A 54,008-nucleotide genomic window follows, 5' to 3' on the forward strand; every position below is an offset into this window, starting at 1 on the left:
GGGGTAATTCAAATTTTGAGGTAATGCTGAGAGATGGTGGTGGGGGAAGGATTCGAACCTTCGAAGTCGATGACGGCAGATTTACAGTCTGCTCCCTTTGGCCGCTCGGGAACCCCACCACGGGGTAATGCTTTTTACTGGCCTGCTTCCTGTTGGAAGCGGGGCGCATCATATCAAATGAGACGCCCCTGTAAAGCATTCCTTTAGGGAAATGACGCTGTTTGCCTGCTTTTTATCCGCAAAGGTGCAAAGCTAATCAATTCATTTTCCGAAAGATTAAAGAATGATGGTTCTGTTGCCGTAAACGAAGACGCGTTGGGCAAGCACCTGATACAACGCACGGCTTAAGACGTTTTTCTCAACGTCGCGCCCAGCGCGCATCATGTCTTCTGCGGTATAGGTGTGATCCACATGAATCACGTCCTGCATAATGATAGGACCTTCATCCAGGTTGTCATTCACATAGTGGGCCGTCGCACCGATGATCTTCACGCCGCGCTCGTACGCCTGGTGGTACGGGCGCGCGCCAATAAAGGCGGGAAGGAACGAGTGGTGAATGTTGATGATCTTATTCGGGAAACGAGATACGAAGGATGGCGTTAATACGCGCATATATTTCGCCAGCACCACGTAATCTGGATTATGCGCTTCAATTGCCTGCGCCATCAGATCGTCGTGCTCTTCACGGGTATGTCCTTCGTGGCTGACCAGTTCGAATGGAATATCAAAACGCTCGACCAGCGTACGCAGCGTCTCGTGGTTGCCGATAACAGCGGCAATTTCGACATCAAGACCGCCGTAGTTGGCTTTCATCAGCAGGTCGCCCAGGCAGTGTGCCTCTTTGGTCACCAGGATCACAATGCGACGACGGCCAGCAGGCGTCAGTTCACGCACGGAACCTTCCGGCAGGGCACTATCCAGATCGGCAAGGAGGGTGGTGTCGTTGAAAATACCTTCGAGCTCGGTACGCATAAAGAAGCGACCGGTACGGTGGTCAACGAACTCGTTGTTCTGCACGATATTCAGTTCATGTTTGTAACAAATGTTGGTAATTCGTGCGATCAGTCCTTTTTGATCGGGACAGATGGTGCGCAGAACTTTACGTTGTAGTGATTGCATCGCCGGGAAATCCTGTTTGTGTATTTGCGAAGTCTGGGTTGTCAGGCATTACTGCCCGCAACACTTTTTAAATTTTTTACCTGAACCGCAAGGGCAGGGATCGTTACGACCGAATTGAGGACGCGTTCCGTCAATATAATACCATTGCCCGCTTTCCTTTAAGAAACGGGAACGTTCAATAATGGCACCGGGTTTGTGCTGTTCGGTAAAACGGGCAACAAAACTTACGTAACCCTCGTTCTCATCACGACCGGGGGCTGAATCAAAGACCGTGAGACCGAGCCAGTGGGTATTGGCGAAGCCCGCTTCAATGTCTTGCTGAAAATCAGCTGCATGGCAAGTGGGGTGCCAGGTCTTGACTAAATAATCTGCGTCTTTGATCACAAAAGCAGTATACCGCGAACGCATCAGGTGTGACGGGTCTGGAGCAACCTGCTCGCCAGTAAGATATCGCTGGCAACATAGGCTATACTCCAGAGCGCTACCACAGGGGCAGAGTTGAGACACGATTCTCTTCCTGGAACAAAAAATAAGGGCGTTTAACGCTTAGGGTAGCACTATGTTAACTGAGCTGTTGCGTTGACGCTATGTTGGGGATCCAGGGGAAGTAAAACAGGGCTAATGAGAAAAGTAAAAATTGGACTGGCGTTAGGCTCAGGTGCAGCCCGAGGCTGGTCGCATATTGGCGTTATCAACGCCTTGAAACAGATGGGTATTGACGTTGATATCGTTGCAGGCTGTTCGATTGGTTCGCTGGTCGGGTCAGCATATGCCTGCGGTAAGCTACCGGAGCTTGAGAGTTGGGTACGTTCCTTCAGCTACTGGGATGTGCTGCGCCTGATGGATCTCTCCTGGCAGCGTGGCGGCCTGCTGCGCGGCGAGCGCGTGTTTAATCAGTTCCGTCAGATTATGCCCCTTGATGACTTTACCCACTGTCAGTTGCCGTTTGGCGCGGTGGCCACGAACCTCAGTACAGGACGTGAGCTGTGGCTCACCGAAGGCGATCTTCATCTTGCTGTCCGTGCGTCCTGCAGTATGCCGGGATTAATGGCCCCTGTGCCACATAACGGCTACTGGCTGGCCGATGGCGGGGTAGTAAACCCGGTCCCTGTTTCCCTGACGCGTGCCATGGGCGCGGATATTGTGATTGCCGTGGACCTGCAACATGATGCCCACCTGATGCAGCAAGACCTGATGCCCGTTAATCTTCAAAGTGATGATACCGAAGGTGAAAAGCTCGCCTGGCATGCGCGTTTGCGCGGAAGAATTGGACGCCTGGCAACTCGCCGAGCAGTAACGGCACCCACCGCCCTGGAAATCATGACCACGTCAATTCAGGTACTTGAGAATCGCCTGAAGCGAAACCGTATGGCGGGCGATCCTCCCGATATTCTGATTCAACCTTATTGTCCTCAAATCTCTACCCTTGATTTCCATAGAGCTGAGGCCGCGATTTCAGCGGGTTCCTTAGCCGTCGAAAAGAAAATAGATGAATTGTTGCCATTTGTGCGAACAGCACTTTAAGCATCCTTTATTTGATTACTTCAGCAAAATCTGACAGGCGATAGTACCAATAGCATGCCACTATTGAGTAACTGTCAGCCAGGGGAGGAACCATGACGCAGCCATTGGTCGGAAAACACATTTTAATCGTTGAAGACGAGCCCGTTTTCCGCTCTTTGCTGGATTCGTGGTTATCCTCACTGGGTGCGGATACTTCTCTTGCCGAGGACGGCATCGACGCGCTGGAGAAAATGACGTCTATTGCCCCGGACTTGATGATCTGCGACATCGCGATGCCGCGAATGAATGGCCTGAAACTGGTTGAGCATCTTCGCAACGAAGGAAACCAAATGCCTGTGCTGGTGATCTCTGCGACGGAGAATATGGCGGATATCGCGAAAGCGCTACGTCTGGGGGTACAGGATATTCTGCTCAAGCCCGTCAAGGATTTGAACCGTCTGCGTGAGACGGTGCTCGCTTGCCTTTATCCCAACATGTTCAATTCCCGCGTTGAAGAAGAAGAACGTCTGTTTCAGGACTGGGATGCGTTGGTCAGTAATCCGCTTGCCGCTGCCAAATTGTTACAAGAGCTTCAGCCGCCGGTACAACAAACGCTTTCCCATTGCCGGATAAATTATCGACAACTCGTGGCGGCAGACCAGCATGGTCTGGTGCTCGATATTGCGCCGTTATCCGATTCCGATCTCGCTTTTTATTGTCTGGACGTGACCCGGGCAGGAGACAATGGTGTTTTAGCCGCATTGTTACTTCGTGCGCTATTTAATGGATTATTGCAGGAGCAGTTATCCCATCAGGGACAGCGGCTTCCTGAATTAGGCCGTTTGCTTAAACAAGTAAATCAGCTTTTCCGCCAGGCTAATTTGCCTGGGCAGTTTCCGCTACTCGTCGGTTATTATCACAGCGGACTGAAAAATCTGATTCTTGTTTCTGCGGGTTTAAACGCTTCTCTGAATACGGGGGAGCATCATATTCAGGTGAGTAACGGCGTACCGCTGGGAACACTGGGGACGGCTTACCTCAATCAAATTAGTCATCGCTGTTCCTCCTGGCAGTGCCAAATTTGGGGCGCTGGCGGGCGGTTGCGCTTAATGTTGTCCACGGAATAAGCAGTTGAGTTTTATTCTTGAGATTGCTTTTCCAGTGTTTAGTTGGCGGTGCTACTATCGCTCCCAGATTCATGCGTATTTATCCTAATTGATCGGCAACGCGTTCTTTTCAGACCCGTACTAAAGGCTGAGGCTGATATACTCAACGCGTTATTTAATGCATAAAAGTTCAAAACTTGAACAGCTCAGGAGAATTTGAATGGCTGCCCTAAATTCGAAAGTCAGAAAGGCCGTCATCCCGGTAGCGGGATTGGGGACCAGGATGTTACCAGCAACGAAGGCAATCCCTAAAGAGATGCTGCCTTTAGTTGATAAGCCATTAATCCAGTACGTCGTAAATGAATGTATCGCGGCAGGGATTACTGAGATTGTGCTGGTTACGCATTCATCTAAAAACTCTATCGAAAACCATTTTGATACAAGTTTTGAACTTGAAGCGATGCTGGAAAAACGCGTTAAGCGCCAGCTGTTAGCGGAAGTTCAGTCTATTTGTCCTCCACACGTCACCATTATGCAGGTTCGTCAGGGGCTGGCGAAAGGTCTGGGTCATGCTGTGCTGTGTGCACACCCGGTTGTGGGTGATGAGCCGGTTGCTGTTATTCTGCCGGACGTTATTCTGGACGAATTTGAATCAGATCTGTCTCAGGATAACCTGGCTGAGATGATCAAGCGCTTCGACGAAACAGGCAGCAGCCAGATCATGGTTGAGCCTGTAGAAGACGTTACCGCCTATGGTGTTGTGGACTGCAAGGGCGTTAATCTGGAGCCAGGCGAAAGCGTTCCTATGGTAGGTGTCGTTGAGAAACCGAAAGCGGACGTCGCGCCATCTAATCTGGCGGTTGTGGGTCGTTACGTGCTGAGTGCTGAGATTTGGCCACTGCTGGCGAAAACGCCTCCGGGAGCGGGTGATGAAATCCAGCTGACCGATGGCATCGATATGCTGATCGAAAAAGAAACCGTAGAAGCTTACCATATGAAAGGTAAGAGCCATGACTGCGGTAATAAACTCGGTTATATGCAGGCATTCGTTGAATATGGTATTCGCCACAATACCCTGGGCGAAGAATTTAAAGCCTGGCTCAAAGAAAACGTGGGTATTAAGAAATAGTCTGATACTCAGTTGAACAAGACCGGTGTGGCGATGCCCACCGGTTTTTTTATGCCCATAACGAGGCTCAGTGGCTGCTGGAGAGGGATTGTAAAAGACATTAAATAGTCTGTGGCGACATATGACAGAGTGTAAAGGGTTGCTCAGCGGAATTTCGCGTAAAAAAAATCCCGCATTAAGCGGGATTTTTGTAATTAGATTAGGATTAATCCTTGATCAGGAAGTCATCCAGTTGTTTACCCTGCTCATCCATTGCTTTCTTGATAACAGCTGGAGTACGACCCTGGCCGGTCCAGGTTTTCTCTTCGCCGTTCTCATCAATGTAGCTATATTTAGCCGGACGAGCAGCGCGTTTTGCTTTGGTACCGGTTTTCGCCGCAGCCATGCTGTTCAGCAATTCGTTTGGATCGATACCATCTGCAATCAGCATTTCGCGATATTGCTGCAGTTTACGAGTGCGTTCTTCGATTTCAGCAGCAGCTGCGCTTTCTTCTTCACGACGCTCATTAACTACAACTTCTAATTTTTCCAGCATTTCTTCAAGCGTTTCAAGGGTACATTCTCTTGCCTGCGCACGAAGAGTACGGATGTTGTTCAGAATTTTAAGTGCTTCGCTCATTGTAGTAATCTCAAACTTATAATGGGGGGTGGTTTGTTGTCCTAATAATAGAGCGATAAATTGAGTTGTGCAATAGGTGGGAATGTAAGGAATTCAAAAAATACGAAATCGTCGGCGCTATTATTAATTACGCTAACTTAAATTTCACCGTTTGTCTGGTCTGATGATTTCACGTCAAACGGCAAAAACCAGTGGCATGCATGTTTGGTTTTGTGACATTTCCCTCAGGAATTATAGTTGCGGCGGATAAATATCAGCCTTTTGTATTACTTCAGGGACGCGCGGGTAAGACAAAAATAGTTAATAAATAGTGAATTTTAATGAACGTAAATTCCAGTATAAAAAGAAGTGTTATGTTTGGCTGCAGAAGTTGCTTATTGGCAGCCCGATAAGCGTTTAATGTATGTTTTAACGCATTATTTTCTAAAAGAACCGAGGGTTAATCACGGGTTCAGCGGCATAGTCTGTGCGGTGTATCGCTGATGACGGGACAAAATATGGTACAATGATTCATCGGGAATATTACACATTGATTAGGATTCTTCGGCCAATGGCACAACTTTATTTCTACTATTCGGCAATGAATGCAGGGAAATCGACGGCGTTACTGCAATCCTCATACAATTATCAGGAGCGGGGGATGCGCACCGTTGTATACACCGCTGAAATCGACGATCGCTTTGGTGCAGGGAAGGTAAGTTCAAGAATAGGACTTTCGTCACCAGCAAGGCTCTATAACCCGCAAACGGATTTACTGGATGATATCCGCACTGAACACGCCGCTAAGCCCATCCATTGTGTTCTGGTAGATGAAAGCCAGTTCCTGACGCGTGAACAGGTTCATGCGCTTTCTGAAGTCGTTGACGAACTGGATATTCCCGTACTCTGTTATGGTCTACGCACCGATTTTCGCGGCGAGTTATTTGCTGGCAGCCAGTATTTGCTCGCATGGTCGGATAAGCTCGTTGAGCTGAAGACTATCTGTTTCTGCGGCCGTAAAGCCAGTATGGTGCTTCGTCTCGATCAATCGGGTAAACCCTACGCGGATGGCGAGCAGGTCGTTATAGGGGGCAACGAGCGCTATGTATCGGTCTGTCGCAAGCACTATAAAGAAGCACTTGTTGTAGGTTCACTGACGGCTATCCAGAGCGATAACCGGAAATAGGGCAGTGCAGATTTCTTTGCCGATCAGCAGACATAAAAAAACCCGCCATTGGCGGGTTTTTTATTAGGCTGTCAATTAAGCGCTTTTCTTCGCTTTTTTGTCAGCTTTAACAACAGGCGCTTCAACTTTCACCGCGACAGTGTCATTTTCTTTGAACTCGCGACCGTAGTAGGTATCAAGCAGAATCTGTTTCAGCTCGGAGATCAGTGGGTAGCGCGGGTTAGCACCAGTACACTGGTCATCAAATGCGTCTTCAGACAGTTTATCTACGTGAGCGAGGAAGTCAGCTTCCTGAACGCCTGCTTCACGGATAGATTTAGGAATACCCAGCTCAGCTTTGATGCTGTCCAGCCATGCCAGCAGTTTCTCAATCTTAGCAGCAGTGCGGTCGCCCGGTGCGCTCAGACCCAGGTGGTCAGCGATTTCAGCGTAACGACGACGTGCTTGTGGACGGTCGTACTGGCTGAATGCAGTCTGCTTGGTTGGGTTGTCGTTCGCGTTATAACGGATAACGTTGCTGATCAACAGAGCGTTCGCCAGACCGTGAGGAATGTGGAACTGAGAACCCAGTTTGTGTGCCATTGAGTGACAAACACCCAGGAAGGCGTTCGCAAACGCGATACCAGCGATGGTTGCAGCACTGTGTACACGCTCACGCGCTACCGGGTTTTTAGACCCTTCGTTGTAAGACGCTGGCAGGTTCTCTTTCAGCAGTTTCAGCGCTTGCAGAGCTTGACCGTCAGAGAATTCGGACGCCAGTACAGACACATAGGCTTCCAGGGCGTGAGTCACGGCATCCAGACCACCGAAGGCACACAGTGATTTCGGCATATCCATCACCAGGTTGGCATCAACGATAGCCATATCTGGGGTCAGCGCGTAGTCCGCCAGTGGGTATTTCTGACCTGTTGCATCATCAGTTACAACCGCAAACGGCGTCACTTCTGAACCGGTACCGGAAGTGGTGGTGACAGCGATCATTTTCGCTTTCACACCCATTTTCGGGAACTTGTAGATACGTTTACGGATATCCATAAAGCGCAGCGCCAGCTCTTCGAAGTGGGTTTCCGGATGCTCGTACATGACCCACATGATTTTCGCGGCGTCCATTGGGGAACCGCCACCCAGTGCGATAATCACATCTGGTTTGAAGGAGTTTGCCAGTTCAGCACCTTTACGAACAACGCTCAGGGTTGGGTCAGCTTCAACTTCAAAGAAGACTTCAGTTTCAACACCAGAGGCTTTCAGTACTGAGGTGATCTGATCTGCGTAGCCGTTGTTGAACAGGAAACGGTCAGTCACGATGAGCGCACGTTTGTGGCCATCAGTAATCACTTCATCCAGCGCGATTGGCAGAGAGCCACGGCGGAAGTAGATAGATTTCGGAAGTTTGTGCCACAACATGTTTTCAGCTCGCTTAGCAACGGTTTTCTTGTTGATCAGGTGTTTTGGACCAACGTTTTCAGAGATGGAGTTACCACCCCAGGAACCACAACCCAGAGTCAGGGAAGGTGCGAGTTTAAAGTTATACAGGTCACCGATACCACCCTGAGAAGCAGGGGTGTTGATCAGGATACGTGCAGTTTTCATCTTCTGACCGAAGTGAGCAACACGTTCTGGCTGGTTATCCTGGTCGGTGTACAGGCAAGAGGTGTGACCGATACCGCCCATGGCAACCAGTTTCTCTGCTTTCTCTACCGCGTCATCGAAATCTTTGGCACGGTACATTGCCAGAGTAGGGGACAGTTTTTCGTGAGCGAACGGTTCGCTTTCATCGACAACTTTCACTTCACCAATCAGGATCTTGGTTGTTGCCGGAACGGTGAAGCCTGCCAGCTCAGCAATTTTATATGCGGGTTGACCTACGATAGCAGCATTCAGTGCGCCATTTTTCAGGATGATGTCCTGAACGGCTTTCAGCTCTTTACCCTGCAGCAGGTAGCCGCCGTGGCTCGCGAAACGTTCACGCACGGCATCGTACACGGAATCAACAACCACAACAGACTGCTCGGACGCACAAATAACACCGTTGTCGAAGGTTTTTGACATCAGTACAGACGCAACGGCACGTTTGATATCCGCCGTTTCGTCGATAACAACAGGGGTGTTACCTGCGCCTACGCCGATGGCTGGTTTACCGGAGCTGTATGCAGCTTTAACCATACCAGGACCACCGGTCGCCAGAATCAGGTTAATGTCCGGGTGATGCATCAGTGCATTGGACAGTTCAACAGACGGCTGATCAATCCAGCCAATCAAATCTTTTGGTGCGCCAGCTGCAATTGCAGCCTGCAGAACGATATCTGCTGCTTTGTTGGTCGCGTCTTTTGCACGTGGGTGCGGGGAGAAGATGATTGCGTTACGGGTCTTCAGGCTGATCAGTGATTTGAAGATAGCAGTAGACGTTGGGTTAGTGGTTGGAACGATACCGCAAATGATGCCGATAGGTTCTGCAATAGTGATGGTACCGAAGGTGTCGTCTTCAGACAGCACGCCACAGGTTTTCTCATCTTTATAGGCGTTGTAGATATACTCTGAAGCAAAGTGGTTTTTGATCACTTTATCTTCAACGATACCCATACCGGATTCGGCAACGGCCATTTTAGCGAGAGGGATTCGAGCATCTGCAGCAGCCAGTGCGGCCGCGCGGAAGATTTTATCAACCTGTTCTTGGGTGAAATTGGCATATTCACGCTGGGCTTTTTTAACGCGCTCGACGAGTGCGTTCAGTTCAGCGATATTAGTAACAGCCATAATGCTCTCCTGATAATGTTTAAACTCTTTTAGTAAACCAGCGCTCGATACGTCACACAGTATAGACAGAGCCGATACCACTTGCGTAACACACAGTAAAACAAGGGCTTACTTCTCGTTCCAGCTCACTAATTTACTAAAAGAGCCTTACCTTAGCATCATACCTTTTTGATAGGTGATCTCCCTGGCGGCGTAATCAGATTACTCACTTCTGAGTACGGAAATCATGATCTGCATCAATTTTTCCCTAAGCTGATACCTTTCAGCAGCCTATTTCGGCAAGAATTTTCCACTGTTAAATAATTACGTAACTATTAGAAGTGGCGCTATCATTGATTCTACAAATGTTTAACATCATGAAATGATAACGTTTTGGCACAGATTTCTGGTGAAGAATGCTGCAAAAAAGCGTATCTTCAGCGCGGTTTTATCATGACATATTTTCTGTCCCTGAACATGCTCATTAGCGGAGCTAAATGTGATTCAAACGCTCTTTGATTTCCCTACATATTTTAAGTTTTTTATTGGTTTGTTTGCACTGGTGAACCCAGTGGGGATTATCCCTGTCTTCATCAGTATGACCAGCTACCAGACAGCCGTTGCCAGAAACAAAACCAACCTGACGGCAAACTTATCGGTAGCCATTATTCTGCTGACGTCGCTTTACCTGGGCGATGCCATTCTACAGTTGTTCGGTATCTCTATTGATTCCTTCCGTATTGCGGGCGGAATTCTGGTTGTCACCATCGCCATGTCGATGATCAGCGGTAAGCTGGGTGAGGATAAACAGAACAAACAGGAGAAATCAGAAACAGCGGTTCGTGAAAGTATCGGTGTCGTTCCGTTGGCCTTGCCGCTGATGGCGGGCCCGGGGGCCATTAGCTCGACGATAGTGTGGGGGACGCGCTATCACAGTCTGATGCACCTGATCGGTTTTTCCGTGGCGATTGCGCTTTTCGCGCTCTGCTGTTGGGGCGTATTCCGCATGGCCCCCTGGCTGGTGCGGCTGTTAGGGCAAACAGGCATCAACGTTATTACCCGTATCATGGGTCTGCTGCTGATGGCGCTGGGTATTGAGTTTATCGTTACCGGCATTAAAAGCATTTTCCCAGGGTTATTGCATTAAAACTTCATATGAAAGGACGGAGCCAGGGGCTCCGTTTTTTTACGTCATTATCAGCAAATCATATAAATAAAGTTGAAATGTGAACATGACATAATAAATTCTACTAATAATCCTCTTTTCTTGTATTTCAACGAGTTATTTCTTTCCTGGCCACCCGCCTGCACATAAATCCTTCGAATGCTCTGTTATTTTACTCACATGATAGTCTGGGGCTTGCTGAGTGATATCCGAAATGATATTAGTAATTTCAATGTTCCCCTAGAGGAATGTGCTAAATAATAACCAGTTGTTAAATTTTTGTGCAAAATCTGCCTGGGGCGACGCATTGAAGTGCGCGCAGAAAAGGTTTTTTACATCTTATTGAATATCCACCAATTTTTTGATAAGTGCTGTCCGGTGAGACGATTGTCAGAGAAACGGCATCCTTCGTAAAAGAGAATTGCTTAACAAATTTGCAAAATGTATTGGCGGGTGTTTGCGCCATTTGATACTTTCCGGCCTTATATTTTGCAGAATTAAACAAGTAGATGAGAATTATTTTCATATAGTTTTCGTCCCAGAAATCCATAACACGTCGCAGACGGGGCGGCGTGTTGAGAATCGACGCAAGACGGCCATACGAGCGGTCAGTAATAAAAAAGTCGGTGATAGCAGAAGTAGAAAAAAGAACCTGGCAGCAGCATAAAAAAACTCCTGCGCTGTACAGGCCCCAACAGGGGATTACACAGCTGGCGAAGGCCAGTAATTATAATGAGTGGAGTACCAACACAATGACCATCATCACAAAAAAAAATCTGGTAGCGGCGGGGATTTTAACTGCGCTAATCGCGGGCAACGCAATGGCTGCGGATGTGCCTGCAGGGGTACAACTGGCGGAAAAACAGACGCTGGTGCGTAACAACGGTGCGGAAGTTCAGTCTCTGGACCCGCACAAAATTGAAGGGGTTCCTGAGTCGAACGTTAACCGCGATCTGTTCGAAGGTCTGCTGGTCACTGACGTAGACGGCCACCCGGCTCCGGGCGTGGCTGAGAAATGGGAAAACAAAGATTTCAAAGTCTGGACCTTCCATCTGCGTAAAGATGCTAAATGGTCCGACGGCACTCCGGTCACCGCTGAAGATTTCGTGTATAGCTGGCAGCGCCTGGCGAATCCAAATACCGCCTCTCCGTATGCGAGCTATCTGCAGTATGGTCACATCGCCAATATTGATGACATTATCGCAGGCAAAAAACCTGTTACCGATCTGGGCGTAAAAGCCATTGATGCGAATACCTTTGAAGTGACGTTGAGCGAACCTGTTCCGTACTTCTATAAGCTGCTTGTTCACCCGTCCGTCTCCCCGGTACCAAAATCCGCCGTGGAGAAATTTGGTGAAAAATGGACGCAGCCAGCCAATATCGTGACCAACGGCGCCTATAAGCTGAAAGACTGGGTGGTCAACGAACGTATGGTTCTGGAGCGTAACCCGCAGTACTGGGACAACGCGAAAACCGTGATCAATCAGGTGACTTACCTGCCAATTTCTTCTGAAGTGACGGACGTTAACCGCTACCGCAGCGGCGAGATCGACATGACCTATAACAACATGCCGATTGAACTGTTCCAGAAACTGAAAAAAGAGATCCCGAAAGAAGTTCACGTCGATCCGTACCTGTGCACGTACTACTACGAAATTAACAACCAGAAAGCACCGTTCACCGACGTGCGCGTTCGTACCGCGCTGAAGCTGGCGCTGGATCGCGATATCATTGTTAACAAGGTGAAAAACCAGGGCGATCTGCCCGCTTACAGCTACACCCCGCCTTACACCGACGGTATGAAACTGGTTGAACCTGAGTGGTTCAAATGGTCCCAGGAAAAACGTAACGAAGAAGCCAAAAAACTGTTGGCTGAAGCAGGGTATACCGCTGATAAGCCTCTGACGTTTAACCTGCTGTACAACACGTCAGATCTGCATAAAAAACTGGCTATTGCCGTCGCGTCTATCTGGAAGAAAAACCTGGGTGCGAACGTCAAACTGGAAAACCAGGAGTGGAAAACCTTCCTCGATACCCGTCATCAGGGGACGTTCGACGTGGCACGTGCTGGCTGGTGTGCGGACTACAACGAACCGACATCCTTCCTGAACACGATGCTCAGTGACAGTTCGAATAACACTGCACACTATAAGAGCCCGGCTTTCGATAAGATTATCGGTGATACGCTGAAAGTGACTGACGATGCGCAACGCGCAGAGCTGTACGCGAAATCAGAAGAACAACTCGATAAAGACTCTGCAATTGTACCGGTTTACTACTACGTGAACGCCCGTCTGGTGAAACCGTGGGTAGGGGGTTATACCGGTAAAGACCCGTTGGATAATATCTCCGTTAAGAATCTTTATATTATCAAGCATTAATGGCAATGAGTGGGGCGAGGGTACTCGCCCCACGGTGTCTAACCAACGTCACATAATATAGGCACACGCCAGAAGGTACGGGCAATGTTGAAATTTATCCTACGTCGCTGTCTTGAAGCGATTCCAACGCTATTTATTCTCATCACGATTTCCTTCTTCATGATGCGTCTTGCACCGGGAAGCCCTTTTACCGGTGAACGTACGCTGCCGCCAGAAGTCATGGCCAACATTGAAGCGAAATACCATCTGAACGATCCTATCTCTACCCAGTACTTCAACTATCTGAAGCAGCTGGCACACGGGGATTTTGGGCCGTCATTCAAATATAAAGACTACTCCGTTAACGACCTGGTGGCGTCAAGCTTCCCGGTATCGGCTAAATTGGGTGCTGCAGCATTCCTGCTCGCCGTCGTTCTCGGGGTTGCTGCGGGCGTTATCGCCGCCTTAAAACAAAATACCAAATGGGATTATGCCGTCATGGGGGTCGCAATGACCGGGGTGGTTATCCCAAGCTTCGTTGTCGCACCGTTGCTGGTCATGATATTTGCCATCACGCTGAAATGGCTGCCGGGCGGCGGGTGGAACGGTGGGGCGCTGCAGTTCATGATCCTGCCAATGGTGGCATTATCGTTGGCATACATCGCCAGTATCGCGCGTATCACGCGCGGGTCGATGATTGAGGTTCTGCACTCCAACTTTATCCGTACCGCGCGCGCGAAAGGCTTGCCGATGCGCCGGATTATCTTACGGCATGCGCTGAAGCCTGCGCTGTTGCCCGTCCTTTCTTACCTGGGGCCAGCTTTTGTCGGCATCATTACGGGGTCAATGGTTATCGAAACCATCTACGGCCTGCCGGGCATTGGTCAGCTGTTTGTTAACGGTGCGCTTAACCGTGACTACTCGCTGGTGCTGAGCCTGACGATTTTGGTTGGTGCGCTGACCATTCTGTTTAACGCCGTTGTCGATGTGCTGTATGCCGTTATCGACCCTAAAATCCGTTACTAACTGGAGCACGCCATGATGTTGAGTAAGAAAAACAGCGAGGCGCTGGAAAACTTCAGTGAAAAACTGGAAGTCGAAGGTCGTAGCCTCTGGCAGGATGCGCGTCGTCGCTTTATGCACAACCGTGCTGCCGTCGCGAGTCTGGTCGTACTGGTGATCATTGCCCTGTTTGTGACGCTGGCACCGATGCTGTCGCAATTCACCTATTTCGATACGGACTGGGGCATGATGTCCAGCGCGCCAGATATGGAGTCCGGGCACTATTTCGGTACCGATTCGTCCGGTCGTGACCTGCTGGTGCGCGTGGCCATCGGCGGCCGCATTTCGTTGATGGTCGGTATTGCTGCCGCGCTGGTGGCGGTGATCCTCGGCACGCTCTACGGATCGCTTTCCGGTTATCTCGGCGGGAAAGTGCACTCCGTTATGATGCGTCTGCTGGAAATCCTCAACTCCTTCCCGTTCATGTTCTTCGTGATCCTGCTGGTGACCTTCTTTGGTCAGAACATCCTGTTGATTTTCGTGGCCATCGGGATGGTGTCCTGGCTCGATATGGCGCGTATCGTGCGTGGTCAAACGCTGAGCCTTAAGCGCAAAGAGTTTATCGAAGCGGCACAGGTGGGTGGGGTATCGACCAGAAATATCGTGGTTCGCCACATTGTGCCGAATGTTCTTGGCGTGGTGGTGGTGTATGCCTCACTGCTGGTGCCGAGCATGATCCTCTTTGAATCTTTCCTGAGTTTCCTGGGGCTGGGCACGCAAGAGCCGTTAAGCAGCTGGGGCGCGTTGCTGAGTGACGGTGCAAACTCGATGGAAGTTTCCCCGTGGTTGCTGCTGTATCCTGCGGGCTTCCTGGTTGTCACCCTGTTTTGTTTCAACTTTATCGGCGATGGCCTGCGTGATGCCCTCGACCCGAAAGACCGTTAAGGAGCGCCGTCATGACGATTATTGAAACGGCCACTGCGCCAATGGCGCAACAGCAGAGCAATATGCTGCTGGATGTAAACGATCTCCGTGTCACCTTTAAAACGCCGGATGGTGATGTCACCGCCGTAAACGACCTTAATTTTAACCTGCGCGCCGGTGAAACGCTGGGGATCGTGGGGGAGTCTGGCTCCGGTAAATCTCAAACCGCATTTGCGCTGATGGGTCTGCTGGCGTCTAACGGCGTGATTGGTGGTTCTGCGAAATTCAACGGTCGTGAAATCCTCAACCTGCCGGAACACGAGCTGAATAAGCTTCGCGCTGAGCAGATTTCGATGATTTTCCAGGACCCAATGACCTCTTTAAACCCGTATATGCGCGTCGGCGAACAGCTGATGGAAGTGCTGATGCTGCACAAAGGTATGGGTAAAGCTGAAGCCTTTGAAGAGTCGGTAAAAATGCTGGATGCGGTAAAAATGCCGGAAGCGCGCAAGCGCATGCGCATGTTCCCGCACGAATTCTCTGGCGGTATGCGTCAGCGCGTGATGATTGCGATGGCGCTGCTTTGCCGGCCAAAACTGCTGATTGCTGATGAGCCGACCACTGCGCTGGATGTGACCGTTCAGGCACAGATCATGACCCTGTTGAACGAGCTTAAGCGGGAATTCAACACGGCAATTATCATGATCACCCATGACCTGGGCGTGGTTGCAGGTATCTGCGACAAAGTGCTGGTGATGTATGCCGGTCGTACCATGGAGTACGGTCAGGCGCGTGATGTCTTCTATCAGCCTGCACATCCGTATTCTATCGGCCTGCTGAATGCGGTACCGCGTCTGGATGCGGAAGGTGAATCCCTGCTGACGATCCCGGGTAACCCGCCAAACCTGCTGCGTTTGCCAAAAGGTTGTCCATTCCAGCCACGTTGTCCGCATGCGATGGAGATTTGTAATAGCGCTCCGCCGCTGGAAGAGTTTGCACCAGGCCGCCTGCGCGCCTGCTTTAAGTCGCATGAGGAGCTGGTATGAACGCATTAGATGAAAAAAGAAATGTGCTGCTCGAAATTGCCGATCTTAAAGTCCATTTCGATATCAAAGACGGCAAACAGTGGTTCTGGCAGCCGCCTAAAACCCTCAAAGCCGTTGATGGCGTAACGCTTCGCCTGTACGAGGGCGAAACGCTGGGCGTGGTGGGTGAGTCTGGCTGCGGGAAGTCCACTTTTGCCCGTGCCATTATCGGTCTGGTGAAAGCCACCGACGGCAAAGTGGCCTGGCTGGGCAAAGACCTGCTGGGGATGAAACCGGACGAGTGGCGCGACGTGCGCAGCGATATCCAGATGATTTTCCAGGATCCGCTGGCGTCACTGAACCCGCGTATGACCATCGGCGAAATTATTGCCGAGCCGCTGCGCACCTATCATCCGAAGATGTCGCGTCAGGAAGTGCGCGATCGTGTGAAAGCGATGATGATGAAAGTGGGCCTGCTGCCAAACCTCATCAACCGCTATCCGCACGAATTCTCCGGTGGCCAGTGTCAGCGTATTGGCATTGCGCGTGCACTCATTCTGGAACCGAAGCTGATCATCTGTGATGAGCCGGTCTCCGCGCTGGACGTGTCCATTCAGGCACAGGTGGTTAACCTGCTGCAGAAGCTGCAGCGTGAGATGGGGCTCTCGCTGATCTTCATCGCTCACGATCTGGCCGTGGTGAAGCACATTTCAGACCGTGTACTGGTGATGTATCTGGGGCACGCGGTGGAACTGGGCACCTATGACGAGGTGTACCACAACCCGCTGCATCCTTATACCAAAGCGCTGATGTCGGCAGTGCCGATCCCCGACCCGGATCTGGAAAAAAATAAAACGATTCAGCTGCTGGAAGGGGAACTGCCTTCGCCGATTAATCCGCCGTCCGGCTGCGTATTCCGCACGCGCTGTCCAATGGCCGGGCCGGAATGTGCAAAAACACGACCGGTGCTGGAGGGCAGTTTCCGACATGCGGTTTCCTGCCTTAAAGTAGACCCGTTATAATCGCAAGGGCTGACATGACGTCAGCCCTTATTTTTTGCGAGGTTACTGTGTCGCGTTTATTCACGTCAGCCCGTCGGCGGCTTTATCATTTTTTATTCGATCCTGAAACGGTATCCGGGCGACGCTTCGAAGGTCTCTGCGGTTTATTTGCGCTGCTCAGCGTGGTTGTCATCTTTATTGAATCGGGTGCCGGGACGCAATACCACCTGACGTTTGACGAATGGCATATCTTTGTCTGGCTTGAGCTGGTGATTACCCTGGTCTTTACCGTCGAATATCTCCTCAGAGTAATAGCCTGGCCCAACCCGGCCAGATATGTTTTCAGCTTCTGGGGATTTATCGATTTAGCCACCATCCTGCCGCTCTATGTTATGTGGCTTTGGCCGGAGATCAGCCTGAGCTATGTCTTCGCCTGGCGAGCGATGCGCGTGATTCGGGTATTACGTATTCTGAAATTACTGCGTTTTATGCCGTCATTACGCGTGTTCTGGAGTGCGATCGTCAGTGCGCGGCATCAGCTTATTTTGTTCTACTCGTTTATTGCCATCGTCATGATTGTTTTTGGCGCGCTGATGTATTTAATAGAAGGGCCCAAATACGGCTTTACGACGCTCAACGCGTCCGTCTACTGGGCCATTGTGACCGTTACAACCGTTGGCTACGGCGATATCACACCGCATACGCCGCTTGGGCGTATTGTGGCATCGGTCCTGATTTTGATTGGCTATTCGGTGATCGCGATCCCGACGGGACTGATTACCACCCACATGAGCAGTGCATTTCAGAACCGCAAGCAGCAGCGTAAATGTTCGAACTGCCATCAGGGTGAGCATGAACACAGCGCGCGTTTCTGTAACCGCTGTGGTAGTGAATTACCGGATTAAATAAAAAAGGCTGCCATCGCAGCCTTTTTTATTATTCGCGCCAGAGAATATGGCACAGCTTGTGGTCTTTCTCGCGACACAGCAGAACGCGAGCGAAAATGTCGTTAATTTCACCGCCATCTTCATCGGCCAGCCCAATCACCACTTCTGCAAAGAAGTCCGGATTGAGATCAAAATCAACATGCTCAGCCCAGTCTTCTGAAGGGTCGAACAGCTCGGCACCGCCGCGTTCTTCAAACTGCAGATTAAAGAGAATCACATCTGCGGGATCGAGGTTATCAACCGCCAGTTCGAGAAAAATGTCATAGGCCTGCTCAAGCGTTTCGTCTTCGGTCAGGCGATTGTTCAGATCCATTTCCATGATGACTACCTGTTAAACATCGTTGGGCACGTTTTACAGCAACGGACTAAAGAAGTAAAACAGTCGTTCAGCAATTCTCTGCCAGAGAGGGCGTTTCACCCACAGTCTGGCATCCAGCAGGCGCGAGCGGGAGATATAATCATCCTGGACCGCCGCCAGATCGCCACCAAATCCTGCATCGTCAATCACGAGAGTGATTTCAAAGTTTAGCCACAGGCTGCGCATATCAAGGTTAACTGTGCCCACGAGGCTCAGCTCACCGTCTACCAGCACGCTCTTGGTATGCAACAGTCCGCCTTCAAACTGATAAATTCTCACCCCTGCGGCAAGGAGTTCGCTAAAGAATGCGCGGCTTGCCCAACCGACCAGCAGAGAATCGTTTTTGCGCGGCATAATAATACTGACGTCTACACCACGCTGCGCAGCAGTACAAATAGCGTGCAGCAGATCGTCGCTGGGGACGAAGTAAGGCGTCGTCATAATCAGATACTCACGCGCAGAATAGGTCGCCGTGAGTAATGCCTGGTGGATGAGGTCTTCCGGGAAACCAGGCCCGGAGGCAATGGTATGAATGGTATGTCCGCTGGCCTCTTCAAACGGCATAATATTGCCGTCCGGGGGCGGCGGTAAAATACGCTTACCGGTTTCTATTTCCCAGTCGCACGAGTAGACGATCCCCATCGAGGTGGCGACCGGGCCTTCCATTCGCGCCATCAGATCGATCCATTGACCGACACCGGAATCCTGCTTGAAGAAGCGCGGGTCGACCAGGTTCATACTGCCGGTGTAGGCAATATAGTTATCAATCAGAATCATTTTGCGGTGCTGGCGAAGATCCATGCGCCGCAGGAAAACACGCAGCAGATTAACCTTCAGCGCCTCAACCACTTCTATACCGGCATTGCGCATCATTCCCGCCCACGGGCTGCGGAAAAACGCGACGCTGCCAGCGGAATCCAGCATCAGGCGGCAGTGAATACCGCGACGAGCGGCGGCCATCAGTGATTCAGCAACCTGATCCGCCATGCCCCCCGGTTGCCAGATATAAAAAACCATCTCGATGTTATGACGCGCCAGCTGAATATCGCGGATCAGTGCCTGCATCACATCGTCGGACGAAGTCATTAATTGCAGCTGATTACCCTTAACGCCCGCGATGCCCTGGCGGCGTTCGCACAGCTTAAATAATGAAGAGGCGACGCTGCTGTTCTCTTCGGCAAAGATATGTTTGCAGGCTTTAAGATCGCTGAGCCATTTCGCCGTCGAGGGCCACATCGCGCGGGCCCGCTCGGCGCGGCGTTTACCCAGATGGAGCTCACCGAAAGAGAGATACGCGATAATGCCCACCAGCGGCAGTATGTAAATAATCAGAAGCCAGGCCATGGCAGAAGGTACGGCTCTGCGCTTCATCAGGATGCGTAACGTCACCCCCGCGATTAACAGCCAGTATCCCAGAATGACCAGCCAACTCACCACGGTGTAGAAGGTTGTCATAAGTAAAAAATCCTTTTGAAAGCGTATTGTTATGAGTGTACGCATCAGGATTCATCTGGCAAATAAAAACGGCAGATAAAAGCGCTGGTTTGCGACGGGGTTGAGCTTATAATGACGACTCTGTGAGTGAAAGAGTTGTCGATATGAAGCGCAGTAGAACAGAAGTAGGGCGCTGGCGTATGTTGCGACAGGTGAGTCGTCGGAAGGCCCGTTGGCTGGAAGCACAATCCCGCCGCAATATGCGTATCCACGCTATCAGAAAATGTGGACTAAACAGACACCGCAACGCGTTGCTGTTCGCCGTCCAGGATATCTGAGCACCATGAGGGCACCGTCAAGGTGCCCGCTGATTTTATAAGACTATCATTTTTCGCAGTCTCTTCCCGACCTCATTCCGCGATATACTCATCTTGCCTAACCTCATGAATTTAAAAGGAACAAAGGATGAATGGAAAAGTGGTCGCGGTACTTATGGGGATCGCTGTCCTCAGCGCTTGCAACAGCAATAAACCCTCACCTGAAAGACATGCCTATTATTTCGTCTCGCATCAATCCAATTTTACGGGCGGAAATTATACCTCCAGTATTTCGCAAAATTACCGTCTCAATGTGCCGCAGTTTCGTGAGCTGTATAAGCAGGGGAAAGCTGACCGCGCCGCGGGGCAACTGCCGTCTTACGCTCAGCAGTATGCACAGGCTATTCGCGATCGGTTGAAGGAAGAGGCCAAAACGGAGCACGCCTTCACGGGGAATAGTGAGAGCAAATGGACCTCGGAAATGGAGCCGAAGGATGCCATTTTATACGGCAACGAACTGGCCACGACTTATCTTGACGGCTATAACGGCGTACAATAACGCGACAGTTTTCGGGAATATCGTTTTTGCAGCGATATTCCCGTTATTTTTCAGCAAAAGGAGGGAGAGGTGTTTGCGGAGTTTGGTGTACTGAATTTCTGGACGTACGTGGTCGGCGCATTTTTCATTGTGCTGGTACCGGGTCCTAATACGCTGTTTGTATTGAAAACGGGTATTGGTCACGGCGTCAAAAAAGGCTATCTCGCCGCGACTGGTGTGTTTATCGGCGATGCGGTTTTGATGTTTCTGGCATGGGCAGGCGTCGCGGCCTTAATCCAGACCACGCCTGTGCTGTTCAATATTGTTCGCTATCTGGGGGCGTTTTATCTTCTGTGGCTCGGCGGTAAAATGCTGTGGCCGGTCATTACCCGACAGACTAATGGGCACGAAAGTGGAACCGAGCCTGCCAGCGCCATCATGAAGCGTTCTCTGGTATTGAGCCTGACGAACCCGAAAGCGATTCTGTTTTACGTGTCATTCTTCGTACAGTTTATTGACGTGAATGCGCAAAACACAGGAACCTCTTTCCTGATCCTCGCCACCACGCTTGAGTTGATTAGCTTTATGTACATGAGCTTCCTGATCTTCTCTGGCGCGTTTGTCACCCGCTACCTGAAAACCAAAAAGAAACTGGCGAAGCTGGGGAATGGGCTGATAGGACTATTATTTGTCGGCTTTGCGGCGAGATTAGCGTCGCTACATTGACAGAAGAAAGGCTCCTGAGGGAGCCTTTTTAATATCGTTGACAATGCTCCGTCATTTAGTTGTATAGTACAACCAAATAACGGAGAGCTCACATGCACAACGACCCCCCTGTAGTTAGCGACATTCGCGTTGCATCACGTCTGATGGTCAGAGAGCTGGGCTTTATGGCCTCCACGCTGGCCTCTACGCATTACTCGCCCTCGGCCGTACACACCCTCGTGGAAATTGAGCTGCATAAGGAGATGACCGCAGGTCAACTGGTGCAGTTGTTGGGTCTGGAAAAATCCAGCGTCAGCCGGATGCTGTCACGCCTTATTTCTGCAGGCGAACTGGAGGAGGGGGGGTCTGCGCAAGATGCCAGGGTCAAAAGTCTCCGGCTGACTGCAAAGGGGCGCAAGACCGTTGAGCAGATTAATGCCTACGGGAGTGAACGGGTTATTTCAGCGATACAATCACTGGATCCCATACAGCAGGAAACCATCTCTCAGGGACTGTCGCTCTACGCCAACGCGCTGCTGGCCTGCCGGGAGAGCGGCGCTGAGCACCAGCCTACGGCACCGGTGATTGTCGCAGGCTACCGTCCCGGCATGATTGGCCGCATCGCGGAAATGCACGGCAGCTATTACGCACGCGAGCATAACTTTGGCAGCTTCTTCGAAGCCAAAGTTGCTGCGGGGCTTGCTGAATTTAGCGGACGACTTGATAAGCCGTGCAACCAGGTTTGGCTGGCTGTGATGAACGGCAGAATTGTAGGATCTGTCGCCATTGACGGCGAGGATTTAGAGCCGGGTGAGGCGCATCTGCGCTGGTTTATTCTGGACGATGGCTGCCGGGGTCATGGGGTTGGCAAAAAACTGTTGAGCGAGGCCATGACGTTTTGCGACAGCGAGGGCTTTTCTGCCGTGCATCTCTGGACGTTCAATAAATTGACCGCTGCCCGACACCTGTACGAATCCTTTGGCTTTACGCTAGCGAAAGAGTGGGAGGGCGATCAGTGGGGCAGTCGTATCATTGAGCAGCAGTTCACCCGGTTCAAACAGGTTTAGCGGTGCGATAAAAAAGGCTCCTTGCGGAGCCTTGAGGCATCAAAAGACTTTTTTGTACGGGCGCACCGTGACTTTTTCGTACACACCGGCAGCCACATACGGATCGGCGTCAGCCCAGGCGGTTGCCGCTTCCAGAGATTCAAACTCGGCAATGACCGTAGAGCCAGAAAAACCCGCGGCGCCAGGATCGTTGCTGTCTACCGCAGGCATAGGCCCCGCGGTCAATAAGCGGCCTTCATCCTGCAGCAGCTGTAGGCGTGCCCGGTGGGCAGGGCGAACAGACTGGCGTTTTTCCAGGGATTCAGCGACATCTTCAGAGTAAATCACATAAAGCACGGCGAAGCTCCTTAACCATTAAAAGTGCCAGTTACGTTATGTGAAAGGGCAAATGACTGCAATGTAAAGATAAAAACAATGTTAAAACCCTGATCTAAATGCCCCTTTTTTCGCCGCTCTGGCGCTTTAATTGCGCTTAGACAAAGTGTCTTATTGAATATGATTGCTATTTGCATTTAAAATCAGGGTTCGGTTTTTTAACGTTGATGATTATGCCTTCGATGACCCTTGATTTACCTCGCCGCTTTCCCTGGCCGACGCTGCTTTCTGTCGTGATTCACGGTGCCGTTGTGGCGGGTTTACTCTATACCTCGGTTCATCAGGTTATTGAAATGCCAGCGCCCGCGCAGCCAATTTCCGTGACCATGGTTTCGCCAGCGGATCTTGAGCCGCCGCAGGTTGCGCCTCCGCCGCCACAGCCGGTTGTGGAACCTGAACCTGAACCCGAGCCTGTCCCGGAACCTCCGAAGGAAGCGCCGGTGGTGATTCACAAACCGGAGCCTAAGCCGAAACCTAAGCCGAAGCCAAAACCGGTGAAGAAAGTCGAAGAGCGTCCGAAACGCGAAGTACGCCCGGTCGAGACGCGGCCAACGCAGCCGGTTGAGAATACAGCGCCTTCGCGTCCGGTGATGAGCAACACCGCAACGACCACGAAGCCGACCGTTACAGCGCCTGCGGGACCAAGGGCGCTCAGCCGCAACCAGCCTACCTATCCGGCGCGTGCTCAGGCGCTCCGTATTGAAGGGCGCGTGCGGGTGAAGTTTGACGTGACCTCAGATGGCCGCGTTGACAATGTGCAAATCCTCTCTGCGCAGCCCTCAAATATGTTTGAGCGTGATGTAAAGGCAGCGATGCGTAAATGGCGCTATGAAGCCGGTAAGCCGGGCAGTGGATTGATCGTGAATATTGTTTTCCGCCTGAACGGCGGGGCACAGATGGAATGAAAAAAGCCTCCGTAAGGAGGCTTTTTTGTCTGACAATCAGGTTTGAGGGAGCTGACGCGGTTTACCCGCGTTATCGACCGCCACATAAATAAACAGCGCTTCCGTGGCTTTGTAACGCTGTCCAATCGGTTCGGAAGAGACCTTTTTCACCCATACTTCAATGTTGATGGAAATTGACGTGGTGCCGCGTTTCACGCAGCGCGCGTAACAGCACACCACATCCCCCACCGCGACCGGGCGCAGGAAGGTCATGCCGTCCACCCGGACAGTCACCACCCGCCCGTGCGCAATCTCTTTTGCTAAAATTGCCCCACCCATATCCATCTGCGACATTAGCCAGCCGCCGAAAATATCGCCATTGGCATTCGTGTCCGCGGGCATTGCCAGTGTGCGTAAAACCAGTTCGCCCTGAGGGGCGTCATTCGTTGTCATTGTTTTAAACTCGTAACTGAAGACTTCAGGCGGGATGCTACTATGATTTTTAGCGGGAGAAAATAGCCCGGAACGCGCATGTTCCGGGCGTGAGGATCAGTGCTTGTCGTCCTGAGGCATGTGTCGATAGATATAAACACCGCTCAACAGCGTGAAGATAAGCGTCAACGCGGTCAGCCCGAAGACCTTAAAGTTGACCCAGATGTTCTGCGGTAGCCAGAAAGCAATGTAGATATTGGCGAGGCCACAGAGAATAAAGAACACCGCCCAGGCGACATTCAGACGGGACCACACCTCTTGCGGCAGCGTAAGCTCTTTGCCCAGCATGCGCTGGATCAACGGCTTTTTCATTACCCACTGGCTGATCAGCAACGCACCTGCAAACAGCGCGTAAATCACCGTGACCTTCCATTTGATGAATTCATCATTGTGGAAGAACAACGTCAGGCCACCAAATACAGCCACCATAATGAAGGTGATCAGCGCCATTTTTTCAACTTTGCGGTAACGCACCCAGCTGTATATCAGCACGATAGCGGTAGCAATAATCAGCGCTGTCGTTCCGGCATAAATGTCGTACAGCTTGTAAAACGCAAAAAAGACGACCAGCGGTAAAAAATCAAGAAACTGCTTCATTCTACGATCCCAATTACTGACGAATTAACATATACAGGCGGAACAAGTAGACCAGCAGAACTGCTGATATCAGGTTGCTCAGCGTATTAGCAACGACCGCGCCAACGTTCGGCGTTAACACGGCAAAATTCGGTGCAAATAATAACAGTAGCGTTTTGGCAAGGAGCCAGCCGATCACAGCCGGTGCCACCAGACGCATGTTCGCCCACGCAAGTCTGATGCTGCTGCGCATCGCAGTAAAGATACCCATCTTATCCTGCACAATCATTACCGGCGCGAAAGAGAGCACGATAGCCAATAACACACCCGGCACCACGACCAGCATAATCCCCATTTGTACCAGCAGCGTGGTTAAAAAGATGACGATGAACAGCTTAGGGAGCACTGGCGCGCTGGCGCCAATGGCGCGTAGGGCACTGACGCGATGACCCGCAGAAACGAGCTGAATCATTAACAGCACGCCGCCCGCCAGAACAGCATTACCGATCAAACCTGAAAATGTTGATGCCGCGGACGCCCGCAGCAGGATTTGCTGTTGCTCCGGCGTCATGTTTTGCACCAGTTCAAATAACCCCACGCTATCGGCAAGATGGTCGCCCTGGCTCAGGCTGGCAATCTGTTCTTCACTCGGTGAGAACGCATGACCAAGCACCACCGTGATAAAGGCGCATAGCAACGCGATCAGTAAAAAGGTAATGAACTGATTGCGGAAAAAATTTCCCGTGTCACGGTAGACGGACTTCGCCGTGATAGACATGCACTCTCCTTGAGTATTGCAGGTGTTAATTAGCCGGCAATTGTACACCGGATAAGAGTGCCGTGGCAGCATCAAGGCTTGTATGGAAAAGCATATCTTTGTAAAGCGGCAGTAATTTTTCGCTCATCACTAAAATTTGATGTAGAACCCACCTGGCGGGTTAAGTTTGATTATCAAAAATTAACCCAGATCAATGAATGTTAACTTACTGGTTTTAATGTGATCTGTGATAGATCACTTAATACTCTTTTGTGAGTATATTCTCATCCGCACTTAAAACCACAACGATGGAGCGGATATGAAAAAATTAGCGGTGGCAGCCCTTATCTTAAGCAGTCTCTCTGGTGGCGCGTATGCGCATGAAGCAGGCGAATTTTTTATTCGAGCCGGTTCGGCAACGGTTCGCCCAACTGAAGGTTCCGATAGCGTACTGGGAATGGGCGGCTTTAACGTCAGCAATAACACCCAGTTAGGTTTGACCTTTACCTATATGGCGACAGAAAACATCGGCGTTGAGCTTTTGGCCGCAACGCCGTTCCGTCACCGTGTTGGCCTTGGGCCGACCGGCGATATCGCCACGGTGCACCATCTGCCGCCGACGTTGATGGCTCAGTGGTACTTTGGTGATGCCAGCAGCAAGGTGCGCCCGTACATTGGCGCGGGTGTGAACTACACGACCTTCTTCGATGAGAAGTTTAACGATACAGGCAAAGAAGCCGGGCTTACCGATCTCAGCCTGAAAGACTCATGGGGTATGGCGGGGCAGGTAGGTCTTGATTATCTGATTAACCGAGACTGGTTAATCAACGCCTCAGTCTGGTACATGGACATTGATACTGACGTTCGTTTCAAAGCCGGTGGCCAGCAGCAAAGCATCAATACCCGTCTGGATCCGTGGGTATTTATGTTCTCAGCAGGCTATCGTTTCTAACGCGTGCTCTTCAATGCGCCCTGTTCAGGGCGCATATCATCGATTATTTCTGAATCAAATAACGAATCGTTGGTCCATCCTGCTGAATATCCAGCACGGTATAGCCGTGGTTTTTGGCATCCAGCGGAATGTTATTGATCGACTGCGGGCAATCGCTCACCACTTCCAGAATTTCACCTTTCTTAAGCTGCGGCAGTGCCTCAAGCGTGGCGACAGCCGGGTAAGGACAAGGTTCACCCACCATATCGAGGCGATAGTCAGGCACGATCTCTTTCATGCGGCATTCTCCTGCGTTGCAGTTTTGACGGTGGCACGACGGAAGAAGCGTTTCTCCTGTGCAATAACCAGTAAAAAGGCGAGCAGCAGCAGGGCATAGGTCACCACGAGCCCACCGAGCGGGCCAAAGGTGTTCAGCAGATTAACCTTGTCCCAGTTCGTCGCCAGTACGGGTGACACGTCATCCCAGTAATAGGCCAGGAGGGTGGAGCCAATCACATTCCCGAGTCCCACCCACCAGTAATGCACCTGACCTTCGACGGCACGATACATCCAGCCGGTCTCACAGCCGCCCGCCAGCACAATGCCAAAGCCAAACAACAGCCCGCCGATGACCGCGTTAGGGCCAGCCCACATGATTTTCGGCTCGACGCCAAGCTGAACATAGCTGAAGATGCCGATCGCGCTCACGGCCATCCCGGCAATAATGGCTTTGGCCATCATGGTGCGTCCGGTGATCCACATGTCGCGAAACGCCGAGGTAAAGCAGATTTGCGCGCGCTCAATCAGCAAACCAAAGCCAACACCGAACAACATTGCCAGCCCCAGTTTTGGCTGATTCAGCGCAGTACACAGCGCCCAGGCGATCATGGCGAAGAAGACCAGCATACCCAGACGAAAACGGCGGCGGGCCTGAGTGTGTTTTTGCGTTAATGGCGATGCGGCCCTAACTTTGGTCATTTTTACCGGAATGCGGAAAAACGGCAGAAGCGTGAATTTTGCGCCAAAGTAAGAGCCAATTGCGGTTGCCACGGCAAAAAACCAGGCGTGCAGCGAAAACTGTGGGATCCCGGTGAAAAACGCCGCCAGATTACAGCCCATCGCCAGACGCGCGCCAAACCCTGCGATAATCCCACCGGCTACCGCCTGCAGGATGCGGATACGGCTTTTCGGCATGCGCAACTTCACGTTGTTAGCCCACAGCGCCGCCGCGAAGCAGCCGCCGAACATCCCGATGATCATCATCCCGTCAATGCGGGTGAGCGGAGTACCGTCCAGGTGGATGAGCTTAAAATAGCCCCACTCTTCAGCGTGGATGCCCGCCAGCTGCAGCAGCTGTCCGCCCCAGCGGGTAAATTCCCCGGTAACGGCCCAGAAGGTGCCGGTAATGCCAAAATAATAAGTACAGAGAATACCTGCCGCGATAACGGCCGGTACAGGTGACCAGAACTTAACCAGGTAAGCCTGTTTGAAATGTTGCCATGACATGTGTAAGCCTCTGAACTCAGAAGGTGTATGTTGTTTTAACGGCCTGGAATATATAACTTTTTTCCTTTCTCCAAAACCTCTCCAAAACTTTTCTCCAAAATACCTACCTTTTTTATGACCTCCATCAGTAATTAATACTCTCCCCAAGAGCGCCGCAGCGAAAAATTAAATTGCCAATTTGGTCCATTCCTTCCCGCGATCATCGTTGTATCTGTCAGTGGTTGACTGTGTTTTATGCCCCAGCAAAATTTTTGTATCGATCCCCTGGGCGCGGTAAAGTCGTTCGGACAATGAGCGCTGTTCGTGAAACGTTGTGGGTGTTTTTCCTGCAGGCGGTACGATACCGGCTGCATCACGTGCCGTGGCAAATTCTTTTGAAACCAAAATCAGATTCACAGGTTTCGCCTTATTGTTCATTTTTCCGTGCAGGAGATAGGGGCTGACAAACCTATCCCTGCATTTACGTATTACATCTTCCAGCGATAAGCCAATGGCTTCACAACGGAGGTTCAGCGGCAATGCAATACGGGAACCCGTTTTGCTTTGTTCGATGTGCAGATAACCGTCCTTAATGTCTGAAAACTTCATGTTCGCTATATCCTCCCGGCGCTGACCCGTAACAAGAGCAAGCAACATCGCTTTGTGCGAGTACCGATCCTCCGGTATCTGTTCCAGTATTTTTTTCCATTCGTCCAAAGAGAGGCGCGCCCGTGTAACCTTTACCGAAGGTTTTTTTGTTGCAGCTGGTGGACTCCATCCAGGTGGGACTTCACCGGCATGTTGTGCTTCGGTAAAAATGTCTACCCATACAACGCGATTACAGAGCGCACTACTGGCGTGACCTGCATCCAAATATTCATCGAGTAAAACGGCAAAATCTTTAACCTCCAGGCTTTTCATTGGCCGCGAGCCCAGACGACGGGAAAGTAACTCAGCCATGCGTTTTTTTTCTGAATAACGTTTTTTGGATAGGGTACCTGCATCAAGACTCTGTTTCTGTATTTTCAGGTAGCGTTCTATCCACGCTTTCAGGCTAATTCCGCGCTGCGCGGCTGCTTTTGGAGTTTCATCAATTTGACGTAAGTAGTGTTCAGCTTCCGCAGCAGCGATCCTCTGGTTGGCTGTAACAGCAATTTTTTCAGCTTTTTCTTTGTCTGTTCCTAACCCATGAAACTTCCCTGTTAATGGGTTTTTGTATTGGTAGTAGGTTTTTGCAGTTCGACGATCGAACCGGGCATACAGCCCGGGAATTGACACGTTATTTTTTCGTGGCCTTGGCGACATCGTTCAGTATCTCCTGCAATATTGCGTCGTCGTCACTGTGAATTTCAGGCTCTACTCCAGTTGCACCTGGCCCGATGTAAATCGCACGTTCATCAATACACCAACGATTACCGATTTTTATTGGTCTGGGTTGTATGTATCCCAGCTTTCCATGTTTCACCAGGCATGGAATAGTTATGGGGAAGTGCAACCTGCGAGCTTTCCAGTCACGCAGCGGTATCAGACTTTGTTCACTCATAGTCATCACTCTCGATGACCTGCCCACAATGATAACGGGCAGGTTATGTCGTTTATGAAAAGATAAAATCAGTTTGAAGTCAGTCGTTGCCAAATTGCAGATACGTATTTGACCTGATGGTGAGCATCTGAAATAGCCTTATGCCGATCGCCAACGAAAGGGATCTCATAGCGAGGTGTGAAACCTACGGCCTTACCAAGCTCTACTATCGTTCTTACATCCCGGTTGTTCCAGAACTTCCACGGGCAGGTGATCCCCGTCCGGTCATAAGATGCTTCAAGCAGGACATTGTCATAAGTGGCACCATTACCCCAGACCTGCACAGAATCAGGACCGTTAGCCGCATTCTCAGCTATAAACTCATTTAGCTGTAGCAAGGCGTCATCGAGCGGAATAGCATCTTCCATCACTAACTCTGAACGAGCTTCAGGTGAAGCTTTGAGCCAGAAGATTATGGTAGATGCATCCGGAACCCCGCCGCTGGCCATGGCAGATTCCAGGCTAATCACTTTGTAAAATTCCGAACCGGTATTACCTGTTGATGGATCAAAGAACACGGCCCCGATAGATACGACTGGTGAATCAGCTTTTTTACCAAAAGCTTCAATGTCGATCATAAGGTGTGTATAGAACATTTCAGGCTCGGCATGATTATGATGACCGGAATCATTATTTATGGCAGTTGTGCTGCTATAAGTTTCAGTAGCGCTTGCGCTTGAGATAGTTTCTTCCGTGCCTTCTGATAACGCAGCACCGTCCGGGGTTTCATCATTGCCAGTTTCTTCCATCTGCACATTATCAACGTACTCCGCCGCGGTATTTTGTTGGTCGATTACAGCGTTGCTGGTGGTCAGCCCTTCAATAGAAAAAAGACAACTACCAACTTTTTCGAGAACCGGCTGCGTGCCGCCGTCGACTTGTGTCCCTTCATTCTGGCCGCCAGTTTCAAAAGCAGAATCAGTCACTAGCTCGTTTGTCCAGCTCACCTCAGGATTATGGCGCGCAGCCGCAAGAGTTTCGTCTGATGGAGCAGAATGATCGCTTTCAGTCAGGTTCGCGTTAATGAATCCGCTGAGACGTGCCGGATACAGGTAATGCTCTGGGTGAGCGCTGCGGATAAGTGCAAAGATAGCTGCACGCGAGTAATCCAAAACTCCCGGAGTTGCACGAAGAGCTTTAGACCATTCTTTGAATGGACTTTCTTTTTTACTAACGATCTCTTTTGCCCGACGGAAAACACCACCAGGGATATCATAAATGTTGAAATCCATCGGTAACGTGGCCAGCGCAATCTCTAAATCGAGAGTGTCGAGATCATGTTTAATGTCAGGGTTTCTGTCGGTCTTGTTGCCTCCGCCAGCATTCGTGCCGCTTTCAGTACGCTGTATTTCTGCAATGCGATTGCCTTTGGCCCATTCTTTTACCAGCAGGCCGCGGTCAATGTAATCAGTCGCCGTCCAGATTCTGGTGAATCGGAGAACCAAAGCGAGTTCGTGACGCTTTTCCTGGCTGAACACTTTGCTAATGGCGTCGGTATAGCGCCACAGGTCTTTGGTATCGTAACCCTTAACCTGTTCGCAGTTTTCTGCCGCCAGCAGCAGGTTCTGGACATAGCTACTGTCAGTGTCCATCTCCAGCGCGCTGATACCTTCGTATTCATCGCGTGTAATGTGGTGGCGCAGTTCGTCGGAGGTGAACTGGGCGAGTAGCTGCTTGCGGAAGGGCATGCAAACGACTGGATAACGAGTGGTTTCGTCATCATTCTCGTCAATCTGGATACCGTTATCAGGTTCAAGACCCTGATCTGCTAAAACGCCGGTGTCGCTGGTGCTTTCAGACTTCAGATGGATAAATTTGCCGCTGCGCCAGGTTTCCACTAATTGGTTGCGATCGCTGGCATCTGCTTTAGCCCAGTCAGCCATGAATGCAGCGATATTTTCAGTTTCGTGCGCTTCATCTGGCGCGAATACCTGCTTAATCGCCTGAACGAGTTTCCACTCAGCGTTCAGGCTGAGTTCGGCAACCTCAGGGATGTCGTTCTTCGCCAGCAGTAGGTTCTGAAGATAGGTGTTGCCTTCATCCAGTGACATTTCGCTGGCAGCCAGTTGCTGCTCTTTAGTGATATGTGACTGGTATTTGTCGCTGGTCATGTGGACGGCAAAACGGACCGCTGGAGTGCGGTTTTCAAGAGGAATATTCTCGACGGTACTTTCAACTTTAACGGTCGGTTCCGGTGTTGCAGTGTTGTCCACGGCTCCAGTTGACTCAGCCCCAGTCTTTGGCAGCCAGGTGCGTCCATCGTCCCGCAGTTCGTAGCGTTTGCACCATGAGTAATCAACTTTGCTTTCTTCAGGCAGGTCGTCATAAACCGGAAAATCTGTACGGACAGGCTTGCTATAATCTTTGCCCCGGCCGGTTTCAATGCCAGCATCTTCCAGCTCTACATCCAGCTGCAAATTGGCTCGCGCTTCTGATTTAGCCGTAAACCAGATAACGGCATCTTCTTTGCCGGATTTCTGCGTTGCCTTGATTAAGTGAAAGAATTCCATATCGGGTCCTAAATTTTGGTTGTAAGATACCCGCAGCTAGTGATTGCCGCCTTGGGTAGTGGTCATTGGTCAAAACTCGATTCCGGAAAGCTTTGGTCGGCTGACCGGGTACTTAACCCGCCTTGCGCGGGTTTTGTGCTTTTAGGGGCTGGTAACAGCCATTGGTCATAACTCGATTAAAATTTGAAAGCAGGCTGGTGGTCTTCAGCCGGTCTATATCGGTAACACTCACCTTTAATGTGCTGCTCTTTGGCAGCTGCATCACAGCCAGATTCGGTTTTGTATACACCGAGCATGATGTCTGAGCATTCCCCGGTGAGGGCACAGACGGTAACGATTAGGGCAAAGAACGAGCTCATGCTTTTAGCTCTGGATTGCCTTTTTGGGCCAGTAAGTAGCAAAGCTTACGAACCAGAACTTCAAACAGATTTAAGCGAACGGCTTGGCAGCCAGCTTTTTTGCGTGCGAAATCGATCATGGTCAACTCCTTTGTGCCTTTAACGCCAGGCTGGCGGAACGGTAAACCTGCTGCGCGACTGTCTTGCCATCTCATCCGGTGTTTCGTATGCCGCCGGCAGCTACTTCGTGGGCGTCCTGCCTCGATGACACGTTGCGATAGAGATATTATTATCAATTCAATCGATATGTGTCAATTTGAATCGATAGTATGGTGCGAAAGAACGCCTGGGTCATTGATGACCCGAGCAGGAGAGTTAATTAAAAGAAAGGCTATTTGGTAGGCGGTATCAGATTACGTTTCTGCAGATAAGTCTTTGCAAAATTATCGAGCTCTTCAAGTCTGAGGTCTATAATCTTGATAATTCGTTCTTTTTCATCATCTGTTGGCAATTGTTCGAATGCTTCTAGAAGTCTTTCTTCAAGTTCTGTTGAAGGTTTAACTTGTGGTTTTGGTGCCCAGGGATCGTGCTCTTCGAGGGTCTCACCATCTTCCATGAAGAACCATGAGAGTGGATACCCAGTCGCAGCGGGAAGAAGATTCAGTATTTCAGATCTTGGTAAAATGTCAGAATTGCACCAGCCATTAACAGATTGAGCTTTGACTCCCAGTCTGCGCGCCAGCTCAGATTGTGATATTTCGAGATCTTTTATCGCCTTTTGCAATCTCTTACCGAAGTTCATCTCTTCATCCAATTCATCTAGTTATCAGCAATTATACAGATTTTTTCTGTAGCTCTTACTATCGAAATAATTTGACGATATCGATTTAATTTGTTTTATTGTCACTCATCGTTAACTACTGAGAACAAATGATGAAGACATCAATTCAAAAAAAGCTCTTATCGATTTGCAGTCAGGCTGAACTAGGACGCCGGATGAAAAGGAGAGCCCAAACTGTAAACGGCTGGTTCAAAAACAAAATTCCCGGAGAGCTGGTGCTCAAAGTGAGTAAGGCTGTCGATTGGCAAGTTACTCCTAATGAATTACGCCCTGATCTTTATCCCAATCCAAAAGATGGTTTACCTCAGAAGGAGGCTTAATCATGCAGTCAGCTACATATCAACATCATAACCAACGCCTGGCCGGACCGCTGAAAACTCAAAATCAATTTATGGCGCATCGGCGAGATAGCTTTAAGCACCGTTCAATACAGGTTGCAGTTCGAGAGTGGGAATCCACTTTGCCCGGCCAGGCGCAGGAAAAAATCGCTCTGCTGGTGGCAGAGCAGTGGGCTAAGGAAGGGGGCCGCGGCATCGCGGTCAATAAGCAGAATTTATTCCGCTATCTGAAAAATGAAGGGGGATCGGAGAAATACACTGCTTACGTTATGCAACTGTCGGGCGCAATCCTCGCAGCTATGCCTATTGAGATAGCCAGAAAGCATGGACTTAGTAACGCCAGAACGGAATCCGAGCTGGTGGCGAGTGCAATCAAAGAATGCAGTGAGGCGCATCAGGCTAAGCTGCTAGGCGCCCCCCTTCAAAAGCTTGAAAAAGAAATTCGTGAAGCGGCAATCGCTTTATTCAACATGTTACCTGCTGACGCGGCGGGACCACTACTGGCGAGCATCAGCGCCGTAGCGCCGCAATTTTTTTAATCGAGTTTTGAGCAATAACCATTACGTACCGGGAAACCGGACAAGGGAGTAACCATGGCAGCTCTGCCTTACATGCAACTTTACATTGCTGATTACCTGGCGGACACCATGCATCTGTCTACAGAAGAGCATGGCGCATACCTGCTGCTGATGTTCAATTATTGGCAGACAGGCCGCCCGATCCCCAAAAACCGCCTCTCGAAAATAGCACGACTAAGCAACGACCGTTGGGATGCCGTTGAACAATCGTTGAAAGAGTTTTTTAACGACACTGGCACCGAATGGGTGCAGGAGAGAATTGAGCGGGATCTGGAGGCTGTAAAAAATTCAATCAGTCAAAAGTCGGCCGCAGGTAAAGCGTCCGCCCAGGCCAGAAAGGCCAAAAAAGGAGCAAACACCCAACAAAACAGTAACGAGCGTTCAACGGGTGTTAATGCTCCGTTTGAACAGAACAGCAACGGCAACCCAACTAATAAAGATACAGATACAGATCTAAAAGAGAAACAAGAGAGAGAGTTAAGCGCGCAAGAATCATTTTTGCCACCAATCGGCAAATTCCCGATTACCGATGACTGGATGCCGAGTGATGACTTTGTCGGGCAAGCCGCACAGTGGGGAATTAATCTCGGTGATCGCCCTGGTTATACCCCAGTGGAACTTCAGCAGTTCCGCGATTACTGGAAGTGCGAAGGGAAGGTAAAACACCACCTGCAGTGGGAACAGACTTTCGCCTCGAGCCTGAAAACATCCCGAGCCAAAACCTCAACTTCTGGGGCATCTTCTCGCCGTCAGGCAGGCTTTGGCATTTCACAACCAGACACTGAGGTCCCACCGGGGTTCAGGGGTTAACTATGAAATCGACGCACGATTTGCTTGGTCGTCTCCGTAATATCATGCCTGCAGGTGTCCAGCCGAAGTTTACCAGCAGTCAGGAATTGATGGCCTGGCAGCAGGAAGAAGGCCGGAAGCGTGCAGTAGAGCTGGAAAAACTAAATCAGCGGGCGCGAGCGGAGAAGATATTTGGGCGTTCAGGGATATGCGATCTGCATAAGGGGTGCACTTTCTCGAATTATCAGGTCAGCAACGACGGGCAAAAGCATGCTCTCACCATGGCAAAGAGCTATGCCCATAACTTCGGGTCTGGTTTCACTAGTTTCATTTTCAGTGGGAGCTGCGGGACGGGGAAAAATCATCTTGCTGCAGCAATCGGTAATTACCTGTTGCAACGTGATCACTCCGTTCTGGTAGTTACAGTACCTGACCTGATGTTGCGCGCTCGTAAGTGCTATGACGAGGGGCAATCAGAGTCCGCGCTGCTGGATGACCTTTGCAAAGTAGATTTACTGGTTCTTGATGAAGTCGGCGTCCAAAGAGAAACGCGAAACGAATGGGTTCTACTCAATCAAATTATTGATCGTCGTATGGCGGCGATGAAACCAGTGGGAGTCCTAACTAACCTGAATTTTGATGAATTATCGAAGACTCTTGGTGAGCGGGTAATGGACCGCTTAACCATGGATAACGGTATCTGGGTGAACTTTGCCTGGGGAAGTTATCGCAAAAACGTGACCCATTTACGGGTTGTTAAGTAATCAAATCGAGTATTGACCAATGACCAAAACAATAACCCAAAAAGAGCAGGTGGCGGTGTTTGTGCGCTACCAACCGAACTGCGCCGTTGGCGATGTATCCGAAGCGCTGGATATGGCTGGCGGGACAGCGGGCAGACTTCTGCGCGAGCTGAGTGACGAAGGCGTGATTATTCGCTTACGTGACAGCGTTCAGTACACATACCGGGCGGTACCGCACGCAGATATTCCAGACGTAATCCTCCCGTGCATGGTTGAAAAAAGCGATCCGGTCAGGATGCAGGCTGCCGAGCAGAAAGCGAAGGAGCTTGAGGAGAGGGGGCTTTGGCGAAGAGCTGCTGCAGTATATTCGGACATGTTTGGTATAGCCGGGAGCGCTGTTGAAGTAGCCCGTATTGCCAAGCGCCGTAAAGACTGTCTGCGCCAGGCGGAGAGGGCTTGAGAATGGCCAGCGATAACCTTTGGACAATTATTCGCGCCATCCAGCAAGGCGGCGAGATCACCCCGCGTCAAGTTCGCCAGTTGCTGGGCTGCGATAGCAAAAAGGCCTGTCGCCTGCTGGAGCATCTCGTTTCTGTTGGCGCAGTGAATAATATCGGTAAGCGACACCACCCGGTGTACATGATGCAGCCAGGCGGGGAAACATGCATTAAGCCATTACCGGTGGTTCGCAATAAGTCCGGTATCACCGAAGTTTGCCGCCAGAACTGGCAAGGCTATATGATTCACAAAATTTTCGGGAGCGCGCGAGTATGAGCGATTTATATAGCAACATCGACAAACGCGCGTTAAGGGAAGCGGCAGCTAACGCAAAAATTGCCGGAGACTCGAGGATGGCACGAAACTAAATTGGTGATATAAAAGACTGTGACATGTCACGGAGAAAGTTATGAAAATAAACCATCAATACCTCAAGGATTTACTAATAGCTTTCGAGGAAACTCAAGGCCCTGACACAATGCTAAGTGATCTTGGTGAATCAGGGTTTCACCAAGACGACTCGGATTTTATTTTCCATATGCGTTTGCTTTATGACAATGGGCTGATTGTTAGGACTGATGGGAAATCTGGGTTTGGGCACGAGATGTCCAGAGCTTTGGGAGAAGGGGTTAGCTATTACTGGCTTGATACTCCGCTCAGGCTGACGGCAAGAGGGCATGATTTTATCGCTGACTTGCGTCAGAAAGAGGTATGGCAAACCATAAAAACAAATTTTAAAGATGAAGGAATAAGCACACTAATGGGCCTATCAAAATCACTGGCGATGGGTTTTGCCAAGAAGAAAGTAAAAGACCTGACTGGCCTGGACATTGAGTGAAGAAATCCTCCTAACCTCAAAAATTTGATATATCCCTAAGCCCGCTGCGTGCGGGCGTTTTCTCGCCAATGGTAAAAAAGACTCTAAGAAACATAGCAGTAGCCTTCGCAAAAAGTGCTCTTAAAGGATTGACCATTATCTCAGATGGGTATACTGTTTATTTATCCAGTATATCTTCGAAAGGGAATTTATGAAAATCGAAGTCACCATCGACCGTACCCAAAAGCTACCCGACGGTGCTATCCCGGCACTTGAGAAGGAGCTTCTGAAGCGAATCACTCAGAGTTACACCGACTGCAAACTGGTCGTTCGCCGGGCCAGTTCTGACGGGTTAAACATTTTTGGCGGAGAAAAGACGGACAAAAAGCGTATTGAAGAAATCCTGCAGGAAACCTGGGAGAGCGCTGACGAGTGGTTTTATTGAGACAGCATGCAATAACTTTCCAGTGTGGAGGGGGGATTGGTGAAACGAAAAGAAGAATTTCCGAGTAAAGGTTATGCGGTCATCAGATGTCACGATGGGGTTATCGTTGCCAGACTGCACACATTTCCTGATAGTGGGCGCGCACTCATGTACCGACGAGGCGATGAGGTGTCATTCATGCCGTTACAGGAAGATGAGGTGGTAGGTACGCCGACACTCTTTACGCAGATGCTTAAGCGGGCAGGTTATCGAGTGCTGAGTGATTCAATAAAATCCAGTTAGATTACCGTTTATGGTGTACCCTAAAATACAGATAGTTCCTCTGCCAATTTATCATTATCATTCTCTTTAACCTATTTTAATGATATTGTGCATACTCTTTAATATTGCTTATTGGAAGAGGAACATATGGGGCTTTACCTTGATGCTAATGTATTATCTGAAATCAACTTTCTTGATGAATTAATTAAAAGAGATTTGGAGTCTTATGATGGCAATGATATATCATCCTTAGATCTCAATAATTCCCCTGATAAATTTCTTGATGTGACAATAAAATACGCGTGGGGATTTTTCTACTCATTGGTTAAAAATAATTTAAATACATTGGATGATAATACTAAGTTTAACCAAGAACACATTTCAAATTACATTGCATTTGATTCTGTGATGTATAGAAAAGACAAGGTTGGATTCCTTTCTTGTTTACTTCGTGTTTTGTATGAATATCAATTTTGGACAGGTTCTTCTAGTGTTGGAGGTGTCGTGTCAGATGATGTACTTACGACCTTGAGTAACTGGTTCGATAAATCAGAAGGAACACTTGGTCAATTTAAATACATTAGAGATAGACTTCCAATAGCATTAACTAAATGGCTTGTTTCCAGTGATAATTTCAATGAGGCTAAGGTTCTCATAAATAACTTGAAAAATGGAAGAAATGAATTTAATGAACAACTTGCTGTGCGTAAATCTGAATTTATAAATAACTTAGATATGCGTGAAGATGAAGTTGTAAAGAAAATTGAGAGCACATATAGCGAGGTTATTCATAAGATTAAAATAGGAAAGGAATCACTGGAACATGATGTAAATAAAATACTTGGCTCTTTGGATGACGTCATAGAACTTGAGAAAAGAGTGGGGGATCTCAAGTCGGAGTATAATTTTGTTGGTTTAAGTTCTGGTTTTAACAGGATAAAGGAAAAAAAAGAAATTGAACTTAGGGATGTCGTGATTAATTATAGGAATTTGTTTGGTTGTATTTTTATAGTGCCAGTTTTGTTATTGATACTCCATTTGGCTTACCCTGGGGTATTCCCTAAGGACTATACAGTTATATTCCTTGCTTTGCCATTTATTACTATCGAAATGGCATTAATCTATTTCTTTAGACTTTCATATCTTGAAGCTAAATCTATTCGCACTCAATTAGTACAAATAGAACTGAGATTAAGTCTTTGTGCGTTTATTAATGAATATGTTGAGTATAGGAGAAAGAACAACGCAAGTATAGACAAGGTTCTAGATAGTTTTGACTCGTTAATTTTTAGTCCAATTCAAACCAATGAAAACAATATCCCTTCCATGTTTGACGGTGTTGAGGCTATAGCTGGGTTAGCGGAGAAGATCACAAAAAAATAATCTGATACACTTTCGTCATAGGTCTGAACACCCTATACCTGCTGCGCCACTGGAGAGATACCATGGCGCAAACACCAAACCAGAATAAATCCGTACTGACCCCACAAAGGGCAAGCATTTTTCTTTTGATGTCTCTCCTGCAGGAGGCGGCATGAAGAAAAGCTGGTTCACTCACACCGGGCTGACAACCGAAGAAGCAAATGAGCTGGTGGCGCGCTATACGTCTAAAGGCGTTCCCGTCGAGAAAAGCCTCGATATTGACCCTCGTCTTTGGATAGTCAGCGCATTATTACCGCAGCAAAAATCCGCACCTAAGACGCAGCAAAGTATGCGTTCACGGACATGGGGGTGATTGTGACAGTCTACAACATCCTCCCTATGGGAAAGCCGCGCATGACGCGTGCAGACAAGTGGAAGAAGCGCCCGGAAGTTATGCGTTATCGGGCTTTCTGCGACCATGTCAGGCTCCTGGGTGTCACTATGCCCGAATCTAATTCACACATTACCTTCATCATTCCAATGCCAAAAAGCTGGAGTAAGAAGAAACGCCAGCAGTTTGATGGTAAGCCACACCAGAGTAAACCTGACTTCGATAACCTGGTTAAAGCACTTTCCGATGCAATTTATGAAGATGATGCTCATATCTGGGATGCGCGGATTACAAAGCTCTGGGGGGAAACGGGTCAGATCATAATCAAGGAGATCACCTGATGCGCGCGCTGCTTCAACCAGTTCTTGCACGGGAACTGGGTGTCGTACTGTTGAAGCCGGGCAGAGATCTGATGGAGCTGTTCACCACAGGAAGAGTGCTGATCGAGCGTCAGCCAGAAAGTATGGCCGGTTATCAGACTGGTAGTGTTTCGGATGCGCGGCAGCCACTAGCTGATAATAAGCAGCTACGAAGCTTCTTTTTGAATGAAAAGGTTCTGACTGCCGCTGGAGGTAAAAGCGGGCTTGATTATTGGTTGCTGAAGTACGGTGGTGGGAATTGCCAGTACGCTCATAGCGATTACCACTATCACGAACTAACCATCATGCGCCATGAGCCGGGTTCCATTTTACTGTGTGGTTATTGCGATAATCAGCTGCGGGAACAACATACTGAGGCGCTGGCAGAACTGGCACACATAAACGTAATTGCCTTTGTTCTGGATTCTGTCCGCATTTATCTCTGCCTGGACAAAAGCCGGGAGATCTCACTTGCAGAGCTCTGCTGGTGGGCAGTTCGTAAGGGCGTTACGGACGCGCTTCCAGAATCATGCGTTCGTGAAGCGCTTCGCTTACCTCAAGAAAGCAAGATTGGTCGCGAAAGCGATATTACGCCTTCATTACAGGCCACCAGCATCCTTGGGGATTTAGTTTCAGCGGTTGAGCTGCCTGATGCTCTTGCAGAACCGCTGGTGGGCGTGATGGTGGATCCGGAGCCGCCTCAGTCTTTCATGCGGCGCCCAAAGCGTCTGCGCTGGGAAAGTCCCGCCTATCTGAACTGGGTGAAAACACAGCCTTGCGAATGCTGCCAGCAGCATTCAGACGACCCGCATCACTTAATCGGATGGGGGCAGGGTGGCATGGCAACAAAAGCGCATGACATCTTCTCCATTCCACTTTGCCGAAAACATCATACCGAACTGCATAACGACCGCCTGGCATTCGAGCGCAAATATGGCTCGCAGTTGGAAATGATAATTAGAGTGCTGGACCGGGCCTACGCGCTCGGCGTTCTGGCGTAAGGAGCTAATAGGATGACACCACGTCAACGCCGTAATCACATTGAAGCCCTGGGTAAAGCGGCCTCTGCGCCGCGCAAAAGTTGGTTAGGTAAGAGTATGCTCCTGACCAGTATTCAATCCGCATGGATTAAGTCTCTGCTGACAACATGGGGTGACGGGGTAAGCGGTGGAACAGCACCGCGCTTGCCTCGCTCTCATGCATGCTGGGACGTTCTTAAGGGCGGGCGATGGTCGGACAAGGCACTGTCTCGCTTTACTGCTGCACTGGAACAAGCTCGAGCAGAAGGATTTAGAGGGCCGCAGGCGCTTAATCGCGCTCACGCCATTTTGTGGCCACAACCAGCCACTAGCATTATTGACGAAGCTATGCATGATGATGACGTTGATTTTGTCGAGCAGTCAGTGCTGCAAGCGCTTGATGTAAATGACCCGGTTTATATCGTCGGTCTGCAGTATTACACCACACGTAAAAAAATCTCAGACATTACGCGGGAGTTACAGTCGATCGCACCGTGGTTAACGGATTGGGAGGCCAGAAAACGTGTACGCTGGTGCCTGGAGATTTTCAGGGCTAAGGTCTTTTTATCTACGCGGAAACTACTGGCTGAGTAGAATTGAATTATTGCTCTTTAGCTTTCTGTGCTTAATTTCGATTTTAGCATTGAAAACGAGCCAGGAATTTAGATAATTCATTCATGCTTGGCAGAGCTGCGCCGCGATGGCAGCGAACATAAGCGACAATTTGAACATAACGAGAGCCCCGCCAGTCGGGGCTTTTGCTTTACGGCGATACGACAGGGGTATTCGCGAGGTGCATTGCATCAATACCCCTGTCATATCGTCGTTCTGTATACACATCTTTTACAACTCAGGTGCACCCTCCGTAAGTAGGATAGGGTAAACTAAGCATTCGTCGCGTTTCGCTTGTTGAGGTGTCTATGCTTTCATTGGAAGAGATTGGCCAATCAGTTAGAAATAATATCCAGTTGATTTTGGATAATATTCAGCTTCCCTTAGCCGTCGGCCCAATCAGCGATGATGACTATAAAATTCTTTGCGGTGGCTTTGGACAGTTAGAGTGGGATTATGCGCTTGCTACTCATGGTAACGATCCGAGCAAATTTGAGCTATGTATTAAGTTTGTAGCACATGGTGCAGTACAAGGTGTACCAGATGGTGCCGCTTTGTGTGTGTTCGACACAGAAAGCCATACATTCAACATTCATATGATTGAACGTTTTACTCGCGATGATGAACCTCATCCACTTAACGGACGTATGGTTCTGATTACGCTGATGAGCGCATACATGTTCTGTAAAGCGGTCGAGTGTGAAGAAATTCGTATCATTGAACCTGTTCCTGAACTGCTTGCTTACTATTCTTCTTTCGGCTTTGTTCTGGATAGAAGCGGGTATGTTATGGTCTGTGAAACAACCACAATCGAAGCTGTTTTCCTCAAATTCGCACAATTAGGGTAGACGGGATCCCTTTACACATTGTAGGATTACCTTCCAAATTTACCTTTCAGGTAAACGTAATCATCAAACTATCTTGACGGACGTTTTGATGACACCAATCGGCCAGAACGATTGGTAAAGGATAGCCACGGTGCTACCTTTATTATGAAAGAAGAGGCACACGAGTCTCAGAGGTAATCATGAAAACTCAAAAAGCGACCAAGCCACAAGTAAAATTCGACACAATGAAAGCATTCGCAGGTATGGGTGCTGCTGTTGAAGTGCTGATGAAGGCTGCTCCTAACGCGTTCACTGACGCCACTGTTTCCGGAAAGGAAAAGCAGGGTAAGCAGCGCCATCGCAAAGCAGCATAACCATAGCTGGTGCTTTTTGAAAAACCCGCCTCGCGCGGGTTTTTTTGTGCCTGATGCAAAGACTTCTTGCTGGCTTTACCAACCAGAGTTATCTGTATGTCACACTCTTCCATACAGGAAAAAGACATGCAAAATCAGCCATATATGACTGCTGAAGCAAAGGCGGTCTTAAACGAATTAAGCGCATCACCAGCGACAGTTGGGGAAATTGCGCAGAATACTCACCTCAGCCGTGAAAAATGCCAGCTCATACTTACGCAGCTGGCAATGGCGGGGTTATCAGATTATCAATTCGGCTGTTACAAACGCCTCCAGTGATGGGGGCTTTTTTTTGTGGAATGGGCGACTGGTGGGTGTTGTAGCACCTGGCCAGCCATTTGCTCATGTAGAAGGTCACAAGCGAACCAAGGCCCACCGCTTTAGCGCTAAAGCATGTTGAGCCTACCAGAGACCCGCTTACTGATCTATGAAAAGCACTGTAAAAATATCCAGTTCTCAATTGGTAAACACCGATTGCCTTCAGTATCTTGCTCATCTTCCAGATGACTCAGTAGACCTCATTGTTACCGACCCACCATATTTCAAGGTGAAGCCGAATGGCTGGGATAACCAGTGGAACGGCGACGCAGATTATCTTCGCTGGCTTGATATGTGCCTTGCCCAATTCTGGCGAGTCCTTAAGCCTGCCGGCAGCTTGTATTTATTCTCTGGGCACCGACTTGCATCGGACATTGAGATCATGATGCGTGAACGCTTCAACGTCATGAACCACATTATCTGGGCGAAGCCATCAGGGCGCTGGAACGGATGCAATAAGGAAAGCCTGCGCTCTTACTTCCCCGCAACTGAACGCATCCTTTTCGCTGAGCATTATCAGGGGCCATATAAGCCGAAAAGCGACGGGTATGCTGAGAAAAGCAACGAGGTCAAACAGCACGTCATGGCCCCGTTAATCACCTACTTTCGGGATGCAAGAGCTGAACTGGGTGTCACGTCCAGGCAAATAGCTGACGCCACCGGAAAGAAAAATATGGCGTCCCACTGGTTCGGGGCCTGTCAGTGGCAACTACCGAACCAGCAGGATTATGAAAAGCTGCAGGAATTGTTCACTCAGACCGCCATTGAGAAGCACCGCGCCTCTGAACTCAAAGCACCGCATCACCAGCTGGTGGCCACGTGGCATTCGTTGAACCGCAAATACCTTGATTTGCTGGAAGAGTACAAATCTCTTCGGCGGCATTTCTCTGTGACAGTAGCCGTGCCCTATACCGACGTCTGGACCCATAAACCCGTCCAGTTCTATCCAGGTAAACACCCGTGCGAAAAACCCGCTGATATGTTGCGGCAAATCATCAACGCCAGCAGCAGGCCCGGCGATGTGGTAGCTGATTTCTTTATGGGCTCGGGATCCACTGTTAAAGCAGCCATTGAACTGGGCCGCCATGCTATCGGCGTAGAACTGGAAGAGGAGCGTTTCAACCAGACGGTAAGTGAGGTAAGGCAGCTGGCAGGGGAATAAAAGCTTGGGTCGCTATCGCGGCCCTTTTTATTACCTCAACAGGACACCCGCAACGTAGCGAGGTGAGAGCATGTATCGAATGGACAAAATAACTACTGGCATTTCCTACGGCGCATCGGGAGGAAGTGCTATTTACTGGTTTAGAAGACTTCTTGATGGTTACTCCCCCGAACAGTGGGCGGCTATAGGTGTGATCGGTAGTTTACTGTTCGGCTTGCTCACCTTTCTCACTAACCTCTATTTCCAAATCAAAGCAGACCGTCGAAGAGCTGCGCGAGGTAAATGATGTCTAATAAATCGAAACTCAGCGCAGCAGTGCTGGCACTAATCGCATCAGGTGCATCTGCGCCACTCATTTTCGACCAGTTTATCAGAGAGAAAGAAGGCAATGCGCTGGTGGCCGTAGTTGATTCGGGTGGTGTCTGGTCTTTATGTCACGGCGTGACCGTCATCGATGGCAGGCGTGTTGTTAAAGGCATGACGGCCACAAATGAGCAATGCCGGAAAGTTAACGCTATTGAACGCGATAAGGCATTAGCCTGGGTTGATCGCAATATCAAAGTGTCTCTGACAGAGCCGCAGAAGGTGGGTATCGCATCCTTCTGCCCATATAACATTGGCCCCGGTAAATGTTTCCCCTCGACATTTTATAAGCGCATTAACGCAGGAGACCGCATCGGTGCATGCGAAGCAATTCGCTGGTGGATTAAAGACGGTGGACGTGATTGCCGTCTAACTAAAGGCCAGAAGAATGGCTGCTATGGTCAGGTTGAACGGCGGGACCAAGAAAGCGCGCTGGCGTGCTGGGGGCTGGACCAATGAAAATTAATCTGGGTCTTATCGGCGTTGTCGTTATTGCTGGCCTTTCGGTCGCTCTCGTTAAGAGTTGCTCAAACGCCAGTAACCTTCAGAACGATAACGAAGTTCTGCGAAGTGACAACTCTTTACAGGGGCAGGTAATCGCCGCCCAGGCATTCAACTTCAATCGATTCAATCAGGTTGCAGAACATGCCAACAGGCTAAACTCCCTGATCGACACCAGCACCGAAGAAACCGTAATCGAATACCGAGAGATTCTCCGCCGTGAAAAGACCTGTGATCTGCCTGTTCCTGCTGATATCGCTGGTGGGCTGCTCGAATACGCGCACCGTTTACGTGCCAGCGCCATGCACGCCGATACCAACGGACCTGACGCAGCCGATGATCGTGCCACTGCCGCCAGCTCAGTAACGTACTGCCAGGCTGTTTTATGGATTAAGCCTCTGCTGGCCGTCATTGAGAAGGGCAACAATAATTTTTCTGCAATTCGGGATGTTGAGAAAAAGCGGCGGCCTCTTTTGTGAAGACGTAATGTTTAGTTAACGCCAAAGGCTACTTATAGATTCAACGTAAACTAAGTGCAACTTAATCAGTCGAAGTATCATTCAATTCCAATTCAAATGTTCCACCTTTACGAGGCATTACTTGATCGACCATTTTAATAAAACGATTCCACCCATATCCATTAGCGATCGCTAAACGCTGGACCATGATTAATGAATGCAAATGTTGCGCTAACATTGGGTTGCCAACGTCATCAGTTAACCATTGATGCATTTTGCTTTTTCGATGCCCATTCAATTGCTTTGGTGTCTTTTTCTCAAGCTCTTGTAGTATTGAGTCGCCGAGACGTTCATAAACGAGGTCTCTCGTATAATGGGCTACTACGCTAAAACGGTTCTTGCTCATGCCTGCCCAAGGCCAGTTTTTCAACTTATAAATATTTTCGTAAAACTCGTCCGGGAATTTTTTAGCCCATGCAGAAAGTTCCTTGCTAATTATTTTGTCTAAATAAGCTTGTAAGGCATCTTTGGGACGTATCTCTTGATACCCTGTAGCTTCATCGACAAGTGCAATGATCCCGACTTTAGCAAGTGAACGGACCAAGATTTCTGCTTTTTGAGCCGTATCCATTTGGTTTGTTTTTAAAGTGCCATCCTGTCGGGCTTTTAAATAAACATCACATACTAACGGCAGTATAGACGCATCATAACCTTCAAGCTCAGCACCAGAGTTATCTAAAAAACGCTCGCGTTTGATTACCTCCATAAGATCTTGATTAATATATGGAATTAGATTGGCGGCATCCATGAATGCAGGCAGTATGATCTCGCCATCAAGGGTCGCTCTCACGCCTCGACTTGGTCGCCCTAAAGCTTTGAAAACTGACGATTGAGAAATTATCCTCTTCCCATTGTTGAGAACCGCCACCTCCAATTCAGTGTCATTGATCTTTAGAACACCTTCGAATTGAGCGGAAGGTAGGTTTGTTTTTATCCTCTGCCAGCGTTTGTTTGCTGCATTCTGGGCAACTTCTTTTCTTTCATCAGCAGACATTTTTTCTGCGCGAGCTTTACCACCTTTAACCTGTGGGGATACGTCTTCAGTAGCCATCATGGACTCCTTAAATGTTGATGAAGTCATTATCGTTTGAGAAAAGAAAACCAGCAAGCATAAATGTAGTTTTTGCTTGCTGGTTTCAGGGTGGCATTCATGAAAAAAGTATTAAAGTAGGTTCTGACGGCAATCTTTGCTTCCTTTCGTATTGTGACTTTGCCTTATCCCTTACTGCGGTCCTCTCATCAATTATCCCCTCTGGCGGATATAGCGAGTCTCGCTGGAATCGATACATATGAACAAACTTAAACATAAGGTTGGTTGTTAGGTATGCCCCCACGTATCAAAAGGCCATGCAGGCACAAAGGCTGTGCCGCGCTGACAAATGACTCAAGCGGCTACTGCGATGAACATCGGCACCAGCATGCCGGTGAAGGATGGCGCAACTATCAAACCGGTAAAAGCCGACAGGAGCGCGGTTACGGGCGTCCATGGGAGGTCAGGCGTGCACGTATCCTTCTGCGAGATAAACACATATGCCAGGCGTGCCGACGCGCTGGCATAGCAACCCGAGCGAGTACCGTCGACCATATCCTCGCTAAGGCTCACGGAGGAACGGACGATGATTTCAATCTGGAGGCGCTGTGTTGGCCATGCCATCGAGCCAAGACTGCAAGGGAGCGTCTCCGGTGAAACTCGGCCGGTCAGCGCATGGGGAGGGGGGGATCAAATCCCCAACCCCTTTCGCTTTTAAGGACTGCCGCTCCCGGTAGTTTTTTGCGCGTGAGAAATAAGAATTTTTTTTTTGATTATTTTTGAGGTGTTTCGCTATGAGTACCGGAGTGAGATCGCCGGGGGGAGGTCGTAAGCCGAAGAAGACCGGAACGCAGGTAAGTTCTCTGACTCGTGCAGTTTCACCGCCAGATGAACTGCTGGGTGAGATGGCGATCGATGCCTGGAAACGAACCTGCAAAATCCTGATTAACCGTGGTTCGTTTGAAATGGAGGACTGCTATCTGCTGATGGAATATTGCAATACGGTGCAACTCCTTTACGACGCGAACCAGGAAATAAAAGCTGATGGGATTGGGGATGAAACTGCTGCCGGTGGGCAGAAAATGGGAGCTGCAGTAAAGGCGCGGGATAAGTATATCTCACAGCTTATCCGTCTTAGCGTAGTTCTGAAACTTGATCCCAACAGCAGAGCCAGAAAACGCGCGCCGGGCGAAGAAAGTAAATCCGGCAATGAATTTGACGAATTTTGATTGGGGCGATGTTCCCAATTCTTAGGGACTTATTATGGCCGCGTACCCGAGCGTCAATATGGCGAACCAGTATGCGCGGGATGTGCTGAACGGGAAAATACTCACCTGCAAGAGCATCCAACTGGCATGCCAGCGCCATTTTAATGATCTGAAAATTTCTCTCGATAAGGGTTATCCCTACCGATTCGACCGCGAACTGGCCGAACGCGCCTGCCGTTTCGTTCAGCTATTACCGCACTCCAGCGGTGACTTAGCCGGTCAAAAACTGAAGCTGGAACCCTGGCAGGCGTTTGCATTTAGCTCAATTTTCGGCTGGGTTACGAAAAAGACCAAAAAGCGCCGATTTCGCGAAGCGTATATCCGGGTGGCCAGGAAGAACGGGAAATCGTTTTTCGCGGCAGGCGTAGGCACGTACATGTTCTGCGCTGATGGTGAAAACAGCGCGGAAGTGTACTGCGGGGCCACCACGATGGCGCAGGCGAAAAAGGTCTTCACCCCAGCCAGGCAGATGGCAGATCGCCTTCCGTCGCTCCGTTCAAAATTCAATATTTCGGTCTGGGTTGACAGCCTGACCCGTCCGGACGGTTCGCTGTTTGCACCCATCGCCGGGAAGCCTGGCGACGGTGACAGCCCACACTGCGCGATCATTGATGAATATCATGAGCACGATACAGATCACATGTATGAAGCCATGACGCTGGGCATGGGCGCACGTTCGCAACCGCTGACGCTTATCATCACCACGGCGGGTACGTCGCTGGAATCGCCATGCTACGACAAGGATAAGCAGGTCAAGGAGATGCTCAACGGGCATGTGCCTAACGACCGTCTGTTTGGCCTGATTTATGAGCTCGATGAAGGGGACGACTGGACCGACCCGACCAACTTCATTAAAGCGAACCCTAACCTCAACGTGTCGATATCCTATGACGATCTGCTGGCGGAGATGGAGGTCGCTAAACAGGTTCCGCGCAAGGTCAATGCCTTTAAAACGAAGCGCCTGAATATCTGGGTATCCGGTAAAGCCGCGTTCTACAACATGACGCAATGGCATGCCGCCGCCGATAAATCCCTGCGCTACGAGGACTTTGCAGGCGAGGATTATTACCTCGGTCTGGACCTCGCCCAGCGTCTTGATCTTAACGCGGGTGTTGGCGTTTTCGTCCGCGAAATTGAGGGTAAGAAACACTACTACTGCATCAGGCCGAAATTCTGGGTACCGGAGGACACGGTCCGGAGTACGGACCCGAAAATTGCCAAAACTGCAGATCGGTATGTGAAGTTCGACGAAATGGGGGCGCTTGAAGCGACAGACGGGGCAGAAGCGGACTATCGCGAAATCCTGGCCAGCATTATCGACCTTCAGGAAATTGATAAGGTCCGCGTCAGCGAAATCCCCATCGACCCCAGCGGGGCCACGGCCCTTAGTCACGAGCTGCAGGACCACGGGTTTGAGCCCATCTCTACCCGGCAGGATTACACCAACATGTCGCCGCCGATGAAGGAGCTGGAAGCGGCGCTCGCTGGCGGACGTTTCCACCATGACGGAAATCCGGTCCTGTCATGGTGTATCAGCAACGTTATCGGAAAAAATGTTCCCGGTAGCGACGATATCGTCCGGCCTACGAAGGGCGACAAGCAGTCAAAAATCGACGGCGCGACAGCGCTGTTTATGGCGATAGGCCGCGCAATGCTGAACGGTCGGGCCAGCAATCAATCCGTTTATGATGAGGAAGACGTCGCATGTTAACGGCAATTATTACCTTTATGATCGGCCTGTTCGGCGCGGCGCTTATCTCGTTTGGCGCGTGGATGGTGTTCCCGCCTGCAGGCGTTATTGCTGCAGGCGTGTTTTGCCTGCTGGCATCCTATTTTGCTGCCAGAGCCGCTGCGCCAGCGAATGATTCTCCAGGGGGTAACTGATGTTCATTCCTCAGTTCTTCCGGGGCAGGTCGCGTCCGGGAGGGAGCAACTGGACAACGGTTCTCGGGAGCGTCAGCGCCAGCAAGAGCTCATCGGGCATGCTGGTTACGCCGGAAACGGCAATGGGGATTGGGGCCATACGCGCCTGCGTAACGCTCCTTGCCGAATCCATAGCCCAGCTGCCCTGCGAGCTTTATCAGCGCGACGAAAAAGGCGGACGGCGCAGGGCAACGGATCATCCCCTGTACGATGTGATCCATTCACAGCCAAACAGAAAGGACACCAGCTTTGAGTATTACGAACAGCAGCAGGGCGTGCTGGGGCTTGAGGGGAACAGCTATTCCCTGATTGACCGGCACGGCAACGGCGATATCGCTGAACTGATACCGATTAACCCCAAAAAGGTCATCGTCCTGAAAGGGCCGGACGGGATGCCGTATTACGAACTGCCTGAGCTGGGTGAAACAGTGCCGATGCGCATGATGCATCACATCAAGTATTTCTCGCTCGACGGGTACATCGGCACCTCGCCGATTCAGACGAACGCGGACGTTCTCGGGCTGGGCATGGCGGTTGAGCAGCACGCCGCGCAGGTGTTCGCCCGTGGCACCACGATGTCCGGCGTGATTGAGCGCCCCAAAGAGGCGGGAGCCATCAAGAGCCAGGCGTCAATTGACAAGCTTCTGGCCAAATGGACGGACCGTTATTCCGGCGTGCGAAACGCCTTCAGCGTGGCGCTGCTGCAGGAGGGCATGAGCTATAAGCAGCTGTCGCAGGACAACGAAAAAGCGCAGCTGCTGCAGTCGCGCCAGTGGACGGTAAACGAGGTGTGTCGGCTTTACAAAATCCCGCCACACATGATTCAGCTTCTCGACAAATCGACCAACAACAACATCGAGCACCAGGGTCTTCAGTACGTGATGTACACGCTGCTGGCCTGGCTGAAGCGCCATGAAGCGGCGATGATGCGCGATTTGTTGTTACCAAGCGAGCGTCGCGACTTTTACATCGAGTTCAACGTCTCGTCGCTGCTGCGCGGCGATCAGAAATCGCGTTACGAGTCCTACGCGCTGGGCCGCCAGTGGGGCTGGCTGTCGGTAAACGATATCCGGCGCATGGAGAACATGGCCCCGGTAGAGGGCGGCGACACGTATCTGACGCCGCTGAACATGGTCGATACCAGCACCGTTCACGGGCTGGATAAAGCCACCCCTGCGCAGATAAGCGAAATCAGCGCAATCCTGCAGCGAACTGCATAAAACCTGATTATCAGGCTTTCACAGGTATACACAATGTCGAAATTAATCAACCTGCCGCACCTGGCTGACCAGGTGTTCGGGGTGCCTCACTACGCCACGCGGCAAATCATGGACTCGGTGAAGTCGATCCTGGTTCCCCGCCTGCAGGGCATGAATGTGGCCCCGCTGGAAATGGCCCTGGGGCCGGATGAGTCACAGGAAACGAATGAACCTCAGCAAAGCGGCGGCGTGGGCGTTATTCCTGTCCACGGCATCCTGGTCCCCCGGCGTGGCCAGATCGTGAATATGTGTACGGAGCTGAACAGCTACGAGCGTATTCGCGGCCAGCTGACTTCCCTTCTGAACGACCCGGGCATCAAAGAAATCGTGCTCGATATTAACTCGGGCGGCGGCGCGGTATCGGGCTGTAAGGAGCTGGCTGACTACATTTTCCAGTCGCGCAGCGTGAAGCCCATTACGGCCATCGTGAACTTCAGCGCGTTCTCTGCGGCGTACTTTATCGCGTCGGCCTGCAGCAAAATCATCGTCAGCGAAACCAGCGGCGTGGGCTCCATCGGGGTCATCCTTGAGCATATGGAAGCGTCGAAATGGGAGGAGAGCGTGGGGCTGAAATTTACCACGTTCTCGCGCGGCGATAACAAAAACAACGGCTCCCCGCATGAACCGCTGACGGAGCTGGCCACGGCCCAGATACAGGCGATGATCGACGGCGCGTACCAGACGTTCACGTCCTCCGTCGCGCAGTATCGCGGTATAGATATTGATGCCGTTATCGGTACCCAGGCCGCACTGTATTTCGGGCAGAACGCCGTCGCGGCAGGGCTGGCAGATGAGATGTCCGATCCTCAGTCAGCCATCAACGCGATTGCCGCCAAATACAAACCCTCGCCCCAGCAGTCCAGTATCCAGTTACGTGCCGCTGTCATGGATCAGCAGGCCCGTATGTAACCCGACGCGAAGCGTCACCGTAAGCAGCCAGATGGCTGCTTTTTTTATGCGTAAAAGAGAGAAAAACGATGAACAAAATCGAAGAACTGCGTCGCCAGCGTGCGGGTATTAACACTCAGGTTCAGGCCCTGGCACAGATTGAAATGGACGGTGGCACGCTGAGCGCGGAGCAGCTGGAGCAATTCACTGGCCTTCAGGCTCAGTTTGATGAGCTTTCGGCGTCCATTGAGCGTCTGGAAGCGGCAGAACGCCTCGCCGCCACCACGGCGGTTCCGGTGAAGGCTGCGCAGAACGGTCGTAACGCACCGGCAGTGCATGTGAAAGCCGAACCGCCACAGTATAAAGGTGCAGGCATGACCCGCATGGTGATGGCCATCGCGGCAGGTAAGGGCGACCTGCAGCAGGCCGCCGCGTTCGCTGCGGAAGACCTGAACGATCAGGGGCTGTCGATGGCGATCAGCACAGCTGCCAATTCCGGCGGCGCGCTCGTTCCGCAGAACATGCAGAACGAGGTGATTGAGCTCCTGCGCGACCGCACCATCGTGCGTAAGCTCGGGGCGCGAAGCATCCCGCTGCCGAACGGTAACCTGGCGATCCCGCGACTGGCCAGCGGCTCAACGGCAAGCTATGTCGGTGAAGGCAAGGATGTGAAGGCGAGCGGTGCGACTTTCGATGACGTCAAACTGAACGCCAAAACGCTGATCACCATGGTGCCAATTTCCAACCAGCTGATTGGTCGCGGTGGCTTCAACGTCGAGCAGCTGATTTTAGACGACATCATCAGCGGCATTTCCACCCGTGAAGATAAGGCGTTTCTCCGTGACGACGGCACCAACGACACCCCGAAAGGGATGAACGCCGTGGCCACGGCGGGTAGCCGCACGCATGCGTGGGTTGCAGATGACGAAGTGAACCTGCAGACCATCGATACCTACCTTGATGCGCTGATCCTCATGGCGATGGACGGTAACAGCAACATGCTGAAGTGCGGCTGGGGTATGTCCAACCGCACCTACATGAAGCTCTTTGGCCTGCGCGACGGGAACGGCAACAAGGTTTATCCGGAAATGGCAGCGGGTATGCTGAAAGGCTATCCGATTGAGCGCACCTCGGCTATTCCGGCGAACCTGGGCACGGGCGGCAAGGAGTCTGAGATTTACTTTGCAGACTTCAACGATGTCCTGATTGGTGAAGACGGCGCAATGGTTGTCGATTTCTCCCGCGAGGCGACCTACATCGATGCAGACGGGAACACCGTTTCCGCGTTCGCGCGTAACCAGTCCCTGATCCGCGTCATCATGGAGCACGATATCGGCTTCCGCCATATCGAAGGCCTGGCGCTGGGTACTGGCGTTACCTGGTAAAACTCCGACATTCGTGATTAACAGCCCGCCCCGCGCGGGCTTTTTTACAGGTGAACATCATGGCTCCTAAAACCAAAAACACTCAGAAAGACGATACCGCCACCGACACCAACGGCGAGCCAGCGGTAACGACTGCAGCTGCAGCTGATACTTCAGCACCTGCACCAGACGTTAACACCGGTTCTGCAGGCGAAGCCGGTGGTGACGGTGATGGTACCGAACCCGGTCCGGACGGCGACGATACGGATTCAGGTGGTGATGCGAAACAGGACGAAACCCCAGAGGAACGTATGTCAAAACTGACTGGAAAAGTCGCTGCGGTACAAAACGGGCGCGTTGCGGTGACGTTCCTTGGCCCGTTCAGCCGCTACAGCCGTGGCGATGTGGCCTGCTTTTACAGCTCCGTCGCTCAGGACATGGTGGACCGAAATATCGCCGTCTGGGCAAAAGATGCAGAACGCGCCCTTCAACCGAATAAGGACGATGACGCGCATGATACTGACATTGGCTGAAGCCAAAACCCAGCTGCGCCTCGAGCTGGATTTTGATGAGCACGACAGCCTGCTGACCAGCCTGATTGGCGCGGCTCAGCGCAGCATCGAGCGCAGCTATTACTGCAGGCTGGTAGAGAATCAGGCACAGCTTGACGCACTGCCTGACGGCGAGACGGGTTACATCATTGATGAAGATATCAAGCTGGCCGCGAAGATGATGGTCTCGCAGTGGTATCTGAATCCCACCGGCACAGCAGAAGGTTCGCCGTCCGATTTGGGCGTTGAGTACCTGCTGTTCCCGCTAATGGAGCATACCGTATGAGTGACCCCCTGCGCCCCGGCGAGCTGAACTGCCGGATAACACTCAGCTACGTGGAAACAGAACGCGGTGAGCTCGGCGAGACGCTTCCGGCCCGAGAGGTGATCGCCGGAAAGGCCTGGTCCAGAAAGGAGCTGGTC

Annotated in this window: 66 protein-coding genes, 1 tRNA gene and 1 pseudogene (1 of these 68 only partly in view); 47 read left to right on the top strand and 21 right to left on the bottom strand. The window is 50.5% G+C overall.

Going from position 1 to position 54,008, the window contains the following annotated elements; genetic code table 11:
* Nucleotides 1–34: 34 nt before the first annotated feature.
* The 3 genes from ENTMO_RS0115845 to ENTMO_RS0115855 form a co-directional block, all read right to left on the bottom strand.
* Nucleotides 35–119: transfer RNA gene (locus ENTMO_RS0115845), tRNA-Tyr, on the bottom strand.
* Between the two features lie 157 nt (nt 120–276).
* On the bottom strand, nt 277–1,119 hold the full coding sequence (gene purU / locus ENTMO_RS0115850; RefSeq protein ID WP_010432980.1) for a formyltetrahydrofolate deformylase: 843 nt from the start codon (nt 1,117–1,119) through the stop codon (nt 277–279).
* Nucleotides 1,120–1,167: 48 nt separating this feature from the next.
* Entirely contained in the window at nt 1,168–1,626 is a 459-nt protein-coding gene (locus tag ENTMO_RS0115855) for a YchJ family protein (protein WP_071985429.1), read from the bottom strand.
* Between the two features lie 114 nt (nt 1,627–1,740).
* On the opposite strand from ENTMO_RS0115855, the gene rssA reads away from it, so the two are divergent.
* From rssA to galU, 3 genes are all read left to right on the top strand, one after another.
* Nucleotides 1,741–2,643, top strand: coding sequence for a patatin-like phospholipase RssA (rssA, locus tag ENTMO_RS0115860; protein ID WP_010432984.1), 903 nt, complete (start codon nt 1,741–1,743; stop codon nt 2,641–2,643).
* Nucleotides 2,644–2,735: 92 nt separating this feature from the next.
* Nucleotides 2,736–3,749, top strand: coding sequence for a two-component system response regulator RssB (gene rssB / locus ENTMO_RS0115865; protein ID WP_010432987.1), 1,014 nt, complete (start codon nt 2,736–2,738; stop codon nt 3,747–3,749).
* A 199-nt stretch (nt 3,750–3,948) separates the two neighbouring features.
* Nucleotides 3,949–4,857: a UTP--glucose-1-phosphate uridylyltransferase GalU gene (gene galU / locus ENTMO_RS0115870; RefSeq protein WP_010432990.1), complete on the top strand. Its 909-nt coding sequence runs from the start codon at nt 3,949–3,951 to the stop codon at nt 4,855–4,857.
* Between the two features lie 205 nt (nt 4,858–5,062).
* Here the strand turns inward: galU and hns are convergent, their stop codons facing one another.
* Nucleotides 5,063–5,476 (bottom strand): histone-like nucleoid-structuring protein H-NS, encoded by a 414-nt coding sequence (gene hns / locus ENTMO_RS0115875; protein ID WP_003856724.1) that lies wholly within the window; start codon nt 5,474–5,476, stop codon nt 5,063–5,065.
* 550 nt (nt 5,477–6,026) lie between these two features.
* Between hns and tdk the strand changes: the two genes are divergently transcribed.
* A complete protein-coding gene (tdk, locus tag ENTMO_RS0115880; RefSeq protein WP_010432994.1) occupies nt 6,027–6,641 on the top strand; it encodes a thymidine kinase in 615 nt (204 codons plus the stop codon).
* A 75-nt stretch (nt 6,642–6,716) separates the two neighbouring features.
* On the opposite strand, the gene adhE is transcribed toward tdk, so the two are convergent.
* Nucleotides 6,717–9,395: a bifunctional acetaldehyde-CoA/alcohol dehydrogenase gene (adhE, locus tag ENTMO_RS0115885; RefSeq protein WP_010432997.1), complete on the bottom strand. Its 2,679-nt coding sequence runs from the start codon at nt 9,393–9,395 to the stop codon at nt 6,717–6,719.
* 478 nt (nt 9,396–9,873) lie between these two features.
* On the opposite strand from adhE, the gene ENTMO_RS0115890 reads away from it, so the two are divergent.
* The 7 genes from ENTMO_RS0115890 (at nt 9,874) to ENTMO_RS0115920 (ending at nt 17,756) form a co-directional block, all read left to right on the top strand.
* Nucleotides 9,874–10,521, top strand: coding sequence for a YchE family NAAT transporter (locus ENTMO_RS0115890; protein ID WP_010433000.1), 648 nt, complete (start codon nt 9,874–9,876; stop codon nt 10,519–10,521).
* 770 nt (nt 10,522–11,291) lie between these two features.
* Nucleotides 11,292–12,920: an oligopeptide ABC transporter substrate-binding protein OppA gene (gene oppA, locus ENTMO_RS0115895; RefSeq protein ID WP_010433002.1), complete on the top strand. Its 1,629-nt coding sequence runs from the start codon at nt 11,292–11,294 to the stop codon at nt 12,918–12,920.
* 84 nt (nt 12,921–13,004) lie between these two features.
* Nucleotides 13,005–13,925 (top strand): oligopeptide ABC transporter permease OppB, encoded by a 921-nt coding sequence (gene oppB, locus ENTMO_RS0115900; protein ID WP_010433003.1) that lies wholly within the window; start codon nt 13,005–13,007, stop codon nt 13,923–13,925.
* Nucleotides 13,926–13,937: 12 nt separating this feature from the next.
* Nucleotides 13,938–14,846 carry an oligopeptide ABC transporter permease OppC gene (gene oppC / locus ENTMO_RS0115905; RefSeq protein ID WP_010433004.1) on the top strand — a complete coding sequence of 303 codons (909 nt, stop codon included), beginning with the start codon at nt 13,938–13,940 and terminating at the stop codon, nt 14,844–14,846.
* 11 nt (nt 14,847–14,857) lie between these two features.
* Nucleotides 14,858–15,871, top strand: a complete 1,014-nt coding sequence (oppD, locus tag ENTMO_RS0115910; protein ID WP_010433005.1) for an ABC transporter ATP-binding protein — start codon at nt 14,858–14,860, stop codon at nt 15,869–15,871.
* The gene (gene oppF, locus ENTMO_RS0115915) at nt 15,868–16,872 is read left to right on the top strand and encodes a murein tripeptide/oligopeptide ABC transporter ATP-binding protein OppF (protein ID WP_010433006.1); all 1,005 of its coding nucleotides are present in this window, start codon (nt 15,868–15,870) and stop codon (nt 16,870–16,872) included. The genes oppD and oppF overlap by 4 nt, the downstream gene beginning before the upstream one ends.
* Nucleotides 16,873–16,886: 14 nt before the next feature.
* Entirely contained in the window at nt 16,887–17,756 is an 870-nt protein-coding gene (locus tag ENTMO_RS0115920; protein WP_041951420.1) for an ion transporter, read from the top strand.
* 31 nt (nt 17,757–17,787) lie between these two features.
* Here ENTMO_RS0115920 and ENTMO_RS0115925 read toward each other — a convergent pair whose 3' ends face one another.
* On the bottom strand, nt 17,788–18,117 hold the full coding sequence (locus ENTMO_RS0115925) for an HI1450 family dsDNA-mimic protein (protein ID WP_006810881.1): 330 nt from the start codon (nt 18,115–18,117) through the stop codon (nt 17,788–17,790).
* 33 nt (nt 18,118–18,150) lie between these two features.
* Nucleotides 18,151–19,611, bottom strand: coding sequence for a cardiolipin synthase (gene cls / locus ENTMO_RS0115930; protein ID WP_010433013.1), 1,461 nt, complete (start codon nt 19,609–19,611; stop codon nt 18,151–18,153).
* Between the two features lie 143 nt (nt 19,612–19,754).
* On the opposite strand from cls, the gene ENTMO_RS25965 reads away from it, so the two are divergent.
* From ENTMO_RS25965 to ENTMO_RS0115945, 4 genes are all read left to right on the top strand, one after another.
* Nucleotides 19,755–19,928 carry a YciY family protein gene (locus ENTMO_RS25965; protein WP_017384232.1) on the top strand — a complete coding sequence of 58 codons (174 nt, stop codon included), beginning with the start codon at nt 19,755–19,757 and terminating at the stop codon, nt 19,926–19,928.
* Nucleotides 19,929–20,055: 127 nt separating this feature from the next.
* Complete coding sequence (locus ENTMO_RS0115935; RefSeq protein WP_010433015.1) at nt 20,056–20,466, top strand: Exc2 family lipoprotein; 411 nt, start codon at nt 20,056–20,058, stop codon at nt 20,464–20,466.
* 69 nt (nt 20,467–20,535) lie between these two features.
* Nucleotides 20,536–21,171 (top strand): leucine efflux protein LeuE, encoded by a 636-nt coding sequence (gene leuE, locus ENTMO_RS0115940; protein ID WP_010433018.1) that lies wholly within the window; start codon nt 20,536–20,538, stop codon nt 21,169–21,171.
* Between the two features lie 92 nt (nt 21,172–21,263).
* The gene (locus ENTMO_RS0115945; protein ID WP_010433020.1) at nt 21,264–22,217 is read left to right on the top strand and encodes a bifunctional helix-turn-helix transcriptional regulator/GNAT family N-acetyltransferase; all 954 of its coding nucleotides are present in this window, start codon (nt 21,264–21,266) and stop codon (nt 22,215–22,217) included.
* 39 nt (nt 22,218–22,256) lie between these two features.
* Here the strand turns inward: ENTMO_RS0115945 and ENTMO_RS0115950 are convergent, their stop codons facing one another.
* Nucleotides 22,257–22,553 (bottom strand): YciI family protein, encoded by a 297-nt coding sequence (locus tag ENTMO_RS0115950; protein WP_010433021.1) that lies wholly within the window; start codon nt 22,551–22,553, stop codon nt 22,257–22,259.
* Nucleotides 22,554–22,774: 221 nt separating this feature from the next.
* Between ENTMO_RS0115950 and tonB the strand changes: the two genes are divergently transcribed.
* Nucleotides 22,775–23,497 carry a TonB system transport protein TonB gene (gene tonB, locus ENTMO_RS0115955; protein WP_029485135.1) on the top strand — a complete coding sequence of 241 codons (723 nt, stop codon included), beginning with the start codon at nt 22,775–22,777 and terminating at the stop codon, nt 23,495–23,497.
* A 36-nt stretch (nt 23,498–23,533) separates the two neighbouring features.
* Here tonB and yciA read toward each other — a convergent pair whose 3' ends face one another.
* The 4 genes and pseudogenes from yciA to ENTMO_RS25375 form a co-directional block, all read right to left on the bottom strand.
* A complete protein-coding gene (yciA, locus tag ENTMO_RS0115960) occupies nt 23,534–23,929 on the bottom strand; it encodes an acyl-CoA thioester hydrolase YciA (RefSeq protein ID WP_010433023.1) in 396 nt (131 codons plus the stop codon).
* A 96-nt stretch (nt 23,930–24,025) separates the two neighbouring features.
* Nucleotides 24,026–24,565 (bottom strand): septation protein A, encoded by a 540-nt coding sequence (locus ENTMO_RS0115965; RefSeq protein WP_010433024.1) that lies wholly within the window; start codon nt 24,563–24,565, stop codon nt 24,026–24,028.
* A gap of 13 nt (nt 24,566–24,578) precedes the next feature.
* Nucleotides 24,579–25,322, bottom strand: coding sequence for a YciC family protein (locus tag ENTMO_RS0115970; RefSeq protein WP_010433027.1), 744 nt, complete (start codon nt 25,320–25,322; stop codon nt 24,579–24,581).
* A 25-nt stretch (nt 25,323–25,347) separates the two neighbouring features.
* A pseudogene (locus tag ENTMO_RS25375) lies at nt 25,348–25,437 on the bottom strand (YkgJ family cysteine cluster protein); the annotation flags it as partial.
* 183 nt (nt 25,438–25,620) lie between these two features.
* On the opposite strand from ENTMO_RS25375, the gene ompW reads away from it, so the two are divergent.
* On the top strand, nt 25,621–26,253 hold the full coding sequence (ompW, locus tag ENTMO_RS0115975) for an outer membrane protein OmpW (protein WP_010433029.1): 633 nt from the start codon (nt 25,621–25,623) through the stop codon (nt 26,251–26,253).
* Nucleotides 26,254–26,296: 43 nt separating this feature from the next.
* Here ompW and yedF read toward each other — a convergent pair whose 3' ends face one another.
* From yedF to ENTMO_RS0116015, 8 genes are all read right to left on the bottom strand, one after another.
* Nucleotides 26,297–26,530 carry a sulfurtransferase-like selenium metabolism protein YedF gene (gene yedF, locus ENTMO_RS0115980; protein ID WP_003856774.1) on the bottom strand — a complete coding sequence of 78 codons (234 nt, stop codon included), beginning with the start codon at nt 26,528–26,530 and terminating at the stop codon, nt 26,297–26,299.
* Nucleotides 26,527–27,738, bottom strand: a complete 1,212-nt coding sequence (gene yedE, locus ENTMO_RS0115985; RefSeq protein WP_010433035.1) for a selenium metabolism membrane protein YedE/FdhT — start codon at nt 27,736–27,738, stop codon at nt 26,527–26,529. Before yedE ends, yedF begins: the two co-directional genes overlap by 4 nt.
* 165 nt (nt 27,739–27,903) lie before the next feature.
* On the bottom strand, nt 27,904–29,022 hold the full coding sequence (locus ENTMO_RS0115990; RefSeq protein WP_010433038.1) for a phage integrase Arm DNA-binding domain-containing protein: 1,119 nt from the start codon (nt 29,020–29,022) through the stop codon (nt 27,904–27,906).
* Entirely contained in the window at nt 28,997–29,260 is a 264-nt protein-coding gene (locus tag ENTMO_RS26680) for a hypothetical protein (RefSeq protein WP_041951432.1), read from the bottom strand. The genes ENTMO_RS0115990 and ENTMO_RS26680 overlap by 26 nt, the downstream gene beginning before the upstream one ends.
* Nucleotides 29,261–29,328: 68 nt before the next feature.
* Entirely contained in the window at nt 29,329–31,809 is a 2,481-nt protein-coding gene (locus ENTMO_RS24240) for a 3'-5' exonuclease (protein WP_010433043.1), read from the bottom strand.
* A gap of 176 nt (nt 31,810–31,985) precedes the next feature.
* Nucleotides 31,986–32,168 carry a DUF1482 family protein gene (locus ENTMO_RS0116005; protein ID WP_010433046.1) on the bottom strand — a complete coding sequence of 61 codons (183 nt, stop codon included), beginning with the start codon at nt 32,166–32,168 and terminating at the stop codon, nt 31,986–31,988.
* Nucleotides 32,165–32,287: a hypothetical protein gene (locus ENTMO_RS26835; RefSeq protein ID WP_010433050.1), complete on the bottom strand. Its 123-nt coding sequence runs from the start codon at nt 32,285–32,287 to the stop codon at nt 32,165–32,167. The genes ENTMO_RS0116005 and ENTMO_RS26835 overlap by 4 nt, the downstream gene beginning before the upstream one ends.
* 251 nt (nt 32,288–32,538) lie before the next feature.
* On the bottom strand, nt 32,539–32,949 hold the full coding sequence (locus ENTMO_RS0116015; RefSeq protein WP_010433053.1) for a helix-turn-helix domain-containing protein: 411 nt from the start codon (nt 32,947–32,949) through the stop codon (nt 32,539–32,541).
* 128 nt (nt 32,950–33,077) lie between these two features.
* On the opposite strand from ENTMO_RS0116015, the gene ENTMO_RS0116020 reads away from it, so the two are divergent.
* The 20 genes from ENTMO_RS0116020 to ENTMO_RS0116120 all read left to right on the top strand — a co-directional run bounded on the left by ENTMO_RS0116020 (nt 33,078) and on the right by ENTMO_RS0116120 (nt 45,263).
* Entirely contained in the window at nt 33,078–33,308 is a 231-nt protein-coding gene (locus ENTMO_RS0116020; RefSeq protein ID WP_010433056.1) for a transcriptional regulator, read from the top strand.
* Nucleotides 33,309–33,310: 2 nt separating this feature from the next.
* Entirely contained in the window at nt 33,311–33,865 is a 555-nt protein-coding gene (locus ENTMO_RS0116025) for a toxin YdaT family protein (protein WP_010433059.1), read from the top strand.
* Nucleotides 33,866–33,919: 54 nt separating this feature from the next.
* Nucleotides 33,920–34,714: a DUF1376 domain-containing protein gene (locus ENTMO_RS0116030; protein WP_010433060.1), complete on the top strand. Its 795-nt coding sequence runs from the start codon at nt 33,920–33,922 to the stop codon at nt 34,712–34,714.
* 2 nt (nt 34,715–34,716) lie between these two features.
* On the top strand, nt 34,717–35,457 hold the full coding sequence (locus ENTMO_RS0116035) for an ATP-binding protein (protein WP_010433063.1): 741 nt from the start codon (nt 34,717–34,719) through the stop codon (nt 35,455–35,457).
* A gap of 19 nt (nt 35,458–35,476) precedes the next feature.
* Entirely contained in the window at nt 35,477–35,896 is a 420-nt protein-coding gene (locus ENTMO_RS0116040) for a PerC family transcriptional regulator (protein ID WP_010433066.1), read from the top strand.
* 2 nt (nt 35,897–35,898) lie between these two features.
* A complete protein-coding gene (locus ENTMO_RS24245; RefSeq protein ID WP_010433070.1) occupies nt 35,899–36,210 on the top strand; it encodes a hypothetical protein in 312 nt (103 codons plus the stop codon).
* Nucleotides 36,211–36,343: 133 nt separating this feature from the next.
* Entirely contained in the window at nt 36,344–36,772 is a 429-nt protein-coding gene (locus ENTMO_RS0116050) for a DUF2513 domain-containing protein (protein ID WP_010433073.1), read from the top strand.
* A gap of 190 nt (nt 36,773–36,962) precedes the next feature.
* Entirely contained in the window at nt 36,963–37,196 is a 234-nt protein-coding gene (locus ENTMO_RS0116055; protein ID WP_010433075.1) for a DinI family protein, read from the top strand.
* Nucleotides 37,197–37,604: 408 nt separating this feature from the next.
* A complete protein-coding gene (locus ENTMO_RS0116060) occupies nt 37,605–38,840 on the top strand; it encodes a hypothetical protein (RefSeq protein WP_010433078.1) in 1,236 nt (411 codons plus the stop codon).
* A gap of 151 nt (nt 38,841–38,991) precedes the next feature.
* A complete protein-coding gene (locus tag ENTMO_RS0116070; protein ID WP_010433081.1) occupies nt 38,992–39,192 on the top strand; it encodes a hypothetical protein in 201 nt (66 codons plus the stop codon).
* A complete protein-coding gene (locus tag ENTMO_RS0116075; RefSeq protein ID WP_010433085.1) occupies nt 39,183–39,551 on the top strand; it encodes a RusA family crossover junction endodeoxyribonuclease in 369 nt (122 codons plus the stop codon). The genes ENTMO_RS0116070 and ENTMO_RS0116075 overlap by 10 nt, the downstream gene beginning before the upstream one ends.
* On the top strand, nt 39,551–40,570 hold the full coding sequence (locus ENTMO_RS0116080) for a DUF968 domain-containing protein (RefSeq protein ID WP_010433087.1): 1,020 nt from the start codon (nt 39,551–39,553) through the stop codon (nt 40,568–40,570). Before ENTMO_RS0116075 ends, ENTMO_RS0116080 begins: the two co-directional genes overlap by 1 nt.
* A gap of 12 nt (nt 40,571–40,582) precedes the next feature.
* On the top strand, nt 40,583–41,182 hold the full coding sequence (locus ENTMO_RS0116085; protein WP_010433090.1) for a hypothetical protein: 600 nt from the start codon (nt 40,583–40,585) through the stop codon (nt 41,180–41,182).
* A 326-nt stretch (nt 41,183–41,508) separates the two neighbouring features.
* Nucleotides 41,509–42,048 (top strand): hypothetical protein, encoded by a 540-nt coding sequence (locus ENTMO_RS0116090; protein ID WP_010433093.1) that lies wholly within the window; start codon nt 41,509–41,511, stop codon nt 42,046–42,048.
* Between the two features lie 179 nt (nt 42,049–42,227).
* A complete protein-coding gene (locus ENTMO_RS26280) occupies nt 42,228–42,401 on the top strand; it encodes a hypothetical protein (RefSeq protein ID WP_010433095.1) in 174 nt (57 codons plus the stop codon).
* Between the two features lie 126 nt (nt 42,402–42,527).
* Nucleotides 42,528–42,719, top strand: coding sequence for a DprA-like winged helix domain-containing protein (locus ENTMO_RS0116100; protein WP_010433097.1), 192 nt, complete (start codon nt 42,528–42,530; stop codon nt 42,717–42,719).
* A gap of 148 nt (nt 42,720–42,867) precedes the next feature.
* Nucleotides 42,868–43,920, top strand: a complete 1,053-nt coding sequence (locus tag ENTMO_RS0116105) for a DNA-methyltransferase (protein ID WP_010433099.1) — start codon at nt 42,868–42,870, stop codon at nt 43,918–43,920.
* Between the two features lie 70 nt (nt 43,921–43,990).
* The gene (locus ENTMO_RS0116110) at nt 43,991–44,206 is read left to right on the top strand and encodes a class II holin family protein (RefSeq protein ID WP_010433101.1); all 216 of its coding nucleotides are present in this window, start codon (nt 43,991–43,993) and stop codon (nt 44,204–44,206) included.
* The gene (locus ENTMO_RS0116115) at nt 44,206–44,742 is read left to right on the top strand and encodes a lysozyme (RefSeq protein WP_010433102.1); all 537 of its coding nucleotides are present in this window, start codon (nt 44,206–44,208) and stop codon (nt 44,740–44,742) included. Before ENTMO_RS0116110 ends, ENTMO_RS0116115 begins: the two co-directional genes overlap by 1 nt.
* Nucleotides 44,739–45,263, top strand: coding sequence for a hypothetical protein (locus ENTMO_RS0116120; protein WP_010433104.1), 525 nt, complete (start codon nt 44,739–44,741; stop codon nt 45,261–45,263). Before ENTMO_RS0116115 ends, ENTMO_RS0116120 begins: the two co-directional genes overlap by 4 nt.
* A gap of 61 nt (nt 45,264–45,324) precedes the next feature.
* On the opposite strand, the gene ENTMO_RS0116125 is transcribed toward ENTMO_RS0116120, so the two are convergent.
* On the bottom strand, nt 45,325–46,356 hold the full coding sequence (locus tag ENTMO_RS0116125; protein WP_237702333.1) for a P63C domain-containing protein: 1,032 nt from the start codon (nt 46,354–46,356) through the stop codon (nt 45,325–45,327).
* A gap of 270 nt (nt 46,357–46,626) precedes the next feature.
* Here ENTMO_RS0116125 and ENTMO_RS25390 point away from each other — a divergent pair, with 270 nt between their 5' ends.
* From ENTMO_RS25390 to ENTMO_RS0116175, 10 genes are all read left to right on the top strand, one after another.
* Entirely contained in the window at nt 46,627–46,989 is a 363-nt protein-coding gene (locus ENTMO_RS25390; protein WP_010433108.1) for an HNH endonuclease, read from the top strand.
* Nucleotides 46,990–47,126: 137 nt separating this feature from the next.
* Nucleotides 47,127–47,561, top strand: coding sequence for a P27 family phage terminase small subunit (locus ENTMO_RS0116135; RefSeq protein ID WP_029485139.1), 435 nt, complete (start codon nt 47,127–47,129; stop codon nt 47,559–47,561).
* A 34-nt stretch (nt 47,562–47,595) separates the two neighbouring features.
* On the top strand, nt 47,596–49,311 hold the full coding sequence (locus ENTMO_RS0116140) for a terminase large subunit (protein ID WP_010433110.1): 1,716 nt from the start codon (nt 47,596–47,598) through the stop codon (nt 49,309–49,311).
* The gene (locus ENTMO_RS0116145; RefSeq protein WP_010433111.1) at nt 49,305–49,484 is read left to right on the top strand and encodes a hypothetical protein; all 180 of its coding nucleotides are present in this window, start codon (nt 49,305–49,307) and stop codon (nt 49,482–49,484) included. The genes ENTMO_RS0116140 and ENTMO_RS0116145 overlap by 7 nt, the downstream gene beginning before the upstream one ends.
* Nucleotides 49,484–50,743, top strand: coding sequence for a phage portal protein (locus ENTMO_RS0116150; RefSeq protein WP_029485140.1), 1,260 nt, complete (start codon nt 49,484–49,486; stop codon nt 50,741–50,743). Before ENTMO_RS0116145 ends, ENTMO_RS0116150 begins: the two co-directional genes overlap by 1 nt.
* A 33-nt stretch (nt 50,744–50,776) precedes the next feature.
* Complete coding sequence (locus ENTMO_RS0116155; RefSeq protein WP_010433113.1) at nt 50,777–51,691, top strand: S49 family peptidase; 915 nt, start codon at nt 50,777–50,779, stop codon at nt 51,689–51,691.
* 68 nt (nt 51,692–51,759) lie between these two features.
* Nucleotides 51,760–53,055 carry a phage major capsid protein gene (locus ENTMO_RS0116160; RefSeq protein ID WP_010433114.1) on the top strand — a complete coding sequence of 432 codons (1,296 nt, stop codon included), beginning with the start codon at nt 51,760–51,762 and terminating at the stop codon, nt 53,053–53,055.
* Between the two features lie 59 nt (nt 53,056–53,114).
* A complete protein-coding gene (locus tag ENTMO_RS25775; protein WP_010433116.1) occupies nt 53,115–53,567 on the top strand; it encodes a hypothetical protein in 453 nt (150 codons plus the stop codon).
* Entirely contained in the window at nt 53,548–53,871 is a 324-nt protein-coding gene (locus ENTMO_RS0116170) for a head-tail connector protein (RefSeq protein ID WP_010433118.1), read from the top strand. Before ENTMO_RS25775 ends, ENTMO_RS0116170 begins: the two co-directional genes overlap by 20 nt.
* A protein-coding gene (locus ENTMO_RS0116175; protein ID WP_010433120.1) for a head-tail adaptor protein crosses the window boundary here: on the top strand, nt 53,868–54,008 show its 5' end (the start). 201 nt of this gene lie beyond the right edge of the window; 141 of the gene's 342 nt are visible here — the first part of the coding sequence; it begins with the start codon at nt 53,868–53,870; its stop codon lies beyond the right edge, outside the window. The genes ENTMO_RS0116170 and ENTMO_RS0116175 overlap by 4 nt, the downstream gene beginning before the upstream one ends.

It is taken from the genome of Enterobacter mori LMG 25706, from assembly GCF_000211415.1.
GTDB classification, from domain to species: domain Bacteria; phylum Pseudomonadota; class Gammaproteobacteria; order Enterobacterales; family Enterobacteriaceae; genus Enterobacter; species Enterobacter mori.

Excerpts from the sequence above, each read along its gene's own strand:
- adhE (WP_010432997.1), bottom strand. The coding sequence starts at position 9,395 with ATGGCTGTTACTAATATCGCTGAACTGAACGCACTCGTCGAGCGCGTT.
- ENTMO_RS25965 (WP_017384232.1), top strand. The coding sequence starts at position 19,755 with ATGAAGCGCAGTAGAACAGAAGTAGGGCGCTGGCGTATGTTGCGACAG.
- oppF (WP_010433006.1), top strand. The coding sequence starts at position 15,868 with ATGAACGCATTAGATGAAAAAAGAAATGTGCTGCTCGAAATTGCCGAT.
- oppD (WP_010433005.1), top strand. The coding sequence starts at position 14,858 with ATGACGATTATTGAAACGGCCACTGCGCCAATGGCGCAACAGCAGAGC.
- ENTMO_RS0115990 (WP_010433038.1), bottom strand. The coding sequence starts at position 29,022 with ATGTCGCCAAGGCCACGAAAAAATAACGTGTCAATTCCCGGGCTGTAT.
- ENTMO_RS0116160 (WP_010433114.1), top strand. The coding sequence starts at position 51,760 with ATGAACAAAATCGAAGAACTGCGTCGCCAGCGTGCGGGTATTAACACT.
- oppA (WP_010433002.1), top strand. The coding sequence starts at position 11,292 with ATGACCATCATCACAAAAAAAAATCTGGTAGCGGCGGGGATTTTAACT.
- ENTMO_RS0116125 (WP_237702333.1), bottom strand. The coding sequence starts at position 46,356 with ATGATGGCTACTGAAGACGTATCCCCACAGGTTAAAGGTGGTAAAGCT.
- ENTMO_RS0116030 (WP_010433060.1), top strand. The coding sequence starts at position 33,920 with ATGGCAGCTCTGCCTTACATGCAACTTTACATTGCTGATTACCTGGCG.
- ENTMO_RS0116140 (WP_010433110.1), top strand. The coding sequence starts at position 47,596 with ATGGCCGCGTACCCGAGCGTCAATATGGCGAACCAGTATGCGCGGGAT.
- ENTMO_RS0115965 (WP_010433024.1), bottom strand. The coding sequence starts at position 24,565 with ATGAAGCAGTTTCTTGATTTTTTACCGCTGGTCGTCTTTTTTGCGTTT.
- ENTMO_RS0116120 (WP_010433104.1), top strand. The coding sequence starts at position 44,739 with ATGAAAATTAATCTGGGTCTTATCGGCGTTGTCGTTATTGCTGGCCTT.
- ENTMO_RS0116015 (WP_010433053.1), bottom strand. The coding sequence starts at position 32,949 with ATGAACTTCGGTAAGAGATTGCAAAAGGCGATAAAAGATCTCGAAATA.
- yciA (WP_010433023.1), bottom strand. The coding sequence starts at position 23,929 with ATGACAACGAATGACGCCCCTCAGGGCGAACTGGTTTTACGCACACTG.
- tdk (WP_010432994.1), top strand. The coding sequence starts at position 6,027 with ATGGCACAACTTTATTTCTACTATTCGGCAATGAATGCAGGGAAATCG.
- hns (WP_003856724.1), bottom strand. The coding sequence starts at position 5,476 with ATGAGCGAAGCACTTAAAATTCTGAACAACATCCGTACTCTTCGTGCG.
- ENTMO_RS0116025 (WP_010433059.1), top strand. The coding sequence starts at position 33,311 with ATGCAGTCAGCTACATATCAACATCATAACCAACGCCTGGCCGGACCG.
- yedF (WP_003856774.1), bottom strand. The coding sequence starts at position 26,530 with ATGAAAGAGATCGTGCCTGACTATCGCCTCGATATGGTGGGTGAACCT.
- ENTMO_RS0116050 (WP_010433073.1), top strand. The coding sequence starts at position 36,344 with ATGAAAATAAACCATCAATACCTCAAGGATTTACTAATAGCTTTCGAG.
- ENTMO_RS25390 (WP_010433108.1), top strand. The coding sequence starts at position 46,627 with ATGCCCCCACGTATCAAAAGGCCATGCAGGCACAAAGGCTGTGCCGCG.
- ENTMO_RS0116040 (WP_010433066.1), top strand. The coding sequence starts at position 35,477 with ATGACCAAAACAATAACCCAAAAAGAGCAGGTGGCGGTGTTTGTGCGC.
- ENTMO_RS0116075 (WP_010433085.1), top strand. The coding sequence starts at position 39,183 with ATGGGGGTGATTGTGACAGTCTACAACATCCTCCCTATGGGAAAGCCG.
- ENTMO_RS0115945 (WP_010433020.1), top strand. The coding sequence starts at position 21,264 with ATGCACAACGACCCCCCTGTAGTTAGCGACATTCGCGTTGCATCACGT.
- rssB (WP_010432987.1), top strand. The coding sequence starts at position 2,736 with ATGACGCAGCCATTGGTCGGAAAACACATTTTAATCGTTGAAGACGAG.
- ENTMO_RS0115920 (WP_041951420.1), top strand. The coding sequence starts at position 16,887 with ATGACGTCAGCCCTTATTTTTTGCGAGGTTACTGTGTCGCGTTTATTC.
- ENTMO_RS26835 (WP_010433050.1), bottom strand. The coding sequence starts at position 32,287 with ATGATCGATTTCGCACGCAAAAAAGCTGGCTGCCAAGCCGTTCGCTTA.
- ENTMO_RS0116055 (WP_010433075.1), top strand. The coding sequence starts at position 36,963 with ATGAAAATCGAAGTCACCATCGACCGTACCCAAAAGCTACCCGACGGT.
- cls (WP_010433013.1), bottom strand. The coding sequence starts at position 19,611 with ATGACAACCTTCTACACCGTGGTGAGTTGGCTGGTCATTCTGGGATAC.
- tonB (WP_029485135.1), top strand. The coding sequence starts at position 22,775 with ATGACCCTTGATTTACCTCGCCGCTTTCCCTGGCCGACGCTGCTTTCT.
- ENTMO_RS0116020 (WP_010433056.1), top strand. The coding sequence starts at position 33,078 with ATGATGAAGACATCAATTCAAAAAAAGCTCTTATCGATTTGCAGTCAG.
- ENTMO_RS0116005 (WP_010433046.1), bottom strand. The coding sequence starts at position 32,168 with ATGAGCTCGTTCTTTGCCCTAATCGTTACCGTCTGTGCCCTCACCGGG.
- ENTMO_RS0116115 (WP_010433102.1), top strand. The coding sequence starts at position 44,206 with ATGTCTAATAAATCGAAACTCAGCGCAGCAGTGCTGGCACTAATCGCA.
- ENTMO_RS0116145 (WP_010433111.1), top strand. The coding sequence starts at position 49,305 with ATGTTAACGGCAATTATTACCTTTATGATCGGCCTGTTCGGCGCGGCG.
- ENTMO_RS0116135 (WP_029485139.1), top strand. The coding sequence starts at position 47,127 with ATGAGTACCGGAGTGAGATCGCCGGGGGGAGGTCGTAAGCCGAAGAAG.
- rssA (WP_010432984.1), top strand. The coding sequence starts at position 1,741 with ATGAGAAAAGTAAAAATTGGACTGGCGTTAGGCTCAGGTGCAGCCCGA.
- purU (WP_010432980.1), bottom strand. The coding sequence starts at position 1,119 with ATGCAATCACTACAACGTAAAGTTCTGCGCACCATCTGTCCCGATCAA.
- ENTMO_RS0115935 (WP_010433015.1), top strand. The coding sequence starts at position 20,056 with ATGAATGGAAAAGTGGTCGCGGTACTTATGGGGATCGCTGTCCTCAGC.
- ENTMO_RS0116105 (WP_010433099.1), top strand. The coding sequence starts at position 42,868 with ATGAAAAGCACTGTAAAAATATCCAGTTCTCAATTGGTAAACACCGAT.
- ENTMO_RS0115925 (WP_006810881.1), bottom strand. The coding sequence starts at position 18,117 with ATGGAAATGGATCTGAACAATCGCCTGACCGAAGACGAAACGCTTGAG.
- ENTMO_RS0116070 (WP_010433081.1), top strand. The coding sequence starts at position 38,992 with ATGAAGAAAAGCTGGTTCACTCACACCGGGCTGACAACCGAAGAAGCA.
- ENTMO_RS0116110 (WP_010433101.1), top strand. The coding sequence starts at position 43,991 with ATGTATCGAATGGACAAAATAACTACTGGCATTTCCTACGGCGCATCG.
- ENTMO_RS0116150 (WP_029485140.1), top strand. The coding sequence starts at position 49,484 with ATGTTCATTCCTCAGTTCTTCCGGGGCAGGTCGCGTCCGGGAGGGAGC.
- oppC (WP_010433004.1), top strand. The coding sequence starts at position 13,938 with ATGATGTTGAGTAAGAAAAACAGCGAGGCGCTGGAAAACTTCAGTGAA.
- ENTMO_RS24240 (WP_010433043.1), bottom strand. The coding sequence starts at position 31,809 with ATGGAATTCTTTCACTTAATCAAGGCAACGCAGAAATCCGGCAAAGAA.
- ENTMO_RS0116170 (WP_010433118.1), top strand. The coding sequence starts at position 53,548 with ATGATACTGACATTGGCTGAAGCCAAAACCCAGCTGCGCCTCGAGCTG.
- ENTMO_RS0116085 (WP_010433090.1), top strand. The coding sequence starts at position 40,583 with ATGACACCACGTCAACGCCGTAATCACATTGAAGCCCTGGGTAAAGCG.
- ENTMO_RS0116080 (WP_010433087.1), top strand. The coding sequence starts at position 39,551 with ATGCGCGCGCTGCTTCAACCAGTTCTTGCACGGGAACTGGGTGTCGTA.
- ENTMO_RS0116100 (WP_010433097.1), top strand. The coding sequence starts at position 42,528 with ATGCAAAATCAGCCATATATGACTGCTGAAGCAAAGGCGGTCTTAAAC.
- ENTMO_RS24245 (WP_010433070.1), top strand. The coding sequence starts at position 35,899 with ATGGCCAGCGATAACCTTTGGACAATTATTCGCGCCATCCAGCAAGGC.
- ENTMO_RS26680 (WP_041951432.1), bottom strand. The coding sequence starts at position 29,260 with ATGAGTGAACAAAGTCTGATACCGCTGCGTGACTGGAAAGCTCGCAGG.
- ENTMO_RS0115970 (WP_010433027.1), bottom strand. The coding sequence starts at position 25,322 with ATGTCTATCACGGCGAAGTCCGTCTACCGTGACACGGGAAATTTTTTC.
- ENTMO_RS25775 (WP_010433116.1), top strand. The coding sequence starts at position 53,115 with ATGGCTCCTAAAACCAAAAACACTCAGAAAGACGATACCGCCACCGAC.
- galU (WP_010432990.1), top strand. The coding sequence starts at position 3,949 with ATGGCTGCCCTAAATTCGAAAGTCAGAAAGGCCGTCATCCCGGTAGCG.
- ENTMO_RS26280 (WP_010433095.1), top strand. The coding sequence starts at position 42,228 with ATGAAAACTCAAAAAGCGACCAAGCCACAAGTAAAATTCGACACAATG.
- oppB (WP_010433003.1), top strand. The coding sequence starts at position 13,005 with ATGTTGAAATTTATCCTACGTCGCTGTCTTGAAGCGATTCCAACGCTA.
- ENTMO_RS0116060 (WP_010433078.1), top strand. The coding sequence starts at position 37,605 with ATGGGGCTTTACCTTGATGCTAATGTATTATCTGAAATCAACTTTCTT.
- ENTMO_RS0116155 (WP_010433113.1), top strand. The coding sequence starts at position 50,777 with ATGTCGAAATTAATCAACCTGCCGCACCTGGCTGACCAGGTGTTCGGG.
- ENTMO_RS0116035 (WP_010433063.1), top strand. The coding sequence starts at position 34,717 with ATGAAATCGACGCACGATTTGCTTGGTCGTCTCCGTAATATCATGCCT.
- ompW (WP_010433029.1), top strand. The coding sequence starts at position 25,621 with ATGAAAAAATTAGCGGTGGCAGCCCTTATCTTAAGCAGTCTCTCTGGT.
- yedE (WP_010433035.1), bottom strand. The coding sequence starts at position 27,738 with ATGTCATGGCAACATTTCAAACAGGCTTACCTGGTTAAGTTCTGGTCA.
- ENTMO_RS0116090 (WP_010433093.1), top strand. The coding sequence starts at position 41,509 with ATGCTTTCATTGGAAGAGATTGGCCAATCAGTTAGAAATAATATCCAG.